Raw genomic sequence first — 57671 nt, 5'->3', positions numbered from 1 at the left:
GAACTATTCACAGCAATTTCGTCAGGGACATTTGGTCCTGCCAGCAGCAATATTATTCCACTATCAAGAGCTTTTTCCGTCGGCAGATGATTTTTTGATTTGGCAGTTTTTCTTTTATCAAAATTCTTCAGCTATCGAATCATTAGCACCTAGTGAGATTGCTCAAGCTACTGGTAAAACAGTTGCCCAGGTCAATCAAGCTATTGAAAATCTCCAAGATGCTGGACTCTTAGAATTTAAGACAATCAGTATTGCTGGTGAAATTGAAATGATATTCGATGCGCTTCCTGCTTTTGAAAAATTGGATGCTCTGTTAACTCCAAAACAGGCAGTTGAGATTGTGCAGCCAGAGAATGATTTGAAGACCTTGGTGGGTGATTTTGAGCGTGAATTGGGGCGCTTTTTATCGCCGTTTGAAATCGAAGATTTGCAGAAGACTATTGAGGATGACAAAACTTCGATTGATTTGGTTCGTGCAGCCTTGAAAGAAGCTGTTTTTAACAACAAAACAAATTGGAAATACATCCAAGCTATTCTACGAAACTGGCGCCGTGAGGGAATTACTACAGTTGCGCAAGTAGAAGCGAAAAATGCAGAAAGAGAAATTCAGACTCCTAAGAATGTGACTGTTTCAAGTGACTTTCTTGATGCAATGGATCTCTGGAAAGATTGATATGGAAACAAAATTATCTAAAAGGCTGGAAACAGTCGCAAGTTTTGTCCCACAAGGGGCACGTCTAGTTGATGTAGGGAGTGACCATGCTTATCTCCCTCTTTTTTTGGTAGAGCAGGGGCGTATTGATTTTGCCATTGCGGGGGAAGTCGTTCAAGGCCCCTATCAGTCAGCGCTCCAGAATGTAGAGCAGGCGGGACAAACAGAAAAAATTCTAGTCCGTTTAGCAAATGGCTTAGGTGCGTTTGAGATGTCTGACCAGATGACTGCCGTGACCATAGCAGGTATGGGAGGACGCTTGATTGCAGAAATCTTAGAAGCAGGAAAAGAAAAGCTTGCGACCATTGAGCGGTTGATACTCCAGCCAAATAATCGTGAAGATGATGTGCGTCGATGGTTGGAAAAAAATGGTTTTAGATTGGTTGCTGAAAAGATTCTGGAAGAAAATGGCAAGTTATATGAAGTCCTCGTTGCAGAATCAGGACAGATGAGATTATCAGAAGTTGAACATCGTTTTGGTCCCTATCTACTAGAGGAGGCTTCACCAGTTTTCGTCAAAAAGTGGAGAAGAGAACTTGAAAAATTAAGTTTTGCTTTGGAACAAGTTCCATCTGAACGCCAAGGTGACCGCTTTGCCATTTCCCAAAAAATCCAACAAATTCAGGAGGTACTCCATGTTAGCTAGGCAGGTTATTGAGCGCTATCAAGCCTTTTGTCCCCCTTCTTTAGCTATGGAAGGCGATGTCAAAGGGTTGCAAATTGGTACCCTTAATAAAGAGATTCAACGTGTCATGGTGGCTCTGGATATTCGTGAGACAACAGTGGCAGAGGCGATTGATAAAAAGGTGGATTTGATTATCGTCAAACACGCTCCGATTTTTCGTCCTATAAAGGATTTGGTGGGTGACAATCCGCAAACTAAAATGTATCTTGATTTGATTAAGCATGATATTGCAGTCTATGTCAGTCATACAGATATTGATGTAGTTGAGGGTGGTCTCAACGACTGGTTCTGTGAACTATTAGAAATTCAAGATACTACCTACTTGATTGAAACTGCCGAGGGGCAGGGGCTTGGTCGTGTGGGGACAATAGCAGAGCAGACTTTGGAGGATTTGGCTTTGAAAGTCAAGTCTGTCTTTGGTCTAGATGCTGTCCGTCTAGTGACATATGGGCATCAAGCCAAGCAGTATATCAGCCGTGTGGCGATCTGTGGAGGCAGTGGTGGGTCTTACTACCATGAGGCTCTTGCCAAGGGAGCAGATGTTTACATCACAGGCGATATTTACTACCATACGGGTCAGGATATGTTGACACAAGGCTTGCTGGCTATTGATCCAGGCCACCATATCGAAGCCTTGTTTATCAAGAAAATTGCTGAATTGTTGGAAACATGGAAGGCAAATGAAGGTTGGGATGTCGAAATTCTACCTTCAACTGTTTCAACCAATCCGTTTAGACATTTGTGATAAATTAATTAGTACCTGATTATGGAAAGACCAAGACGACATTTAATGTAGTTTTAGGTCTTTTATTTTTTAGATATTTTCTTATTTATTTAAGTGAAAAAGCTTGAATTTTATAATAAATTAGGGTATCTTAATTTATAGGATATGCAAGATTAAACAGGATAGGATGTTAGTTATGACTTGGTTTACTAATCAGTCTGTAGTTCTACAGGCTTTGCTAGGTGGTTTATTCACATGGTTTTGTACAATTATGGGATCTGCCGTTGTATTTTTCTTTAAGACAGTTAGTCGTCGTTTGCTAGACACCATGCTAGGCTTTGCAGCTGGTGTTATGATTGCGGCTTCTTTTTGGTCTTTATTAGCTCCATCGATTGAGTATGCTGAAAGTTCATACGGCAATTTGGCTTGGATACCAGCAGCAGTAGGCTTTGCAGCAGGTGGTATTTTTTTACGCTTGGTAGATGCCTGGGTTCCGCATTTGCATTTGGGAAATGATAAAGACAAGGCAGAAGGCGGTGGTGAGAAGGAGAGAAAAAATCTATCCAAAACAGCCCTGCTCTTCTTAGCCATTACAATTCACAATATTCCTGAAGGCTTGGCGGTCGGTGTGACATTTGGTGCACTTGCTTCTAACTATAGTCCAGCAGCTCTTATCGGCGCAATCGGTCTTGCTATTGGGATCGGTATACAAAATATTCCTGAAGGTGCAGCCTTGGCTATCCCAATTCGTACAGACGGTGCATCTAGGTGGAAAGCTTTTTACTGGGGCTCAATGTCAGCAATTGTCGAGCCGATTGCAGCAGTCATAGGGGCTTTTGCGGTCACCTTTATGACACCTATTTTACCTTATGCCCTCTCCTTTGCGGCAGGAGCCATGATTTTTGTCGTCGTAGAAGAGCTCATTCCAGAGTCGCAGACAAATGGCAATACGGATATTGCAACTCTGGGTTTAATGGCCGGTTTTATCATCATGATGATTTTGGATGTTGCCTTAGGATAATTTGTTAAAGTCTGTTGTTACAGGCTTTTTTCTTATGACAATATCTTTAAAAATATGGTATAATGAACTGATATTAATTTAGGGAAGGTACTCTTATATGAAAGGTATTATTCTAGCTGGTGGGTCAGGTACACGCTTGTATCCTTTAACGCGCGCAGCTTCAAAACAGTTGATGCCAATTTACGATAAACCAATGATCTATTATCCATTGTCAACATTGATGTTGGCTGGAATCAAAGATATTTTGATTATTTCAACTCCGCAAGATCTTCCACGTTTTAAGGATATGTTAGGAGATGGTTCTGAACTTGGAATTTCACTTTCATATGCAGAACAACCAAGTCCAGATGGTTTGGCGCAAGCCTTTATTATCGGTGAAGAATTTATCGGTGATGATAATGTAGCCTTGATCCTTGGCGATAACATCTACCACGGCAATGGATTGACCAAGATGTTGCAACGTGCAGCAAGCAAAGAAAAAGGTGCAACTGTCTTTGGTTACCAAGTTAAAGACCCAGAACGCTTTGGCGTTGTAGAATTTGACGCAGATATGAATGCTATTTCTATCGAAGAAAAACCTGAAGAGCCAAAATCAAATTTTGCTGTTACTGGTCTTTATTTCTATGACAATGATGTTGTGGAGATTGCGAAAAATATCAAGCCTTCACCTCGTGGTGAGTTGGAAATCACAGATGTCAACAAGGCTTACTTAGAGCGTGGCGACTTATCTGTTGAGCTTATGGGTCGTGGATTTGCCTGGTTGGATACAGGTACGCATGAGAGCCTCTTGGAAGCTGCACAGTACATCGAAACGGTTCAACGTTTGCAAAACGTTCAAGTGGCTAACTTGGAAGAAATTGCCTACCGCATGGGCTATATTACAAAAGAACAAGTACATGAATTGGCACAGCCACTTAAGAAAAATGAATACGGACAATACTTGCTCCGTTTGATTGGAGAAGCCTAATGACAGAAAACTTTTTCGGTAAAACACTAGCAGCTCGCCCAGTTGAAGCTATTCCAGGAATGTTAGAATTCGACATTCCTGTTCATGGTGACAACCGTGGCTGGTTCAAGGAGAACTTCCAAAAGGAAAAAATGGTGCCGCTCGGCTTCCCTGAAAGCTTCTTTGCAGAAGGAAAATTGCAAAATAATGTTTCCTTCTCTCGCAAAAACGTTCTTCGTGGTCTTCACGCAGAGCCTTGGGATAAATATATTTCAGTAGCAGACGGCGGTAAGGTTTTGGGAACTTGGGTCGATCTACGTGAAGGCGAAACCTTCGGTAATACCTACCAAACCGTTATCGATGCTTCAAAAGGTATCTTCGTTCCGCGCGGAGTGGCCAATGGTTTCCAAGTTTTGTCAGATTTCGTGGCTTACAGCTACTTGGTTAACGACTACTGGGCTTTGGAACTCAAGCCTAAGTATGCCTTCGTCAACTACGCTGACCCTAGCCTTGACATCCAGTGGGAAAACCTAGAAGAAGCGGAAGTTTCAGAAGCAGATGAGAATCACCCACTTCTCAAAGATGTGAAGCCTTTGAGAAAAGAGGACCTCTAATGTTTCAAGCCTTTTTGGAAATAGCAGAGCAGTTAAACAAGTTAGGAATCACTCCCTTGTTAATGGGCTCAGTTGGTTTGGAAAGGCGCACAGAGAGGGACTGGCAGGCAGGTGATTTAGATATTCATGTTCCAAGTGATCCACGTGGCTGGGAAGCCCCAGACGACGAACGGATTTATCGTGCGGATGAGCTGATAGCCATGATGAATCAACTAGGTTATGTCCTGGTTGACCGTCACGAACATGAATTTCATAAAGACGGCTTATCTGTTGAATTCGGAGGCCTGCATTCACTGCCTGAATTTGCTGGTGTAGAGCTAGAAGATTTGGAAGAACTAGAAACAGCAGGTGTTCGCTATTACCTACCGACACTTGAACAATACCTAAAAATCTATCAAGCCTCTTCAAAAGATTCCTACCGTGCAGAAAACAATAATCAAAAAGACTTTGCCAAGATTGCTTACTTGGAAGAAGTATTGAAGTAGTCTGGTAATTTAAAGAAGGCGAGCACAGTGAGCCAATAGCGATAGTTTCCGCCGTGGTGAAAATAGGAACCTGCATTCATAGTTCAGTACGTTCATCTAAGGCTATTTTTTCAGCTACTCATCGTTAGTTTTTTTCAGAATACAGTCAGTATTCTCTCAAAAAACTGCCTTGATTAGCGAAAAACTATCTCTTATATAAAAGTACTTCACTTGTGAATACAGGTTCCGAGATTACGTTTTACGTAATCTTGCAGGGAAATTTTGAAACCTTAGGTTCAAAATTTAGCCATGAAACCGAAGGTTTGCTGGCGTCCCCACTACCTAAGGAAACTATCAAAATAAGAAAAATTCGGAGAAAAAAATGTCTCAATTTAAAAATATTATCGTAACTGGTGGAGCTGGTTTCATCGGTTCAAACTTTGTACACTATGTTTATAACAATCATCCAGACGTTCACGTAACTGTTTTGGATAAACTTACTTATGCTGGTAACAAGGCTAACATCGAAGCCATCCTTGGTGACCGTGTTGAGCTAGTTGTTGGCGACATTGCAGATGCTGAATTGGTTGACAAATTGGCTGCTAAGGCAGATGCAATCGTTCACTATGCGGCAGAAAGCCACAACGACAACTCTCTCAACGATCCAAGCCCATTCATCCATACCAACTTTATCGGTACCTATACTCTTCTTGAAGCGGCTCGTAAATACGATATCCGTTTCCACCATGTATCGACTGACGAAGTATACGGTGACCTTCCTTTGCGTGAAGATTTGCCAGGTCATGGCGAGGGTCCAGGTGAGAAATTCACTGCAGAAACCAACTACAACCCATCATCACCATACTCATCAACCAAGGCTGCTTCAGACTTGATTGTCAAAGCATGGGTGCGTTCATTTGGTGTTAAAGCGACTATTTCCAACTGTTCAAATAACTACGGTCCATACCAACACATTGAGAAATTCATCCCACGCCAAATTACCAACATCTTGGCAGGTATCAAGCCAAAACTTTACGGTGAAGGTAAAAACGTCCGTGACTGGATTCATACCAACGACCACTCGACTGGTGTTTGGGCAATCTTGACAAAAGGCCGTATGGGTGAAACTTACCTAATCGGTGCTGACGGTGAGAAGAACAACAAAGAAGTGCTTGAATTGATTCTTGAAAAAATGGGTCAACCAAAAGATGCTTATGACCATGTGACTGACCGTGCAGGACACGATTTGCGCTATGCTATTGACGCAAGCAAACTTCGTGACGAGCTTGGTTGGACACCACAGTTTACCAACTTCTCTGAAGGTTTGGAAGAAACAATCCAGTGGTATACAGATAACCAAGACTGGTGGAAGGCTGAGAAGGAAGCTGTTGAAGCCAACTATGCTAAGACACAGGAAGTTATTAAATAAGACTATTAAAGGCTAGGGCTCTTGCCCAAGCCTTTCTTGAAATAAGGAGCAAACATGATTTTAATTACAGGTGCAAATGGTCAGTTGGGTACAGAGTTGCGTTATCTCTTGGATGAGCGTGGTGTTGAGTACGTTGCCGCTGACGTAGCAGAAATGGACATCACGGATGCAGACAAGGTGGATGCCTTCTTTGCAGAAGTTAAGCCAAGCATTGTTTACCACTGTGCAGCCTATACAGCTGTTGATATGGCAGAAGATGAAGGTAAAGAACTCAACTACAAGATTAACGTAACAGGCTCTGAAAATGTTGCTAAGGCAGCTGCTAAATACGGTGCAACCCTCGTTTATATCTCTACAGACTATGTCTTCAATGGTGAGTTGCCAGTTGGTCAAGAGTGGCAAGTAGATGACCAGCCAGATCCGCAATCTGAATATGGTCGTACCAAGCGCTTGGGTGAGGAAGCAGTTGAGAAGTTTGCAGACAAGTTCTACACTGTTCGTACGGCTTGGGTCTTTGGTAACTACGGTAAAAACTTTGTTTTCACCATGCAAAACCTTGCGGAAACTCGAGATACCTTGACAGTTGTTAACGACCAACACGGTCGTCCAACCTGGACACGCACACTTGCGGAATTCATGGTACACTTGGTAGACACCAAGCAGGCATTTGGTTACTACCATTTGTCAAACGATGCAGCAGAAGATACGACTTGGTTTGACTTTGCGACGGAAATCCTTAAGGATACTAATACCAAGGTATTGCCAGTGGATTCTAGCCAATTCCCAGCTAAGGCAAAACGTCCATTCAACTCAACCATGAGCTTGGATAAGGCAAAAGCCACAGGCTTTGTCATCCCAACTTGGCAAGAAGCTTTGGAAGCATTCTACAAACAAGAAAAGAAATAGTCTACAGGAGATGTGTATGAAAAAGAAAGCGATTGTTAAGCCGTTATTGACATCAGCAATCCTTCTTGCTTTACTAGGAGGTGCTATATTACCGTCCGGAGCTGTTCCAGTTGTAGCAGCAGAGACAAGTCAAAGTACGACCTATCATTTAACTGATGATGAAAAAGTTGCCGTACGTGAATATATTCAAGCTAAAATGACTATCGATATGCAAGAATATGGATTGGCGTTTCTTGAGGGAATGATGGAAGAAATGGCTTCGGGTAGTGCTGAAGCTGCATGGGATGAAGAAATTGCAGACTTGAAGGCAAACTTAACAGCAGAGCAAGTTGTTGTTTTAGATGAACTCAGAGCAAATTTAATTGGTAGCATAGCTCAACATTACCATTACTTATTTGAGACACTTACAGTCGCTGGAAAAAGCGGAAGAGAAGAAGCAGCGGCTATAGTTTCTAAGTACGAGTCTGAAGATGATGCAAGTACTCCTGAAGCAGAATTGGCTGCATTGAAATACGCTAGAGAAGTTATCGTTGAACTACTGAATAAAGAGTCGGCAGCGATTGATAATTATATTGCTTATGCAGAAGCAACTGGACAAGAATTAGCTGGATTGTTGGAAAGTGGAAACTCTAATTTAGAATCTATTACATCTGCAACTATAGGATATGGTCAAGCTCTTGCAACTGCTTCGCAACCAAAATTTCCGTATGATTTTTCAGAAATAGACCGACAGATTGCAGAACTAACTGCTAGTCTACAATCAAAAGTCGAGGATAAAAGTACAGCTAATATTGAAAATACTGGGGCACAAACAAGTCAAAGCGTTTCAAATGACTCAAATGATTTGCAAGATGTTTCAGGTCAAGGGGATGGTCAGATTTCTGATGTAGCTACAGGAAAAGGTAGTATTTCCGAAGCAGGTCAGAAAAAGGTTATACCAAATGATAAAGCTAAGGTATTACCAAAAACCTCAGGGAAATCTGGTCTTCCATTAACTGTATTAGGACTCATAATAATTTTTGCTGGTTGGCTATTGACAAAGAAGCAAGAAGAAAAATAAAGGATTAGTGTAATTACATCTATTTTGAGAAATATAGTTGTTTTTACATGTGAAATACATAAAGGAGATATTTGTGAAAAAAAGAACGTTGTTATTTCTTTCTTTGTGTGCATCCGCGTTGAATGCTCAGCTTGTTCAAGCGGATATGGTAAATGCCCCATCTAGTCAAGTTTCTTCATCTCAGGTTGCTGAAACTGGCGGGCAGCTATCTGTCGTTGATGAGGCTGGTCAGATTAAAGCTATTCTGTCGAACATTCAAGGGGAAATTATTGGTGTTACAGCCCAGTTTAGCTCTGAAACAAATAGCGGCATTACTGTCACATTCTCAATGGATGAGCAGGGGAGATACGTAGCGGTTTTGGAGCGGTCTACATTTGCGGAGGAAGACCAAGTCTTTTCGCTGAAGTTAACAGCACAATTAACAGATGGAAGTTTTCAGACCTTATCAGATTATAGTTTCGAGTGGAAGAAGGATGTCGTAAACGTGGCTGAGAAGCCTACTGCTTTGAATAATAGCAATGCAATCTCGTCTAAAATTGAGGAGGAAGCAACTTCGGCTACTACAAGCTCAACTGTTGATTCTAGTTTGACAGCAGGTTCAACAAGTAGTACTTCGAATTCGCTGACCAGAAGTTCTTCCAATACGATTGCAGGAAGTTCGAATGGCTCTACAAGTGTTCCAAGTGCTCGAGTCAGTACAGCTTCCAGTTCGGTCAATGTTACACAACCTACAGGCACCATCACAATTGAAAATCGTAACGATGCCCAAGGTACCTTCGATGTTCGTGTTACTAATGTTTCGTCACCGCGTGGTCTAGACAAAGTCTATGTTCCGACCTGGACAGAATCAGGAGGTCAGGATGATATTGTTTGGCATGAAGCATCACGCCAGTCAGATGGTAGCTACCTTGCAAGAATTAACAAAACCCAACATAAAGATGAATCCGGTAAATATATCTCCCATGTTTATTACCGAGGTCACGATGGAAGTATGACCGCAATTGGCGGAGCTAGTGTTGAATTGCCAGAATTAAAATCTACAGGCACCATCACAATTGAAAATCGTAACGATGCCCAAGGTACCTTCGATATTCGTGTTACTAACGTTTCATCACCGCGTGGTTTAGACAAAGTCTATGTTCCGACCTGGACAGAATCAGGAGGTCAGGATGATATTGTTTGGCATGAAGCATCACGCCAGTCAGATGGCAGCTACCTTGCAAGAATTAACAAAACCCAACATAAATATGAATCCGGTAAATATATCTCCCATGTTTATTACCGAGGTCACGATGGAAGTATGACCGCAATTGGCGGAGCTAGTGTTGAATTGCCAGAATTAAAACCTACAGGCACCATCACAATTGAAAATCGTAACGATGCCCAAGGTACCTTCGATGTTCGTGTTACTAATGTTTCGTCACCGCGTGGTTTAGACAAAGTTTATGTTCCGACCTGGACAGAATCAGGAGGTCAGGATGATATTGTTTGGCATGAAGCATCACGCCAGTCAGATGGCAGCTACCTTGCAAGAATTAACAAAAACCAACATAAATATGAATCCGGTAAATATATCTCCCATGTTTATTACCGAAGTCACGATGAAAGTATGACCGCAATTGGCGGAGCTAGTGTTGAATTGCCAGAATTAAAACCTACAGGCATCATCACAATTGAAAATCGTAACGATGCCCAAGGTACCTTCGATGTTCGTGTTACTAATGTTTCATCACCGCGTGGTTTAGACAAAGTTTATGTTCCGACCTGGACAGAATCAGGAGGTCAGGATGATATTGTTTGGCATGAAGCATCACGCCAGTCAGATGGTAGCTACCTTGCAAGAATTAACAAAAACCAACATAAATATGAATCCGGTAAATATATCTCCCATGTTTATTACCGAGGTCACGATGGAAGTATGACCGCTATTGGCGGAGCTAGTGTTGAATTGCCAGAATTAAAATCTACAGGCACCATCACAATTGAAAATCGTAACGATGCCCAAGGTACCTTCGATGTTCGTGTTACTAATGTTTCGTCACCGCGTGGTTTAGACAAAGTCTATGTTCCGACCTGGACAGAATCAGGAGGTCAGGATGATATTGTTTGGCATGAAGCATCACGCCAATCAGATGGCAGCTACCTTGCAAGAATTAACAAAACTCAACATAAATATGAATCCGGTAAATATATCTCCCATGTTTATTACCGAGGTCACGATGGAAGTATGACCGCAATTGGCGGAGCTAGTGTTGAATTACCAGAATTAAAACTTTCTGGCACCATTACAGTTTCAGATGTAAATGTTCAAGCAGGTAGTTTCAATGTTCGCATCACTAATATTTCATCACCGCGTGGTTTAGACAAAGTCTATGTTCCGACCTGGACAGAATCAGGAGGTCAGGATGATATTGTTTGGCATGAAGCATCACGCCAGTCAGATGGTAGCTACCTTGCAAGAATTAACAAAACCCAACATAAATATAGTTCAGGGAAGTACATTTCGCATGTTTACTACCGCGGAACAGATGGAAGTATGACAGCAGTTGGCGGTACTAGTGTTGAATTGCCATCAACACGCTCCTACACAGTCTATATTGACCCAGGACATGGAGGGCGAGACTCAGGAGCTTCTTATGGAGGCGTACATGAAAAAAATCTTGCATTGTCTGTTTCAAATAAGTTGCGTGAAAATCTCTTGAAATATGGAATCAATGTTTTGATGACCCGTACAGGTGATTATGATGTAGACTTCAAAACAGAGAGGTCACGAATGACGAATGCAAGCAACGCAGACTTATTTATTAGTATCCATTTTAATGCGACGGGTGCAGGAGTTTCGAATGCAACTGGTATCGAAACATACTGGTATCAATACGATCCGGAATACCAACCTAAAATTAATAAAGAAATGCATAATAACCCTACTCGTTTAGCTGAAAGTGAGATTTTAGCTAACAAGGTTCAGGAGAGTTTAATTAAGGAAACAGGTGCAGTTAACCGTGGCGTAAGAAGAGAAACTTTTGCAGTCCTTCGCGAGACGGCAATTCCTGCTATTCTAGTGGAGCTAGGATTTATGGATAATCCTTCGGAGTTACAAGTTATCAAACAAGATTCTTATCACACTCGCCTTGCGAAAGCATTGGCACAAGGTGTGATGAACTGGTATGGTGCTGTTGAGGGAAAGTAGGAATTGCAGGTACAGGTATTGAAACAGGAAGACTTTCTAATGATCAGAAAAGTTTCATAGCTAATCTAGTGCCTGCAATTGAGCAAAATTCAAAAGCGAACTCTATTCTTTCTAGCGTCATGTTATCTCAAGCCATCCTAGAAAGTGCATGGGGAACGTCATACTTGGCGACTCATGGGAATAATCTTTTTGGCATCAAAGCGAATGCTGCATGGACGGGGGATACAATTGAAATCATTACCAATGAATACCGTGATGGTGAGAAGAAGCAAGAAAAGCACTTGTTTAGAAAATATAATTCATGGAATGAAAGTGTAGCAGACTATGCTAAGTTCTTTACCTCTACTCCGTGGAGAATAAAAAATTACCAGAGTTTTAGGGAGGCAACTGATTATCAACAAGCTATTCTTGCGTTAAGACAATCAGGATATGCTACTGATCCGAAATATGGTGAAAAATTACGATCAATTATCGAGAATTACAAGCTTTATCTTTTAGATAATTAAGTTTTTTGGATGATTGATGATAAAATAGCCTTGCTCAAAAACGAGCAAGGCTATTTTTATCACTCATATAGATCTGTTAGAGGTCGTTTATCAACGGCACTATTGTATTCTAGTTGTAAGTAGGTTTGGTAAAGTGATAGGCTTGACATGTCTTCAATTTGTTGACCGCTATTATCGATGTTTCCCCAACTAGTAATGATAGGTGCTTCGATTTGCATATCGCTCAAAAATTGTTGGTAAGGCGATCGAGGAAGGGCATAGTCGGATTCGGATAAAATATCCATCAAATATGGAACGAGATAATTTGGGCTAATAGTTGTAGATTCACGTTCCTTAATATCAAAATTAGACCAAATCACAAAAGGGGTAGAATATTTAGCAGCAGGATTATTTTCATCCATAAACTGCGCGTAAAATTCTTGACTCAAACTAGGTTGGTGATCGCCGTACATGACGATGACCGTAGGCTCTTTGTAAGTGCTAAAGAAAGTAATTAAATCAGCAAATGCTTCGTCCGTCTTCTTCATGCTGGTCAAAAATTCTGTTTCAGCTAAGTATTCAGATGTTGAACCATTAATGCTGACTTCACGAGGGTAAGTTTCTTCTGTGCTTAGATATCCGCCGTGACCTTGCATGGTGACGACAAAACTGAATAGAGGACGGTTTCCTTTTTGTTTGTAGAGTTCCTTTATTCCATTAAATAGAAATTGATCAGATGGCCAACTTCGATCGGTTGTAAAATCAGCTAAAGTTTGAATTGTAGGAACAGAATCAGAGAAATAGCTTTGCTCAAATCCTAATAGAGGATAAACGATCTTTCTATTATAATTGATACCAGTTTGCGGATGTAACGCAACAGTCTCGTAATTTTTATCTTTTAGATAGGATGCAAAACTTGGTCGTTCTTGCATGATAATCTGTTGATAAGGGAATAGATTAGAAGATAATAGACTAATAGCATTGCTTGTTAGAACTTCATACTCTGTATTGGCTGTCCCACCTCCAAATACAGAAACATTTAATGTACCGTGAACAGCATTATCTGTTAAAGCATGTTGGTTTGAGAGTGGATCAGGCTCCATACTTAATCCCTGTAAGTTTGAAAAATCACTCTGTGATTCATTCTGTATAAAGATAATATTAGGTCGGATTGTCTGTTTTTCTGTTTCAGGAGAGTACTTCTCAAGAATTTCATTAAGTTTGGGAACTGAGTATCCATCAGGTTTAGTGATTTTACTATCTTCATAGAAAGAGGCAAGCGAGAGTGGGAGCCCTGACTCGCCATAGGTTGCATACATACGCCAGCGGTTTAAGGGAATATCAGCATTTTCTACGATTTTTTGACTGATAAAGGGAAATAGTAAAACCAAAGAGAGCCCAGCTACTATTCGAATAAACTTTTTGAAGAATGCTGTATCATATCTATCGTTGCACCTTACAGTCGCAGATAATTTTGGAAACCTGGTATAAGGAACGAAAGTATAAACAATAATAGAAAGCATTGTGATGGTTATGCTTTGTAACATTTTATTGTTTAATTGTAATGCAACATTGGACGCTACATTTAAGCCATCTTCAATTTGAAATAAATTATAGTATAGAAGTGGTGTTCCCCTGCTATCAATCATGACTTTATTCACTAATCCAATAAGTAATGACAGAAGTAATAAGGCGAGAGTAGCTCGACGAATATTGAAAAATAAAGAAAGTATTATATAAACAAGCCAAATAATTAATAGATTATTCAGTATAACCTGATTAGACAGAGGTGAAAACTGTGAATATGTATTTTCTATTATAAATAAGGAAAGATATGGGACAGCACAAAAAACTATAATAGAAATAAATTTATTGATTTTTTTCCACAGTTTATTTAATAATCTATTGAAACTTGCAATGCAAACAACAGTCAGAAGAGAGAACAAGTGGACTAGTTTTACAAGGTTAATTTCGTTGAAACTTGAATTAAATAAAATCAGTTGGTCACTATAGAATAGAGAAAAAGATAGAGAGATTATGGTGTGCTCTACGAGTAGCAGTATAAGTAGGATAGCAATTTTCTTTCGATTAAGCTTCCAAGTCATTCCTTTTATAATAAGAATTAAAATGCCTATTCCAAAAAAGATTAGATGTAGGTACCAAATAAAATTATCTTTGGTCATCTTTATTCCTTGAGATAGGGGAATAAATGCTATGTTTCTATGCCCATTTCCTTTAGAAGTATCAATAGTTTCAAATAAGCGGTTGTTAACAAAAATCTCAATTTTATTCCTGTCTGATGTGACATTGTATTCGAATGCTAGTGATTGTATGCTTTTTTGAGGAGAGATGGTAATTGTATCTCCCAACGAACGGGATATATAAAATTCGGTTAAAACATCGACATCTGCTACATACCAGTCATTTTCCCCAAAATTATCACTTGAAACATATTTACCATTGATTTGTATTCCTTCTAAATACAGTTGTGGACCACCAGCAACTATCTTTACTTGATTAATTTTTGAAGATGCGCTCAACTCGTTCTTGATTAAATGGGTATAGTGGATGAAAGAAACACACATCAAGAAAGATAATAGCCAATGGACAATTAGTTTTAAAAATTTCATATTTTACTCAAATTTCTAATTAATTTAGTATGTTTGTATAAAAGCCAGTACATATTATATCAAATTTTTCTTATTAACTCAAAATTTGTTTTTATCTATACTGTGAAGTTAGAAGTGTAGAAAAAGAAAAGGCTTTATAGCCAAACTAGGATAGAATTAGGAAAAAAAACTAAAAAATGGTATAATGAAAAGAACTGCAATTTGATGGAGAGGATTCATGAAACACGTTTTTATTATCGGTAGTCGTGGACTGCCAGCAAAATATGGTGGCTTTGAGACCTTTGTCCAACAATTGGTCAGTCACCAGCAATCTGAGAAGATTCATTACCATGTGGCGTGCTTGTCTGATACAAGTCATCACCAACATTCGACCTACTTGGGTGCAGATTGCTTCACCATTAATCCACCAAAACTTGGACCGGCTCGTGTGATTGCTTATGATATGATGGCGATTGCTTATGCCCTTAAAATCATTAAGGAACAGCAGATAGAGCGACCAATTTTCTATATCTTGGGAAATACCATAGGTGGCTTCATAGCACCTTTTGCGAAAAAGATTCACTCTATTGGAGGTACCTTGTTTGTCAATCCAGATGGTTTGGAATGGAAACGGGCCAAGTGGGCTAAGCCAGTCCAGAGGTATCTAAAATTTTCTGAAAAAATGATGGTCAAATATGCTGATTTGATTATTGCTGATAATGAGGGAATTGAGGATTATATTCAATCTGAATACTTAGCTACCAATACACGCTTTATTGCCTATGGTACAGATTTAAATCCGACTAAGTTAACAAAAGAATCTGAACAAGTTCGCCAATATTTTACAAATTGGGACATTAAAGAGAAAGAATTTTATCTGATTATCGGTCGTTTTGTACCTGAGAATAACTATGTGACAGCAATTAGGGAGTTTATGGCAAGCAACACGAGACGTGATTTAGTCATCGTTGCAAACCATGAAGGCTCTGCCTATTTTCAAAAATTGAAAGACGAGACAGGCTTTATATCCGATAAGAGGATTAAGTTCGTAGGAACAGTATATGACCAAGAACTACTTAAATATCTGCGCCAAGAATGTCGAGCTTATATTCATGGACATGAAGTTGGAGGAACCAATCCTAGTCTCCTAGAAGCGCTGGCGCAAACCAATGAAAATTTGATTTTAGGTGTTGATTTTAACCGCAAAGTTGCCCTAGAAGGTGCTCGGTATTGGAGTAAGGAGTCAGGTAGCCTGAGTCAATTAATTAACCAAATTGATGAGAATGCTGAAGCGGTGGAATTAGGAGAAATTGCGAAAAAACACATGAAGGATGAATACACCTGGGAAAAAATCGTCCAAGAGTACGAGGAATTATTTTTACAATGAAAGTAAACATACTCATGTCGACCTACAATGGTCAACAGTTCTTAGCTGAGCAAATTCGCTCTATCCAAGAACAGACTTACACAGACTGGACACTATTTATTCGTGATGATGGTTCCAGTGATCGAACTAGAGAGCTTATTAAAGATTTTGTTGAACAAGATCAGCGAATTCATTTCATAGATGTTGAGACAGATGAAAATCTCGGTGTCATCAAAAGTTTTCATAGGCTAGTTCATTATGATACTGCTGATTTCTATTTTTTCAGTGACCAAGATGATGTTTGGCTACCAAATAAACTGGAAGTTAGCCTGAAAAAAGCACAAGCCTATCCAACAAATTTGCCATTGATGGTTTATATGGACCTCAAAGTTGTCAATCAAAATCTAGAGGTTATGGCAGAAAGCATGGTAAAATCTCAATCTCATCATGCCAATACGGAATTGGTGCAAGAGTTGACTGAGAACACTGTGACTGGCGGTGTCGCCATGATTAATCATCATCTTGCTGAAATGTGGCAAGTAACTGAGGATATTTTGATGCATGATTGGTATCTGGCCCTGCTTGCGTCAGCCTTTGGAAATTTGGTATTTATTGATCAACCAGGGGAACTGTACCGCCAGCATTCTGATAATGTTTTAGGAGCTCGAACTCTCTCAAAACGCTTTAAAAAATGGATTCGCCCTCATATTTTATTTGCTGTCTATTGGGATTTGATAAAAAATAGTCAAAAACAAGCCCGACACTTACTACAAATGCCTCTATCTCAGTCAAATAGAGAATTAATTGAAGCATTTGTAACCATTATGGATAAACCAATGCTTGAACGATTCAGGATTTTAAGAAAATATGGATTGAGGAAAAATAAGGCTTTCCATACATTGGTATTTACAACACTCATTATTACAAAATTTGCTTATAAGGAATAGTTATGAACTTATTGAATAGAGAAAACCAGATTCTTTTGAAAGAAATGGTAAAAACTGATTTTAAACTGCGTTATCAAGGTTCTTTGATTGGACACCTGTGGTCAATATTAAAACCATTGTTACTTTTTACAATTATGTATTTAGTCTTTGTACGTTTTTTGCGTTTTGATGATGGAACTCCACATTATGCAGTAAGCTTACTGCTTGGTATGGTTACTTGGAACTTTTTTACTGAAGCAACCAACATGGGAATGATGTCCATTGTTTCTCGTGGAGATTTGTTGCGTAAATTGAATTTTTCGAAAGAAATTATTGTCTTTTCTTCAGTTGCAGGAGCTGCAATTAATTACGCCATTAACTTAATGGTTGTATTTGTATTTGCTGCTATTAACGGGGTTCCCTTTACTTGGTCCGTTTTAGTTATAATCCCATTGTTTTTTGAATTGGCATTACTAGCAACAGGTATAGCTTTCATTCTATCTTCTTTATTTGTAAGATTTAGAGATATTGGTCCAATTTGGGAAGTGTTCTTACAGGCTGGATTGTATGCGACACCAATTATTTATTCATTGACATTTATTTTACAGCGTGGGCAAGTAACATTTGCTAAATTGATGATGTTGAACCCTGTTGCACAAATTATTCAAGACCTGAGACATTTTATTATTTATTCGGGTAGTATGACAATAAGAGATTTGATTCAAAATCCGCTAATTGTTGCGATTCCATACGTACTACCTATTATTATTTTTATTCTTGGGTATATCATTTTTAAAAAGAACTCGAAGAGATTTGCGGAGATTTTATAATGACAAATAAAAAAATAGCAGTAAAGGTAGAACATGTAAGTAAATTTTTTAGATTACCTACGGAGAGTACGCAAAGTTTACGAACGACTTTGGTAAATCGCTTCAAAGGTATTAAGGGTTACAAGGAACAACATGTTTTACAGGATATTAATTTTGAAGTAGAAGAAGGGGATTTTTTTGGAATTGTTGGGCGTAATGGTTCTGGAAAATCAACACTTTTGAAAATAATTTCACAAATCTATGTTCCGGAAAATGGGAAAGTAATTGTAAATGGTAAGCTTGTATCTTTTATTGAATTGGGTGTGGGATTCAACCCAGAGTTAACAGGTCGTGAGAATGTATACTTGAACGGTGCAATGCTTGGTTTTACGACGGAAGAAATTGATGCAATGTATGATGATATTGTTGAATTTGCGGAATTGAGTGAATTCATGAATCAAAAGCTGAAAAATTATTCTAGTGGTATGCAGGTACGTTTAGCCTTTTCAGTTGCCATTAAAGCTCAAGGAGATATTCTGATACTTGATGAGGTTCTAGCAGTCGGTGATGAGGCCTTTCAGCGTAAATGTAATGATTACTTCCTAGAGCGTAAAAAAAGTGGAAAAACAACCATTCTTGTCACCCATGATATGGGAGCTGTGAAAAAGTATTGTAATAAGGCTGTTTTGATTGAACATGGTGTAGTTAAAGCGATTGGCAATCCATTCGATGTAGCCAATCAATACAGTGTGGATAATATACAAATACAGCAAGTTATAGCAGATTCTAGCGAGCCTATTTCGGATAGTCAAACAAAAGTAATTGATAATTTTACGGCACATTTAGTGGGAGAAGATAGATATAGTAATGAGGATGAAATAACGATAGAATTTACTTATGAAGTATTGAGAGATGATTTATCAACGTATATCGCCTTCTCATTTGTAGATTTGTCAACAGGTTTAGGGTTGTACAATGACAACTCTTGGGATTATTTACAAAAGGGAGTTGGCAAAAAGCGATTAAGGTATACCTTTAAGTTACCATATTTTAATCATGTGAAATTGAGATTAATGGCGACATTAAGAGATGAAAAAAATAATGATTTAGGTATATTGAATATTCCTAATCCTCCCATTTTTTCTATAGATAAAAAAATTAATTTAGATGATTTTTCAGAAACGGACTCAGCAACCGGTTTACTTATAAGACAGGGAAGTTGGATAGAACAGTAGGATTAAGAAATTATGAGAATATTATTTATTTCTCCAGTAGGTGCTCTATTTAGTGGTGCAGAAGTGTCCATCTTGAATTTAATGGAGTATTTATCAAAAAATGGTCACCATATATATAACGTAATTCCTGATAATGAAACCAATGCCGATTCTACTTACCTAAGTCGGATGCAAGTTGCAAATATTAAGTATTATTCTATGCGTTCTTTATGTTGGTGGTGGCTAGAATCTAAAAATATTCCTGAAGCAGATAGAACGGCGGCACTATTATATCAGCATAAAAATATAGCAGACATTAGACAGATTATTAGAGAAGAAGCAATTGACTTGGTTATCTCTAATACAGTCCATGTTTTTCAGGGTGCAATCGCTGCAGCGCTAGAAAACTGTAGACACTATTATTTAATTCATGAATTTCCAAAAGGAGAATTCGAATATTATAAAGAAAAAATACCTGTAATTAATTTATTATCCGATAAAATTTTTGCAGTACATGGGGGACTTTATGAAGAATTATCAAATTATTTCTCATCAGATAAATTAAGCTCATTTATTCCTTATTCCCAAGTAGATGAGCAGAAGCTAAAAACAGGCAGAAGAACTCGGATAGTTTCAATTGGAGGTATATCGGAGTGGAAAAATCAACTGGAGTTGATAAAGGCTTTTGCTAAGCTACAATCGACTGACTTGGAGTTGGTATTTATTGGAGGATGGGATAATGAGTACAAAGCTATCTGTGATTGCTATATCAGTGAGAACTCAATCAGAAATGTTCAGTTTTTAGGTTATCAAGAAAATCCTTGGAGTTTTGTTACAGATAGGGACATTGTAGTATTCCCTTCAAAATTTGAAGCATTTCCGTTGGTATTGGTAGAAGCAATTTTGAATGGTGTCCCATATATCGCTTCAGACAATCTTGGGTATCATACAGTAGGTAAATTCTTTGAAACTGAAAATTTCTATAGCCTAGGAGAAGTTGAAGACTTAGTAGAAAAATTAAAAAATACTTTAGAAAACTACGAACATTGTAAAGATGAAGCGTTACTGCTAAGTGCTGTAGCTCAACGGAAGTATACTATTTTCGAGGCCTCTAAGAATATCATAGACAGTATTAATGGTGATTTTTTTCCATTAAAAACTAAAAAGTTACAAGGAATTTCTAGTCTGCTTGGTGTATCAATTGCTGAGGATATGCTTAGGTATATTGAACAGCAGAAAATTACTGTGTATTACTCCAATGAGAAAAATGAGTTTTCTGTTGCAGATTCATTTGTTCTACCACTTTTAAATGAAGGTGAATTTACAATTAATACTGGCATAGCAAAGAAGATTCGAGTAGATTTATCAGAGTCTTTTGGCAGTTTTGAATACACAAGTTTCAAAACAGTTGATGATGCTATTGAATTAACTCCTATATTTGTTAGTGGAATAGAGCTGAACGGCGGAAATGTATTTGCAGAAGAGGATCCGCAGCTTATTTATGATGTTAGCGAACTTAGTGACCGAAAATTAGTATTTAGATACAAGAGAAAAGATGTGAGTGCTACACCTAAGCAACTCTGTGAACTATTAAATGAGGAAATTATAATCAACAAAAGTAAGGAAATGGAGTTGGAGCAACTCCAAGAGAATTTTAAACAGTTGGAGCTGGCATATGAGCAACTATCTAATGATTATCACATGGTAATTGGTTCACGACGTTGGACAATCCCAACTAAGATTATTAACTTTTTTAGGAGAAAAAAATGAGTCGTTTGCTTATTTATGTACATTACAATAAATATGATGCTATTAGTGATCATGTAATGTATCAGTTAAAAGAAATGAATCCGCTTTTTTCAAAAGTAATTTTTATTTCGAATAGTCAATTATCAGAAAAATATGTAAGTGTTCTTTTTTCAAAGGATTTGATACAAGAATTTATTCAACGTGAGAACATCGGTTATGATTTTGCGGCGTGGAAAGCTGGATTAGAATTAGAAGGGCAAGATAACCTGGAAAAATATGATTCGGTAACCGTTATGAATGATACTTGTTTTGGGCCTCTATGGGACATTGTAGGGTATTATGAGAAATATGAAAATGATCCTGAAATTGATTTTTGGGGTATGACAAATCATGCAGAAGTCAAAGGACATAATTTATATATACCTGAGCATTTGCAATCTTATTTCATTTCCTTCAAAAAAAGATTAGCAACCTCAAATGTTTTTCGGAAATTTTGGGAATCTGTTGTTGCCCATACTGATGTACAGAAAGTAATTGACGAGTATGAAACTCAGTATACAAAGATATTCATGAAAGCAGGTTTTACTTATACAGCAGTCCTAGATACTGTTCCGATTCATCAAGATTATTTCCATAGGAATTTCACGATTCACTACCCACAAGTATTATTGGATTATAAGGTTCCCTTTATAAAAATAAAAACATTCGACTTGTCACAACATCTATCACCGTATACTCTTAAAACAATCGAAGAAAAATCAAGCTATCCTATAGATTTGATTGATTCTCATATGACCAGTGTTTCAATTCCTACTCCTGCCTATTTATTGGATAGAAAAGTCATCGAACCCTCAAATAAAATAGCTTCTATTGACAAAAAAGTAGCAGTTCATTTACACACGTTCTATGTAGACTTACTACCAGAATTTTTAAATACTTTTAAAGAATCGTTTACATTTAAATATGACTTGTTTTTGACAACCGACTCCGAAGAGAAGCGGGAAGAAATACAGGAAGTTGTTGATGCATTTGGAATGCAAGCAGAGATTGTTGTGACCGGTAAAAAAGGTCGCGATGTTGTGCCAATGTTCAAATTAAAAAATTATTTAAGTCAGTATGATTTGGTTGGACACTTTCATACAAAAAAATCCCCTGAATATCCATATTGGGTAGGTGATTCGTGGAGAAATGAATTATTTGACATGCTGATTAAACCTGCTAATGGTATTTTATCTGATCTGTCCAACAACGAGGGGATTGGATTAGTTATTGCTGATATCCCAAGTTTTTTCCGATATACTAAGATTGTAGATCCATGGAATGAAAATCGTTTTTCAGATGATATGAATCGTCTTTGGGAAAGAATGAACCTTGGACGAGAGATTGATTTTACGAAGATGAATACCTTTATTATGAGTTATGGTACTTTTATCTGGTTTAAATATGATGCTTTAAAACCATTGTTTGATTTGAATATATCAGACGAAGAAATTCCGGATGAGCCACTTCCTCAACATACGATTCTTCACTCCATTGAACGTATTTTGATGTATATTGCATGGGCTAAGGGTTATGACTATCGGATATCAAGGGCACAGTTTTATATTACTCCATTTGTTGATAACAAAGTATTAAATATTCGCCCAGACACATTACCTAATACATATATTAATTTTGATAATATTGGTGGAATCACTGGTGCATTAAAATATATTTATCGAGGCCCGGGAAGTGCAATTAAGTACATAATAAGACGAATACTGAATCCCAAAAAATGATTGGTAGTAGGGCTATCAGATAGCGGGGAGATTGATAAAAATTCTATATGAATCATCTTTTATAGATACAGTACATATTTGGAGGAGAATAGGGTTGAAAAAATCTGATTTGCTTATAATAATACCTGCCTATAATGAAGAAGAATCTATTGGCGCTGTTGTTGATAATATCATAAATAATTACAGCCAGTATGATTATGTAGTCATTAATGACGGTTCCAGAGATAGAACATCCATGATTTGCCATAATAAAGGATATAATATAGTTGATTTACCAGTAAATCTTGGATTAGCAGGTGCATTTCAAACAGGACTTCTATATGCCTATGAAAAGGGATATAAAAAAGCTGTTCAGTTTGATGCAGACGGTCAACATCTGCCAGAATATATTTCTGTTTTGGATGCTAAAATTGACGAAGGATATGAAATGGTGATTGGATCTCGCTTTGTTTCAGAAAAGCGTCCAGTATCTTTGAGGATGCTAGGAAATATATTGATTAGTGCCGCGATACGACTAACAACAGGTAAAACAATTAATGATCCAACTTCAGGGATGCGAATGTTTTCAGAAAAGCTGATTAAAGAATTTGCATTGAATATTAATTATGGACCAGAACCAGATACGGTTTCTTATTTAATAAGACAAGGTGTTAAAGTTGTTGAGGCACAGGTGTATATGCAGGATAGACAGGCAGGAGAGAGTTATCTTACGCTCTCTAGGTCTATTCAGTATATGATGCATATGTTTGCTTCTATACTCATAATTCAAAACTTTAGAAAGAGAGGGTAGTATGAGTTTATTATTTCAAGTGGTACTAATTTTTGTCTCTCTTTTCACTTGTGCATTTATTTTGCGAGCAATTCGTAAATCACAAGTTCAGATTGATGATTCCTTATTTTGGATTTTCTTTTCATTAATCTTATTAGTATTCAGCATTTTTCCAATTTTTGCTGAAGCAATTTCAAAAATTCTGGGAATTGCCTCTGCGGTTAATTTTATATTTTTATTTATTATTTTCTTATTGTTAATAAATCAATTTTATTTAACTATTCGTATTTCTAAGTTGGATACGAAATTAAAAAGCTTAATACAGAAAATAGCAATTAAGGAAAATGATAGTGAGTAGCATCAATAAAAACGTTAGTAGAAATAAAATTTATTTTTGGAATTTACTTGGAAATGTATTTGCCTCAGGTGTATCAGTATTATATTTGATGGTTGTTTCCAGATTGCTGTCAGCAGATAGCGCTGACCAGTTTAGCTTAGCTTCTTCCATAGGAAGTCTATGGATTGTTATTGGATTGTTTCAAGTAAGGAACTTTCAAGGAACGGATGTCAATGGGAAGTATACCTTAAGAGATTATTTTCAAACTAGGGTAGTTACAATTGGATTGATGCTTGTAACAATCGTACCGTATTTATATATTATAGGCAATGGGGAATACTCTACGGAGTTAGTTACACTAACGATACTTTTTTTACTATATAGAACAGGTGATGCACTTTCGGATGTATTTCAAGGTTTCTTACAACAAATAGGTAGGCTAGACATTGCTGGTATGTTGATGACTTATCGCTATCTGATTAGTATTATTATTTTTTATGTGGCATTATCACTAACAAAGTCTATTAACTTTACAATAATTTGTCTAATTATCTTTACATTTTTTTATATAATATTGATAGAGGGATATTTTGTTAAACAGAATACTTATTTTGCTTGGCGGATGATTTTAGAAAAATGGAATTGGGTAGGAATAATTAATATTTTAAAAGCTTGTTTTCCCCTGTTTATAAATGGATATCTATTATTGAGTGTCCTAAACCAACCCAAAATTGTCATAGAAAAAGGAATGCAACTTGGTTTGCTAGAGACAGGTATTCAAAGGGATTTTAATATATTGTTCATGCCTGTTTTCTTTATGAGTATGTGCATCCTTGTAATTCGTCCACAAATTACAAATATGGCATACTTATGGGGAAAAAGAGATTATGCTCAATTTTCTTTATCGCTGAAAAAAATGTTTTTAGCACTAGGTGTCGTAGGAGGAGTCTCTGTTATAGCTTCTAATGTCATAGGGATACCAATTTTAAGCCTTGTTTTCGGTGTGGATTTATCGAAATATGTGTTTGAATTAACTATTCTAGTATTATCCGGTACATTATATTCCATAGCTATTGCAATCGAAAATGTATTGACAATTTTTAGAAAACATTCAACGTTAGTTATGACATATCTTTTTATATTTTTCCTTTCTTCAGTTATATATCAACCTTTAATTTTTAAATTTGGTATTATGGGAGCTTCAGTAGCGTTTACGATTGTTATGGGAGCATATACTTTAGGGGCTATTACAACATATTGGATAGTTATCAATCGAGAAAGAGGTAAAAATGTCTAAACGTATTATTTTTGTTACACACCATTTAGGTGGAATAGGTGGAGTGCAAAGGGTGGTTGATCAATTAGCGAAACGTTTTACATGTGATGGAAATGATGTTACTGTGATTGGATGCGGAGTACAAAAAGGTGTAAAACATAATCCCAAAAATCTCGAATATGAAGAGATACTGCTCTATAGTGAAGATATTTTTTTTGATAAGCCGTGGATGTTCTTTGTTGAAAAATTATTTTCTAAGAAATTGAATAATATCTTGGAAGATAAATTAAGTAAAAATAATGATGCTATTGTTATTTTAGCGAATCCCATTGTGTATTTACTGATGGATAATATTATAAGAAAATGGAGAGATAGCGCTACTTTTATAGGTCAGATGCATAGTTCAGCTGAATTTGTTCTAGATAGTCAAGGTCTATATTCAGTTTATCCATTTATTATCAAGCACTTTTATCCAAAGTTAGATAAAATACTATTTTTAACGCCAGAAGATTCTAGGATTATTCAAGATGCTTATACGATTGATTCAGCTAAAATGGGCGCAATTGGTAATCCATTATCCAATTATATTCATAAAAACGAGCAATTGGTTAATGTAAATAACAAGGTTATTTCATTTGTTGGGCGATTAGATCCTGTAAAACAAGTTGACCATGTGATTAGAGCATTTGCAAGAATAGCAGGGGAGTTTCCTGATATTCAGCTAAAAATATATGGTGATGGAAATGAAAGAGCTTCATTGGAATCCTTGATACAAATGTCGGGTGTTGAGAATCAGGTACACTTGATGGGTAGAACTGATAAAGTTGAAAAAGTTTATAAAGATTCCCTCTTCACATTGATGACTTCTAAAACGGAAGGATGGCCATTATCCCTAGTAGAATCTCTGTTAATGGGAGTTCCTGTTTTATCATATGCCTGCAGCCCAGGTGTCTCAATACTTCAATCTGCAACACCAGAAATGCTGGTATATGATGGAGAAGAAGAACTTGCTGAAAAGATGAGATATTATTTAACGAATTCATCCGAATTGGTAGATATCGCACGTAGGGGGCAAACATATTTAACAACCAATTTTTCAGAGGATAAAATTGTGGAAGATTGGTATATATTATTTGATAGCATAAAAAAATAAAGGAGATATGATGGATAGGTTTGTGGAGTATTTAAGATTTTATCACATTGCAGAAATACTAAAAAAAAGATATAAATATGTATTGTTTATTTGGCTATCAATAATTGTCCTCTATTTTATTTTAGATGGTGGGGTAGTGAATGCTCCGAAAAAATTATTAATTATTTCGGGGGTAGTATTTTCAGCTATTATGCTTTTTCCTGGTAAGTACCATAATCGGGTATTTATTTCGATTCTCCTATCGGGAAGTTTATTCGTTTACAATACGCCAATTATGGATACACCAGATGAGAATGTTCATTATGCAAGAGCTCTCTATCTTAGTGATGGACATCTCTACGTTCCTGAAAAGTTAGAACAGAGCAAAATTGCAGATGATATTATAGATGTTGAAGCTGTATTTAAACAACCACTTGTATTGACCGATTTAGAAGATGAAGAGGTTGCAGAAGAGAAAGTCACATATTCTGGGATTGTAAAAACAAATGGATATGCTTTTATTTCTTACTTGCCACAAGCAACAGGGATTTTGATTGCACGATTATTTAGATTAAGTATTTCGGCTTCAATCATCTTGGGACGTTTCCTCAATCTATTAGTTTACGCTTTATTGGTAAGGTTAGCTATAAAAAAAGCTGCCACGAATAAATACGTTTTGGGTACAGTAGCACTACTTCCTATGAGCGTTTATATTGCAGCATCATTTAACCAGGATGCTATGTCAAATGGACTGATATTCTTGATAATTGGCTTATTCTGTGAATTTGTAGAGAAAGAACAGATTACTGATATTGATTTATTTCTGTTTGCATTACTTAGCTTAGCACTTGCAACAATGAAATTCCCATATGTTTTAATAGTTGGGTTGCTACTATTTCTACCTATAAATAAATTAAATTTGAGAAAATATTTGGTGATTTTTATATCTATAGGTGTGACCCTTATTTTAGGGATAGTTTGGTTAAAAATAGCAAGTAGTATTAACTTACAATTAGTTGCCGAAAATCCAGAAATTAATCCGGCAAAAAAAATTGTCTATACCCTTCAAAATATTGGAGGATTTCTTCAGTTGGTTCTGAAAGAACTTTTCTATTTGGTACCAAATAAGCTACAAGGAGCTTTTACATTTGGATGGTTTACTTATGGGTTGGACCTGACATGGTTATATATAGCTTATCTGTCTTGTATCTTTATAATGTTACCTAGAAAAAAAATATTTAGTAATTGGAATAAAGTCGGAATAATTTTAGTAAGTCTAGCAATTACAATGGGTATCCTTTTAACTGCTTATTTGATGTGGAATCCAGTTACAGACATGTCTTTTGCAGGTGTACAAGGAAGGTACTTCATAGGTATTTTTGTATTATTAGGTCTGGTAAGTAATATTTTTTATGAGAGTAATAATAGAATTACGGTAGAAACCGAGAAAATTGAAAGTACCTTGCTATTGTGTGCTAATTTCTTTGTCTTAGCATTGATTATTAGAACTTTTATTGAATATTATCAATTTTGAAAATAGTAATGAAAATAAGAATTGGATTAGTGGCATCTCAATATTACATGTGTTCCCACCAATTCCTACTCAAAATATTTCAAAAGCGTTTCAGAAGTTTTACAAACCAACTAATATTGTCATGTAAATGTAATAAAAAATTTCAAAAGATAGAGGTTTTCATAGGAAAATCTCTTTTTTTGTGCTAGAATAATAGATGGAGGTCCGATATGATCAAAATTTTTGGTAAAATTCGTTACCATTGGCAACCGGATTTATCATGGGCCATTATTTACTGGTCACTTACCTTCACGCCTATTTTCATTGGTATGACACTTTTATTGGAAAAGTTGAGAGTGTCAAGATTATTTATCTTACTTCTCTCTCTCTTTGCTGTATTAGTAGTGCTTGGCTTACATCGCTATTTCGAGATAAAAGAAAAGCATTTACGGATTGCTTCGGCTAATCCTTTTGCAGTACAGAAAATTGAAATTGCTACCATAGAAAAAATTGAAGTTTCTTATCTAGCCATTCGCATATTTTCACAAGAATTTCCCAATGGACAGGTGTATCACATGCGCAAATGGCCGAAAAAATACTTTATTAACCATTTAGCTATTCATAATTGCTTCAAGGGTGAGATTGAATTGATAGACCATTTAATAAAACAGGATTATTTTGAAGAGTACTATACAAAAAAAGCCAAATCAATCCGCTGAAATGGCTTTTGTAGGACATGATTTGATGGCTTTGAGAATATCTGGATTGGGTTCAATCGTTTTCTCAAATTGTGAGTCGTCTGAAAAAACAACGATACCGTCGTCATCATAATCGAATATAGATGAATAGGTTTGACAGAGCCCGCAGGCAATGCACCGTTCAGGAATAAGTTTTATTTTCATATTAGTATTGTAATCATATTTTAATAAAAATACAAGGAGTTTTCTCGATAATGTCACAAGAGCCATGGAATGAAGAAGTTTATCAAACAGAAACAGTTAGTCGAAAAGAACGTTTAAACAAGGGAGTAGCAAGTACAACAGTATTTACAGTCTTGGCAATTATTTTCTTTGTTATCGTACTGATTATTGGTATCACTGCCATCTATTTGTCGGTTGGAGGAAGTAAAACAGATTCAACTAAAGAATTCTATAATCCAAGCTCCGCAGCAGTTGTAGCAGAAAGTTCAACTTCAGTTGCAGAAACACAGGAGTCTACTTCTACTGATGCGACAGAAACAGAAACAACGGAAACAAGTTCCAGTCTAGCAGAGGCTACGGATGGCTCTACCCTTACTGTTCAAGCAGGTGAAGGTGTTGGACAATTAGCCGCACGTGGCGGGATTTCAATTGCTGAGCTAGAGCGATTAAATCCAGAGAAAATGACAACAGGGTCTTGGCTTGCACACCCAGGTGATGTAGTTCGTATTAGGTAAAGAGGAGTTATGAAATCAATTCAAATTGCAATTGACGGTCCAGCTTCAAGTGGGAAGTCAACGGTTGCTAAAATTATTGCTAAAAATTTTGGATATACTTACTTAGATACAGGCGCTATGTATCGCTCGGCTACCTATCTAGCCTTGACAAACGGCATAGAGGTTACAGATCAAAATAGAATCGTGGCCTTGCTTGCTCAGTATCCTATTCGATTTGGGCGTGATGAAAATGGCCAACAATTAGTTTTTGTGGGTGATGAAGATGTTACTTTGCCAATTCGTGATAACCAAGTAACAAATAATGTGTCGGCAGTAGCAGCACTTCCTCTAGTACGGGAAGAATTGGTACGCCTGCAACAGGAAATTGCCCAGGCTGGTGGTATTGTCATGGATGGTCGCGATATTGGAACAGTTGTTTTACCACAGGCAGAACTCAAAATATTCCTTATTGCCTCTGTTGAAGAGCGGGCCCTTCGTCGATTTAAGGAAAATACGGAACGTGGCATTGAGACCGACTTGGAATCTCTAAAGCAGGAAATTGCGGCTCGTGACTATAAAGATTCTCATCGAGAAGTTTCTCCTTTAAAGGCGGCAGATGATGCCATTACCTTTGATACAACAGGAGTATCCATCGAAGGTGTAGTGAAATTTATTTCCGAAAAAGCGAAAGAAATTCTTGACAAGTAGTTTTAGACATGTTAGAATAGTCGTATTGAGAAAAGCAGAAGTGAGAGCTTCTCGCCTTGCGACTAACGTTGTCTGGCTCTACGGATTAAGATTTCTTCGGAAAGAATAATGGTGTAGTGCGGACTTGTTTAGCAAGTCCGTTTCGTTTTTCTCGAAAAATATAAAATGAGGTGAAAAGCCATAGCAAAGCAAGATTTGTTCATCAATGATGAAATTCGAGTGCGTGAAGTTCGTCTTATCGGTCTTGAGGGTGAACAGTTGGGAATCAAACCGCTCAATGAGGCTCAGGCCATTGCTGATAGCGCCAACGTGGATTTAGTATTGATTCAACCACAAGCTAAACCACCAGTAGCGAAAATTATGGACTACGGTAAGTTCAAATTTGAATATCAGAAGAAACAGAAAGAACAACGCAAAAAACAAAGTGTTGTCACTGTAAAAGAAGTGCGTCTAAGTCCAGTTATTGATAAAGGGGACTTCGAGACAAAACTTCGTCATGCCCGTAAATTCCTTGAAAAAGGAAATAAGGTTAAGGTTTCGATCCGTTTCAAGGGTCGTATGATTACCCACAAAGAAGTTGGAGCGAAAGTATTAGCTGAGTTCGCTGAAGCAACCCAAGATATTGCCATTATCGAACAACGCGCTAAGATGGATGGACGTCAAATGTTTATGCAATTGGCCCCAGCTTCAGATAAAAAATAAGCTTTTTAAGCAAAAGGAGAATTAACATGCCAAAACAAAAAACTCACCGCGCATCAGCTAAACGTTTCAAACGTACAGGTTCTGGTGGATTGAAACGCTTCCGCGCTTATACTTCACACCGTTTCCACGGTAAAACTAAAAAACAACGTCGTCACCTTCGTAAAGCAGGTATGGTACATGCTGGTGACTTCAAGCGTATCAAATCAATGCTTACAGGTTTGAAATAAGCCGACTACTAGAATTTAGATTATTTGGAGGAAAATTAAATGGCACGTGTTAAAGGTGGCGTTGTTTCTCGTAAACGCCGTAAACGTATTTTAAAATTAGCTAAAGGTTATTACGGAGCTAAACATCTCTTGTTCCGCACTGCGAAAGAACAAGTAATGAACTCTTACTACTATGCATACCGTGACCGCCGTCAGAAAAAACGTGATTTCCGTAAATTGTGGATCACTCGTATTAACGCGGCTGCTCGCATGAACGGTTTGTCATACTCACAATTGATGCACGGTTTGAAATTGGCTGAAATCGAAGTAAACCGCAAAATGCTTGCTGACTTGGCAGTAAACGATGCAGCAGCTTTCACAGCTCTTGCAGATGTTGCTAAAGCAAAACTTGCTAAATAAGTATATAAAATAAAGAGTTTGGTCTGTGTACCAAGCTCTTTATTTTGTTTTAATTTGCTCATGGCTTGCTAAATTTCAATATGAATGATATACTTAACTGGTAAATTAAAAAGGCGACAAATTTTATTTTATGAAGTTAATGGATATGGCGATGGCACTCTACAATGGTAGAATCCATTTATCATGTCAATAATATAAATATAATAGTAAGTAAGGAGAGAAACAGTGATATGAAACAAGGTAAGACTTTGCTTTATGTAGCAGGAGTATCGCTTATTTGTGCTGTAGCATTGGTAACCTATCAAGTGTCTAATTATAAAGAGCAATCGAGTCATCAAAAAATAACAAGCATAGAAATATCGCAATCAAAGCAATCAAAAGAGATTCCTTCAGATTCGAAAAAGGAAGTTCCAGGGATTGATAAGGCGACGGATGATGGTTTTTTACTCACTGATGAGTCACAAATTGAGGAAAAAACTGATTTAGGAATTATTGTCAATCATGGCGATCATAAGCACTTTTTCTTTTATTCAGATTTAAAGAATACAAAATGGGCTTATTTAATTCCTGAAAACTATCAAGAAAAAAATCATTCTTCTCAACCTAAGAGAAGTCAATTATCGTCAGGATCGAAACAGACCGAAGATGAATACGTTTTTGATCCTAAAGATATTGTCGCAGAGGATGCCAATGGCTATACTGTTCGGCATGGGGATCATTATCACTATATTTTAAAATCAAGCTTAGGTGGCACGACACACAGGCAATTGACCTCTGATAGTCGTCAATCGCCAACTCTTCCTATCGTTCAACAACAGGAAGGGATTCCGGGGATTGATTTTCAAACGAGTGATGGTTTCTTGTTTGATGGGCAAAATATCAGCGGTGTAACGGAAACCGGAATTCTAGTAAGGCATGGGAAACATTTGCATCTTATTCATTTTGAAACATTGAAAAGGAGTAAATGGTCTTATCTTGTGAATCAGTATAAACCAAATGTTGAATCGGATAAGAAGCCATTGTCCGAGGTAGAAAATACTGGGTATCAAACCAAATTGGACTACTTAGCAAAAGAACTGAATTTAGAGCCATCACGTCTTAAGAAAGTCATTGTTGACGGTCAAATTGGATTAGAATATCCGCATGGCGATCACACACATATTGTTTTATTAAAGGAAATTGATACAAGGAAGCCGTTTGAAAGTCCAGAGGATCGTATTCTTAAGCAAAAGGATGGAGAAACTCTTGAACAGAGAAAAGAACGTCTCATTAAGCAGTACATGGAGCGTTTTAAAGTAAAACGTGAGGACATTACAATTGATGGGAACTATATGAGTGTACGCCATGGGGACCATGCGCACGTTTATAAAATTGATCCTAGTTTGCCAGATGATCCTGAGCGTGATGTTAAGACCGAAACGGTAAATCTTGCTATTGAGAAACAATCGGTATATGGGCCTTTTTATACAGAAGGTTCAACAGAAAATTTAACACGTAATGGTGTCCATCAAAAGTATCATCCAGAAGGGCTTCAGGATATTAAAAATTTCATTCTAGTAACATTCAGTACAAATAGTGATTTTGGTGATTTTGTCGTTAATGGTAAAAAAACGAAGAGAGTTTATTATTTGGTTCGTAAAGATTTAAATTGGGAGGATTTGAACATTGCCTATCCGCAGACCCTTCAACAAAAGGGACGAGTCTTTAATGGTTGGAATGCTACTTTGCCAAAGTCTGGTAAGATGGCAAGAGAACATCGGAGTTTTTATGCTGATTTTGATACTGTTTATCGTAAGCCAACCAAAAATATTTACACTCCAAGTGACGATGTTTCAAATATTGATTTATCAGACTATGTACCTGTTAAATATAGTGCGATAGCCAATGGGCGTTTAAAATTAAATGGAGAGATTCGAGCAGGGTTCATATACTTTGTGAAATCTGACTTAACTTGGAAACAAGCTAAGGAGCAGGGGCTTGTTGTACCAGAACCAATTCCAAGCAAAGATTATGAGTTCATTGAGTTTAGGACAGTTATTACTGGTGGTGAAAAAGATACAGATTATGTTAGTGCAACAACGAGCTTGGCAGCATTTGGGACAACAGCTCCTCGTATAGGGCCATATATTGCCGAAAATACGGATAATCCAACGGACATCAATGATCCAAGTAGACATCCAAATTACCATTGGCATGATCCAAAGAATTATGTAGCTCTTGCATTTCGAGCAGGTGAAGGCGGTCAACTTCAGACCCATTTGGGAACTAGTAAAACAGTGGTTTACCTTGTCAGAAAAGGGTTAACATTGAACCAAGCTGGAATTTTTCCGCCATCTTTGAAGAGTGATACAGGTTATAAACGAGATTATACAAAACCGATTATTCCAAATGCAGCATGGGACACACCTATTTTGGAAGACACTGTCTACGATATTCATTTCGATAAAGTTGAAAGTGATAGCAAAGACGGGACAGTTGAGAACGGGAATACTTGGTTGCCTGGAAATCCATTGCCGAATACTCCAGATGTCCCTAATGGAGAAGAGGATGCAGACGGCTGGTTAGATGATTTGTTGACACCTAGCCCAGAAGTAGAAACTGTAACAGAAGATACAAAAGCAACTGAAAGTAGTACTGTTGCACCCATAGATGTCCCTAAGAATCCATCAGCAGGGGAAGAGCCTAGTGAGGATTCTATATTTCCTTGATGGAATAGAGATGAGTGATTTGAAATAGTGGTCTAATACTCTTCGAAAATCAAAATCAGACGTTGTTGACTTGATTTGATGAACTTCAGTTCTATCTGCATCTGCGTCGCCTAGCCTGCTTTTGATTTTCATTGAGTATAAAAAGGCTTAGAATCAATGTAGTAACTGACATGATTCTAAGCCTTTTAGTGTATTACTGCGAATTTGAACTGGTACTTGTTGAGCTAGTGCTTGTACCAGTATTTGGTGTGCTAGTAGCAGTTGTACTACCGTGAAGTTCTAGGTAGCTTGGTGCTTTAAATAGTTCAATTGTTGATTTATTGCCGTTTTTACTATACAAACTTGTTGATTGTGTACCAAGTTTATTCTCCAGTGAAATCTCGGCAGCCAATGAGTCAATGTAGTTATATTGGCTTGAATCCAAGGCTGGCAATCCATTGTCGAAGAATCGGATAAGATCACCAGTTTGAATGGCATCGCTAGTCGCTAGTTGTGCTGCAGTAGCTTCTTTAATTGCATCAATTTCTTTCTGAGTTGTCTCATCTGGATTTGTAATTTCAAGACCAGTTTCTGTATAGTAGATTTTACCTTCGTAGCTAGTGTATTTTGGTGTGATGAAACTGCCAGCGGTTCGAAGAGCCACAATTTGGCTGTGTTGGCTGGAAAGTAGGTCTTGACCAACTTGGAGATAGTTATCGGATTTGATTCCTAAAAGATGTTCGAGAGTAGGAAGTGCATCAATCTCACCACCATAGGTATCAAAAATCCCACCGTTGGTCATTCCAGGTACAACAATCATATATGGAACACGTTGCATCATGGCATTGTCAAAATCTGACCAAGTCTGTGAATCTTTTCCAATCAACGGTGCCAAGTCAGGATTGCGTGAATTAGAAATCCCATAGTGATCACCATAGAGAACGATGACGGAGTTTTCGTACAAGCCAGTCGCTTTTAAGTAATCGAAAAATGCCTTTATGGACGCATCGAGATAGTTTGCAGTAGCAAAATAACCATTAATGGTTTCATCATCTGTATTGGCTAATGGAAAGCCAATCTCATCCCCAATCAAGCTGGTTGTATAGGGGTAGTGGTTGGAAACCGTGATAAATTTGGTATAGAAGGGTTGCTGTAAATGTTCAAGATATTGGATAGAGTCGGCGAACATGATTTTATCATTCAGACCGTATTGGAATGAATTTTCAGCAGTGGCTTCAGAGAAGTAGGATTGATCAAAGAAGTAATTGTAACCCCACTGTTTATAGGTGTTGTTCCTATTCCAGAAACTGGCTGCGTTACCGTGGAATACAGCAGATGTATAGCCGCCATTTTGAGAGAGAATATATGGTGCAGCTTGCTGGGTATTGCTTCCACCATATTGGACCATGAAAGAGCCTTGATTGAGTCCAAAAAGTGAGGTTTCAATCATGGTTTCGGCATCAGAGGTTTTACCTGCCTTCACTTGGTTAAAGAAATTAGAAAAGGCGAGAGTAGAGCTAGAATGATACAGAGAATTGAGGAAAGGTGTGACTTCGTATTCGACACCATTGACGTTCAACTTATAGTCAATAACAAATTGTTGTAAGCTTTCTAGGTGGAGATAGATAACATTTCGCCCTTTGGCAATACCGAAGTAGTTGTCATTCGGTTGAGCATAATGTTCTGTAATATATTGTTTTACAGGCTCCAGGTCTGAGGCAGTGGCCCCAGAGCGATCCCTATGGGCATTGTAGGTTTGATTAGCATTGTAGCCAAGGAAAGCTGGTAACCCAAGGGCTCTGACGATATAAGTATTAGAAAATCCTCTCGTAAGTAGCTCAGGTCTATCAATTTCTGCTAAAAAGAGATTGATAGAGAACAATAATACTGAGAAGGCTGTGATGGCAAAGCTAGATTTTTTATGAAATGGAGTTTTGTCCCAGTGAAATGCCTTACGGTAGACTAAGAAACCAAAAGCTATAAAATCAAGAAAATAGACAATATCCCATAGCCTAAATAACTTAAGAGCTGCTTCTCCTAGTCCAGCAGATACGCTAGAGGTAGCCATCATGGTAGAAATGGAGATATAATCGGAAAATTCTCTATAATAGACTGCATTTGAAAAGAGCCAGGCGAAAAGAACAATATAAATGGTCATCGCTACACTATAGAATGCTTTCGTATTCTTTATATAAAGCGAGAGACCAAGCAATAAAATCCCTACTGGTAGAGGATTTATAATAGCGATAAAATTTTGGAAAAATCCTTGGGTATCTAAATTAAAATCAACATAGTAGGCCCAGAGTGTTTTGAGCCAGTAAATGATTAGCAAAATCAAGACGAAGCCAAGTCGAGTTTGTCCGCTCTTCTTGACGTAGTCAATTAGTTTTTTCACAATAAAACCTCATGGTCCTTTCTAAAAGCTTAGTTCATTATACCATAATTTTAAAATAAGCCTCAAAGTTTAGAGTTTTTTTGGCATATATGAAGAAACATGTTATAATAATTCTATGAAAATAAAGGTAAACCGTATTGCAGAACAGAAAATAAACAGAGGGATTCAACTCTTGGATAGCGCTGATTTTTCAGGTTTTTCGTTTGATGATGACAGGCTGGCTGTTTTGTATTCAGAATCTGGAAGCTATTTAGGTCAGGCTTATTTGTCTAAGCAGAATAAGGGAATAGGCTGGCTGTTTAGTAGAAGCAACCAAGACTTGACCGTGGATTTTTTTGTTAAATTATTCGTGGATGCTAAACAGAAACGCCAACATTTTTATCAATCTGAGATGACGAATGCTTTTCGTTTATTTAATCAAGATGGAGATAATTTTGGTGGAATGACGGTTGACTTGTATGATGAATACGCAGTTTTTTCATGGTATAATACCTTTATTTATTCTGTCAAAGAGATGATTGTTGCTGCCTTTCAACAGGTATTTCCCGAAGTAAGAGGAGCTTATGAGAAGATTCGTTTTAAAGGTTTGGCCTTTGAGTCTGCTCATCTTTATGGAGAAGAAGCCCCTGAGTATTTCACTGTGTTGGAAAATGGAGTTCACTATCAGGTCTTTATGAATGATGGACTGATGACGGGAATCTTTTTGGATCAGCATGAGGTACGTGGTTCCTTGGTGGATGGCCTGGCGGCAGGCAAGTCACTTTTGAACATGTTTTCGTACACGGCAGCATTTTCTATTGCTGCTGCCATGGGCGGAGCAGGGGAAACGACTTCTGTCGACTTAGCCAAACGCTCGCGAGAACTTTCTAAAGCTCACTTTAAGGTTAATAGTTTAGACTTAGATAATCATCACTTTGTAGTAATGGATGTATTTGAATATTTCAAATATGCCAAACGTAAAGGCTTGACTTATGATGTGATTGTCTTGGATCCGCCAAGCTTTGCACGAAATAAGAAACAAACCTTTTCAGTAGCCAAAGATTACCACAAGTTGATTTCTCAATCTTTGGAAATACTAAATACAGGTGGAACTATTATCGCTTCGACCAACGCCGCAAATGTTTCTGTTGAAAAATTTAAGCGGCAGATTGAAAAAGGTTTTGGTGTTAGAAAACACCGTTATGAGGCAAGTTATCGCTTGCCAGCCGATTTTGTAATCAATAAAAATGATGAAAGTAGTAATTACCTAAAGGTCTTTACGATACAGGTAGATAAATGAAAATAGTAGTTCCTATTATGCCTAGAAATCTGGAAGAGGTAGAGGCCATTGATGTAGAACGTCTAGCAGAGGCAGATATTGTTGAATGGCGAGCAGACTATCTTCCGAAAGATGATATTTTAAGAGTAGCACCTGCTATATTTGAAAAATGTAATGGTAAGGAAGTGGTTTTCACCATTCGGACAACACGTGAAGGTGGTCACTTGGATTTGGACGATCAAGAATATGTCAATTTAATCAAAGAAGTTGCAGCGCTTTATCAGCCAGATTATATTGATTTTGAATATTATTCTTATAAGTCGGTTTTTGAGCAGATGTTGGAGTTTCCTAATCTTGTGTTGAGTTATCATAATTTTGAGGAAACACCGTCTAATTATATGGAAATCATGTCTGAACTGACTAGCCTGTCACCAGCTGTTGTTAAAATGGCTGTAATGGCTAAGACAGAGCAGGATGTCCTGGATGTTATGAATTATACTCGTGGTTTTAAATCGCTGAACACCGAGCAGACATTTGCGACAATCGCTATGGGTGAACTAGGGAAGTTAACGCGTATTGCAGGTGTGATTACAGGATCCTGCTGGACTTTTGCCAGCTTAGATGAAACATCTGCACCTGGACAGATGTCTTTAGGCAATACTCGTAAGTTTTTGGAAATTTTGGAGAATTAAGTATGCGTTATTTAACAGCTGGTGAGTCTCATGGACCACGTCTAACAGCCATTATTGAGGGAGTTCCAGCTGGTCTCCCTTTAACAGCTGAGGATATTAATGAAGATTTAAAACGTCGCCAGGGGGGATACGGTCGTGGTAGTCGGATGCAGATTGAAACAGATCGCGTAGAGATTACGGCTGGTGTTCGTCACGGTAAGACAACCGGTGCCCCGATTACATTGAATGTGGCCAATAAAGACCATCAAAAATGGTTGGACATTATGGCAGTTGAGGACATCGAAGAGAAGCTCAAAAGTAAGCGTCGTATCAAACATCCACGACCAGGACATGCTGACCTAGTTGGTGGTATGAAATATCGCTTTGATGATTTGCGTAATTCTTTGGAGCGTTCTAGTGCGCGTGAGACAACTATGCGTGTAGCTGTTGGTGCGGTTGCCAAACGGATTTTGGCTGAGTTGGATATTGAAATTGCTAACCATGTAGTCGTTTTCGGAGGGAAGGAAATTGATGTCCCAGATGGTTTAAGCGTAGCAGAAATCAAAGAGCGTGCCGCTCAGTCAGAAGTATCCATTGTCAACCAAGAGCGTGAAGAAGAAATCAAAGCCTATATTGATCAAATCAAGCGAGATGGAGATACTATTGGCGGAGTGATTGAGACTGTTGTTGGAGGAGTTCCAGCTGGCTTGGGGTCATATGTGCAATGGGATAAAAAGTTAGATGCAAAATTAGCGCAGGCTGTTGTTTCAATCAATGCTTTTAAGGGAGTAGAATTTGGAGTAGGCTTCCAAGCTGGCTATCTCAAAGGGAGCCAAGTCATGGACGAAATTCTCTGGTCCCAAGAAAAAGGATATACACGCCGAACCAATAATCTAGGTGGTTTCGAAGGTGGTATGACCAATGGCGAGACCCTAATCATTCGTGGTGTTATGAAACCAATTCCGACCCTCTATAAGCCATTGATGTCGGTTGACATTGACACCCATGAGCCTTATAAAGCTACTGTGGAGCGTTCAGATCCAACGGCTCTCCCAGCAGCTGGTGTGGTTATGGAATCAGTCGTAGCCACAACTCTAGCGACAGAAATCCTAGAGAAGTTCTCTTCCGATAATATGGAGGAATTGAAAGCTGCAGTAGCCAGTCATCGCGACTATGTCAAAAATTTCTAGGTAATTAATGAAAAAAACGATTTTAATTGTAGGTCTAGGGTTGATTGGAAGTTCACTTGCGCTCTGTATTCGCAAAGACCATCCTGACTATCACCTCATTGGCTCTGATCCTAACGAACAATCATGCCAAATTGCCTTGGGCAAGGGGATGGTTGATGAGGTGTCAACGGAATTGGAGGGTGTAGCAAAGCAGGCTGATGTGATTCTTCTTTGTGTTCCAATTCAAGTTTCTTTGCGCTTGATTGAAGAATTTAGCGCCCTTGAATTGAAGGATACGGTCTTGATTACAGATGCAGGTTCAACGAAGTCTGCAATTGTGGCTGCTGCAGAGGAACATTTGGCGCCAAGACAAATTAATTTTATCGGTGGCCACCCTATGGCAGGTAGTCATAAATCTGGTGCCAGTGCAGCAGATCTCTATCTATTTGAGAATGCTTACTACATTATGACACCGTGTCAGGCTACCAAGCGGGATGCGGTTCCCCGATTGACAGATTTGTTATCTGGAACGGGGGCACGTTTTGTTCAGATTGATGCAGCAGAACATGACCGTGTGACCAGTCAAATTTCACATTTTCCACACGTATTGGCTTCTAGTTTGATGCATCAAGCTGGAGAGTTTGCGCAAGATCATCCCTTTACGAATAATTTTGCAGCTGGAGGATTTAGAGACATGACACGGATTGCGGAAAGTGAGCCGAGCATGTGGACTAGCATTTTGCTGACCAATGCAGATTCTATTCTAAATCGAATCGAGGAATTTCAAGAACGTCTTTCAGAAATTTCAGATGTGCTCAGATCTGGCGATCAAAAAGCAATTTGGGACTTTTTTGATAAGGGACGTCAAACTCGTAAAGCCATGGAAATTCACAAGCGTGCAGGTGTTGATTCTTTCTACGATTTATTCCTTAGTGTTCCTGATGAGGAAGATACGATTTTGAAGGTTTTGGAAGTCTTACGGGGTATTTCCATTGTCAATATTCGTATCAATGAAGAGAACCGTGAAGATATACACGGTATTTTACAAATTACGTTTAAAAATAAGGGAAATTTGGAAGACGCTGCGAAACGTTTAAGAGAGCAGACGACTTACAAAATTCATTTAGATTAGGAGAAAATTATGTCAACAAATATCTATGATATAGCAAATGAATTGGAACGTGCAATCCGTAACCTGCCTGAATATAAGGCGGTGGAAGCCGTTAAGGTCTCAGTTGAGGGGGATTCAGAAGCCAAAGAAATATTGGAAAGTTATATTTCTTTCCAAAAAGAAATCCAATCTAAATTGCAGGCTGGTGAAATTCCTACTGAAGCTGACCAAAAGAAAATGTTGGATTTCAACAAGAAAGTTCAGGGAAATCCACTTTTGACGGAATATTTCAGCAAGCAACAACAATTGGGAACGTATGTAGCTGATTTGGAACGTATCATCTTCAAGCCTCTCAACGAATTGTTGTAATATATTTATATTTGATAGGAGGCAGGGTATTAGGTTATGGATTGACGCCTAGTATACACTGCTTACGTAGAGTTCTTATCTCCAAGTACAGATTCAGAAACGGTACTTTGGGGAGTAAGAACTTTTTTTCTACCTTCTCACAGCATCCATTTCTTATAAAGTTATGGTAATTACTTGACATTTTCTAATAGAAGTTCTACAATATATTTAGTATATGGTTATAACCAGTTTGGCAAGTGTATATATCAATAAAGGAGATAGTATGACAGTATTTATAAAAGCAAAATCTATTATTTTACCAGAGAGTGAGGTCGAATCAGCCTATTTGGAAATTACTGACAATGGTCAGTTTGGACGGATTGTGACCGAAAAGCCTGAAGGGGAAATTGTTGATTATTCTGACTTTCATTTAGCACCAGGGCTAGTTGATACACATATACACGGCTACGCTTCTCACGATGTTATGGACAATGATTTTGAAGGGATCAAGGTAATTTCAGAAGGTCTCTTGTCTTGTGGGGTGACCTCTTGGCTTCCAACGACCTTAACAGATACGACTGAAAATTTAGATGCAGTTTGTGAAACGATTGGGACTTATGCAGGGCAGGAAACAGGCGCCAAGATTCAAGGTATTTTCTTAGAAGGTCCCTTCTTTACAGAAAAATACAAGGGAGCACAAAATCCTAAGTACATGAGCGATCCGTCCATTGAAAAGTTGGACAACTGGCACAGCTTATCGAAAGGTTTAGTCAATAAAATTGCTATTGCTCCAGAACGTGAAGGTGTCAAAGAATTCATCGAGTTTGCTAACAGCAAGGCAATTCATACTGCCTTGGCTCACAGTGATGCGACCTATGCACAAGCGGAAGCAGCAGTAGAAGCTGGTGCCAATATCTTCGTCCATGTTTACAATGGGATGAGTGGGCTTCATCACCGTGAACCAGGTATGGTCGGAGCTGCTTTGAATTTAAAAAATGTCTATGCGGAAATGATTTGTGATGGACACCATGTTCATCCAGCTGCGGCAGAAATCGTGGTCAAAGCACGTGGCGCAGAGGAAACTGTTTTGATTACGGACTGTATGCGAGCTGGCGGTATGGGTGAAGGAGAGTCCCGCCTCGGTGAATTTGAAGTTGTTGTAAAAGATGGAACTGCTCGTTTAAAAGAAAGTGGTAGTTTGGCAGGTTCCATCTTAGAATTGATCGAAGCAGTGCAGAATGTTGTGAAATGGGGCTTGGTGTCCCTACCTGATGCCCTTCGTATGGCCTCTCTGGCACCAGCTCGCTCTGTCAATATTGACCATATTTGTGGTAGGATTGCAGAAGGCCGAGCAGCAGACTTTATCGTCGTAGATGATGCAGGACGCTTACAAGCGACCTATCTAGATGGCGTGAAACGATTTGGTTAATAAAATTCCTTAGGAGGAAACTAATGACAAAATTACAACTTTCTCAGGCTAAATTCAATCACATGACCCGCTTGTCAAATAGCAATCAGGTGATTGCGGCCTTGGCGATTGACCAACGGGGGGCTTTGAAACGCTTACTTGCTGCTGCAGCAGGTGGTGGCGAATTTGGAGATGACATTTTGATTGACTTCAAGAAAGTCATCTCAAGCGACCTGACCCCTTATGCAAGCTCCATTCTTTTGGATGCGGAATACGGTGTTCCAGCTTCAGAATTGCGCCATGCAGATTGCGGTTTCATTGCGGCCTATGAAAAAACAGGTTACGATGCGTCCACACCAGGTCGTTTGCCAGACCTTTTGCCAAACTGGTCTGCAAAACGCATCAAAGAATTGGGAGCGGATGCCGTAAAAATCTTGCTTTACTATGATGTAGATGACAAGCCAGAAATCAACGACATTAAGCATGCCTGGGTAGAACGTATTGGTAGCGAGTGTATCGCAGAAGATATTCCTTACTTCGTCGAAATCTTGACTTACGATGCCAGCGATATGGATGTGACTTCTCGTGAATACGCAGCCCTCAAACCACACAAGGTCAATGGAGCCATGCGTGAATTTAGCAAGTCACGTTATAATGCAGACGTGCTCAAGGTTGAAGTGCCTGTCAATATGAACTTTGTAGAAGGCTACACAGATGAAGAGCCAGTCTATACAGTTGAAGAAGCTAAGGCCTTCTTCAAGGAACAAACAGACAGTACCCACTTGCCATTCATTTATTTGAGTGCAGGTGTGTCTGCTAAACTCTTCCAAGAAACACTTGTCTTTGCCAAAGAAGCAGGTTCAAGCTTTAATGGTGTCCTTTGTGGTCGGGCGACTTGGAAGGATGCAGTAGCCATCTTTGCAAGCGAGGGTGAAGAAGCAGCCAAAGCTTGGTTGGCAGATCAAGGCCGCCGCAACGTAGAAGAACTCAACGAGGTTCTAGCAACTACAGCATGTCCTTGGACTGAAAAAGTTGAAGTAAAATAATTGTTTTAGTAGGGTCTGGGCTTAAGTTCAGACTTTTTTGTGACATCAAATATAGTCATTTATACCCTTCGAAAATCAAAATCAGTCGTTGTTGACCCGATTTTGCACTCCGCTCTTATATCTCCCACCTTGAACAGTCCATTTACTGTACAAGCAATCCCAGAAACAAGAAAGCATTGAGTTATAGCTGCGGCTATTGACAGATCGTTTTATAGCTAATAATATAGGGGGGTATTTTTAGAAAAATTCGAAAAAACTTGAAAAATCTGAAAATTTACGCAATTTCCTATTGACAAATAATTTGAAAACAGTTATGATAGTTACAAATAAATGAGGAAGGGAAACAGAGATGTTACAAATGTGTCAAAATCATTCAGCTAATCATACTTATTTCTACGGCTATTTTAGATAGTGTTTGTAGACATGGTAAACATGGATGCAAACACGGGAACGTAAAGTTTGTATCTATGTGGCTGTAGCTATTTTGACATGTGCCCATAGATGATACATCTAAATGGCACGGATAATTCATTCTGTTTTCCTATACAGATGAAATACAAGGACCGTTTAGAGTGTAGTCTAAGCGGTCCTTTCTTGTTTGCAATTATATTTATAAAAGGAGAATAATCATGGGATTTAAAAAAATTATACTTAGTTCAGTAGCACTTTTGTCAGCAGTAACGCTTGTTGCGTGCAGTTCCAATTCGTCAGATTCAAGTTCAGTCAATGTTGGTATTATTCAATATGCTGAACATGAAGCGTTGACCTCAGCTCGTGAAGGTTTTGTAGAGGCACTCGAAGAAGCAGGCTACAAGGAAGGTGAAAATCTGACGATTGATTTGCAAAATGCCCAAGGTGATCAAGCAAACTTACAGACAATGGTTGAGAAATTGGCAGGGAAAAATGATCTTAACTTTGCCATCGCAACACCGGCAGCCCAAGCCATGCTTAATGCAGATAGTGAAACATCAAGTGTATTTACAGCTGTCACAGATCCAGTTGAAGCAGGTTTGGTTGAATCATTGGAAAAACCAGGTGGGACCATGACAGGATCTACTGATGCAACTGATGTGGAAGGTCAAATCGAGATGTTGCTCAAAGTTGTACCAACTGCGAAGACTGTCGGTATTTTCTACAATTCTAGCGAGGTAAACTCAGAAGTTCAAGCTGAGCAGGCTAAAAAAGCACTCGAAGCAAAAGGTGTAAAGGTAGAAGTGACAACAGTTACGACTACAAACGATGTTCAGCAAGCTATTACTTCACTTGCAGGAAAAGTCGATGCTATCTATCTTCCAACTGATAATACAGTTGCCTCTACAGCTTCAACAATCGGTGATATTTTAAAAGAAGCAAAAGTTCCAGCTATGGGAAGTGACGCGGCAGTTATTGACGCAGCTCTATTTACCTACGGTGTCGACTACCATGCTATCGGTGTTCAAGCTGGTGAATTGGCCGTGAAGATTTTGAAGGGTGAAAAGCCAGCTGACTTAGCAGTTGAAAAACCAAATACAGCGGCTATTACCGTCAATGAAGAAATGGCTAAAGCTGTTGGTATTGATGCAGCGACTATAAAAGCATTAGAAGAGTAAAATATTTAGGAGAAGAAACGTTTATGTATTATAAGCTAGTAAAAAAATTGGCAACTATTTCAGTAGCAAGTATGGGTTTGCTAACACTTGCAGCTTGTTCCACATCATCAGAACAAGCTTCCTCAGCTGTGGTCAAAGTTGGAGTTCTCCAATATATGGAGCATGAATCATTGACAGCTGCCCGTGAGGGTTTTGTGGCGGAATTAGAAGCAAATGGCTACAAAGAGGATGAAAAATTGGTTTTGGACTATCAAAATGCCCAAGGTGATCAAGCTAACCTTCAAACCATTTCAGAACAATTAATCGATGGAAATGATATTGTCTTGGCAATCGCTACGCCGTCTGCTCAGAGTTTAGCGACTGTGTCTACTGAAACGCCGATTGTCTTTGCTGCGGTTACAGATCCCTTGTCAGCTGATTTGGTAGAATCCATTGAAAAACCAGGTGGACTATTGACAGGTACTTCTGATCAAGCTCCAATTGACAAACAGGTTGAATTGCTAGGACAAGCTGTTCCTGATGCTAAGACAGTTGGTATTTTGTACACTACTAGCGAACGTAATTCAGAAGTCCAGGTAGAGCAAGCTAGGGAATTGCTAGAAAAAGCAGGTTATAAGGTAGTAGTAAAAGGAATCACTTCGACTAATGAAGTACAAGATGCGACAACAAGTTTGATGAAGGATGTAGATGCTCTCTTTATTCCAACAGACAATACTGTCGCTTCAACCATGACCATGATCGGTGAATTATCTGTGGAGCATAAGGTTCCAGTAATCGGTGGTTCAACGGACATGGTGGATGAAGGAGGTCTTTTGACTTACGGTACCAACTATGAAGCTTTAGGTCGTCAAACTGCAAAAATGGCTATTAAGATTATCGAAGGAGCCAATGTGTCAGAAACAGCGGTAGAATACCCAGAGACCGTCAGTCTTCACGTTAATGAAGAAATGGCTCAGAAATTAGGTATCGATACTTCTAAGCTTGCTGTATCTGAATAAGATCGGTAAGTATAGAACCTAGTATTGACTACGAATTTAGAAAAAGGAGAAAATCGTGGATATTATTTTATCAAGTATCTCGCAAGGCTTGCTTTGGTCAGTTATGGCGATTGGTGTTTACTTGACGTTTCGTATTTTAGATATTGCTGATATGACAGCTGAGGGGGCTTATCCGCTTGGAGCTGCTGTTTGTGCGACAGGGATTGTGAACGGAGTGAATCCCTTGCTGGCAACCTTTATGGCTATGGTAGCTGGTATGGGTGCAGGATTGATTTCTGGTTTACTTCATACAAAACTAAAAATTCCAGCCCTTTTGACCGGTATTGTAACCTTGACAGGTCTCTACTCTATCAACTTGAAAATATTAGGCAAAGCCAATGTAGCCCTGCTCAAACAAGAAACACTGGTGACCCAATTGCAGGATTTCGGTTTGCCAAAAACCAATGCTGTTTTGGTCATTGGTCTGGTCTTTGTACTAGCAGTTGTGGGCCTATTGACGCTCTTGCTCAATACACAAATTGGTCTAGCTATTCGTTCAACAGGGGATAACATTCCAATGAGTGAGGCCAATGGTATCAATGTAGACAATATGAAAATCTACGGCTATATGTTGTCGAATGGTCTAATTGCCCTTTGTGGAGCTCTTCTTACTCAGAATAATGGCTATGCAGATCTCAATTCAGGTACTGGTACCATTGTTATCGGTCTAGCATCTGTCATTATTGCAGAAGTTATCTTGCGTAACTTACGCCTGGGTTGGAGACTCCTATCGGTTGTTCTCGGTGCAGTTGTTTACCGTTTGATTATCTTAGCGATTTTGGAAATTCCAGGTATGGATGCAGACCTTGTTAAACTCTTCTCAGCTATCCTTCTGGCAACCGTTCTCTATGTGCCAGAATTGCAGAAGAAATTGAATATTCGTCGTCCAAAATTGAATGGAAATGCTTAGGAGGAAGTCATGTCTACAATTTTATCAATTCAAAATATTCATAAAACCTTCGAAGCTGGAACAGTTAATGAGAACCATGTCCTTCGTGGGTTGAACTTAGATGTAAAAGAGGGTGATTTTATCTCCATTATCGGTGGTAATGGTGCTGGTAAATCAACTTTCATGAACTCACTTGCAGGTGCCTTGACGGTTGATTCGGGCGATATTTTGCTTGAAGGTAAATCCATTAAGCATGTCTCAGCTGCCAAACGTTCTAAGGACATCAGCCGTGTCTTCCAAGATCCTAAGATGGGAACAGCTTCCCGCTTGACCATTGAAGAAAACATGGCTATTGCCTATCGTCGTGGATTGTCACGTGGTCTTGGCTGGGGTGTGAAGGATAGTGAACGTGCTATTTTTAAGGAAGCCTTGAAAGAACTTGGTCTGGGTTTGGAAAACCGTATGAAGGTTGACACGCAATTTCTTTCAGGTGGTCAACGTCAGGCCTTGACATTGATGATGGCTTCGCTGGTCAAACCAAAAGTTCTGCTCTTGGACGAACACACTGCGGCCCTTGATCCCAAAACTAGCGATATGGTCATGGAATTGACTAAAAAGATTGTCGAGAGTCACCAGTTGACAGCTCTGATGATTACGCATAATATGGAAAACGCCATTGAATATGGTAATCGTTTGGTCATGTTGCACCGTGGTCAGATTGTTGTCGATGTAGAAGGAGAAGAGAAGAAGAACTTAACCGTTCAAAACTTGATGGACCTTTTCTACAAAAACAGTGGTGAAAAGCTAACTGACGATGAAATGATTTTATAAAAAAATAAGACTACTGATGATTTTTGAATCAGTAGTCATTTTTCTTATATCGTCATTTAGTTGACTTTTATTACTTCGACGTAAGAGGAAACTCCGTTTCCTTATTTCCAACTTCAAACACTCCACTGGATTGTTTGAACTCGCCTTGCCTGCTTTTGCAAAAGCGACTTGCTCCGCTCTTTTATCTCCCACCTTGCACAGTCCATTAACTGTGCAAGCAATCTGGGGGATACGAATAGTCCAGTGGACTATTCGTACCTGAGCCTGAGAACAAAAAAGCGAAGTACATCAGCTGGTCGCCTAGAAACAAGAAAGCATTGAGTTATACCTGCGGCTTTTGATGTGAACTAAAAGACTATACTTGTAGAAATTCTAGCATTTCTTCCATTGGAATTTGATGGATGGCTGCCTGTCCCAATTGAGGGACGATGACGAGTTTGATGGTCTTGCCACGTGCTTTTTTATCGTGAGTTAGGGCGGCGTATAATTCATCTACATTCCAAGGCTGGTGTGTAATCGGTAAGCCGAATTTTTCACACATGGCGATAATCTTTTCTGTCATACCAGCTGGCATCAGTCCTTTTTTCTCAGCTGCGCGTGAGATTTGTACCATACCGATAGCAACAGCTTCACCGTGCATGACCTGGCCGTAACCAGCGGTCGCTTCAATAGCATGTCCAATAGTGTGACCGAAGTTGAGGTAGAGTCTGACACCGTTGTCTAATTCATCTTCGACAACAACCTTGCGTTTGACTTCACAGGAGTGGTAGATGATATAGTCAGCATGCTCCAGAATGCTCTCGACAGAGCCGTCTAATTGGTCTAGGGTTTCCCAGAGCTCCACATCATCTATTAAGCCATATTTGACAACCTCGCCCATTCCTTCAATCAATTCTCGTTTGCCGAGGGTTTTGAGGGTATCAGGGTCGATGAGAACGCCGTCTGGTTGGTAGAAGGTCCCCACCATATTTTTGGCAAATGGGGTGTTTACGCCAGTTTTTCCCCCGATAGAAGAATCGACTTGGGCAGTTAGGCTGGTTGGGATTTGTAGGAAATGGATACCACGCATATAGGTAGAAGCGACAAAACCTGCCAAATCGCCAACGACTCCCCCGCCGAGAGCAATGATTCCATCACTTCGTGTCATACCATTTTTTACGAGAAATTCGTAGGCCTGGTTGACGGTATCAAGATTTTTTGAGGCTTCACCTTCTGGAAATTCAAAAGCAATGGTTTCAAAACCAGCTTGTTCTAAGCTTGACTGGACTGTTTCACGGTAGAGTGAGCCAACGTTGTCATCTGTAATAATGGCGATTTTCTGAGGTTTCCAAAGTTCTTTGACCCATGCACCTGTCTGTGCTAAACTTCCTCTTTGGATAAGGATGTCGTAGGGAGTGTTGGGAAGATTGACGGTCAGTTTCATCAGATTTCCTCTCTATTTGATGTCGTATTTCTGGACTAATTGGTCCCAAATCAAGTCAGTCGGCATTTCCTTACCAGTCCAGGTTTGGAATGCTTCAGCCGCTTGGAAAAGGAGCATGCCCAAACCATTGATAGTTGGATTGCCCTGAGATTGGGCTAGTTTTAATAAAGGTGTTTCGAATGGTTGATAGATCACATCTGCAACCAAAAGATTTTCAGGAAAGCGAATGGTAGAAGGAACAGGTTGAGAATGCCCATCCATGCCTAGACTGGTTCCGTTGACAAGTAAGTCTGACTTGGCAATTTCTTCTTGCATCAACTGGCTATCATCATTGGCTAGAACCTTCATAGGAACTCCAGTTGCTTGAGCAATAGGTGTAAGACTCGCCTGTGTTCTTTCCAAGCTTTGTTGACGGCAGAAAATGGTAATTTCCTTTGCACCATCCAATGTAGCCTGAGCTATGATAGCAGTAGAAGCACCACCACCACCTAGAATGGTCAGTCGCTTGTTGCGTACTTGGAATCCTCTTAGTTTTTCTAAACTTTTGAAGAATCCAATGCCATCGGTATTATGACCGATTAGTAAGCCGTTCTGATGAATGACAGTATTGACAGCGCCAATCAGGCGTGCAGAGGCTGTTAAATCATCTAGATAAGGAATGACAGCTTGTTTATAGGGCATGGAAAGATTGATGCCAAACATATCGTAGCGTTTGATATTTTCAAGAGTAGCAGCCAAATCCTCTTCTGGAATTTCCAAAGCGACATAGACACCGTTTACCCCTGTTTCCTTAAAAGCCAGATTATGAATGAAGGGGGAAATGGTGTGTTTGATTGGCTTTGCAACAACGGCAGCAAGACGAGTGTAACCATCAATGTTCATAGCTTACCTCCAAATTATTTATATTAAGGAAAGAATTAGACAGTTTGATGAATTTCACGAATCAGAGCTTCCGTTTTTTCCCAACCTAAGCAAGGATCGGTAATGGATTTGCCGAATACCTCAGGGCTATCTTGACGGCCGTCTTCTAAGTAGGATTCAATCATGAAACCACGGACATATTTGCGAATGGCTTCATTCCAATCACGGTTGATGAGGGTCTGACGGACGATTCGGATTTGTTCCAGGTAGTTTTTACCAGAATTGTCGTGGTTGGTATCAATTACGATAAATGGATTTTTAAGACCAAATTGTTCATACTGTTTGATGGTTTTCAAGAGAATATCATAGTAGTAGTTTGGCTCATAACCGCCCTTTTCAGTATTGGCACCACGAAGGATAGCATGAGCTAGAGGGTTGCCATCTGTATCAACTTCTGCATCGCGGTAAATAAAGTTCTGTTTGTTTTGTGCGGCGTAGATACCATTGAACATAACGGTCAAATTACCAGAAGTTGGGTTTTTCATACCAGTTGGCATATCGACACCTGATGCAACAAATCTGTGTTCTTGGTCTTCAACCGAACGTGCTCCGATAGCATGGTAGGACACCAAGTCTTCCACAAGAGGGTAGTTGGCAGAGTAGAGCATTTCATCAGCAGTTGTGAGTCCGGTCTCAGTAATGACACGGTAATGCAAATTACGAACGGCTGCAATTCCGTTAATGAGGTCTGGTAATTTAGAAGTATCTGGCTGATGAACCAGTCCTTTATAGCCTTCCCCATTGGTACGTGGCTTAGCTGTGTAAACCCGCATGACCATGAAGATTTTATCTTTGACTTCCTCTTGAAGCTTAGAGAGACGACGTGCATATTCTAGAACGGCCTCTTCATTATCTGATGAGCAAGGGCCGATAACCAAGAGTAGACGGTCATCTTCGCCTCGGATAATTCTTTTCAGTTCTTCATCGCGCTGATTTTTTGCAACCAGAAAATCTCCTTCGAGCTTTGAAAGCTCTTTTACTTTATCAATGTCTAAACTGGTGCTACGTTTGTGAATTCCCATAATATCTTCCTATCTGTTGTAAATTTCTCGGATGAGTTCTTGTGTTTTTTCCCAGCCTAAGCAAGGGTCTGTGATGGATTTTCCATAGACATCTGGATTGTCTTGGCGACCGTCTTCAATGTAGGATTCAATCATGAATCCGCGAACGTAGTTACGAATGGATTCGTTCCAGTCGCGGTTGATTAAGGTCTGACGAACGATACGGATTTGTTCCAAATAATTTTTCCCAGAATTGTCATGGTTGGTATCGATAATAATAAATGGATTTTTCAAGCCAAATTGGTCATAGAGCTCAATGGTTTCTAGAAGATTGTCATAGTAATAGTTTGGTAGGTATTTACCATTTTCATTGACTGCGCCGCGAAGGATAACGTGAGCAAGTGGATTGCCAGATGTTTCAACTTCAGTATTGTTGAAGAGGAAGGATTGCTTCTTCTGAGCAGCAAAAAGACCGTTGAACATGACTTTGAGGTTACCAGATGTTGGATTTTTCAAGCCTGTTGGAACATCGATGCCTGACGCTACAAAGCGGTGCTGCTGATTTTCAACCGAACGAGCTCCGATAGCGATGTAGGAAACCAAGTCATCAACCAAAGGCAGGTTTTCAGGATAGAGCATCTCGTCAGCAGTAGTTAAACCTGTTTCCGTAATGACACGATAGTGGAGGTTACGAACTGCTTTGATTCCGTTGATGAGGCTTGGTGCAGCATCTGTATCTGGTTGGTGCATGAGTCCTTTATAACCATCACCATTGGTACGTGGCTTGGCAGTATAGACGCGCATGACCATGAAAATTTTATCCTTGACCTCTTCTTGGAGCTTGGCCAAGCGATGAGCATAATCTAAGACAGCCTCTTCATTGTCAGAAGAACATGGTCCAATTACTAGGAGAAGACGATCATCTTCACCTTTTAAGATAGCTTCAAGTTCACGGTCACGGGCTTGTTTTTTAGCAAGTGTTTCTGGAGAAAGTTTTGAATGTTCTCGTACTTGATTGATGTCAATTTTTTCGCTGATTGGTGTAAACAATAGGTCTTCCTCTTTCATTTATAGATTTCTCAATTATACCATTATTTTTAAGAATTTAAAACCAATATTCATGATTTTGTGTGAAATTTACAGTAAATTCTGAATATTTTATATAAAGAAAATTTAAGAAATTTTACTTACAATAGGTTAACGATTTTTGATTCATACACTTTGGATAAAAATGTAATGGAAATTGATTTTTTTACAAGTCATTGTCATAAAAATCAGAAAATATTTTATAAATATGATAGAATGGAAGTAATACTAGTTTGAGGTAAGGGTATGAAATTAAGAAAAAACGTAGAAAAACTACAGGGTGTGATTCGTGTCCCAGGTGATAAATCAATCAGTCATCGTTCTATTATTTTTGGTTCCCTTGCAAAAGGTGTTACTCGTGTCCACGATATTTTGCGTGGGGAAGATGTCTTGTCAACCATGCAGGTCTTTCGTGATTTGGGTGTGAAAATTGAAGACAATGGTGATATTGTTGAAGTACACGGTGTTGGCTTTGATGGTCTTCAAGCACCCAAAAATGATTTGGATATGGGAAATTCTGGAACCTCGATTCGTTTGATTTCAGGCGTTTTAGCAGGTCAAGATTTTGAGGCGACTATGTTTGGTGATGATTCCTTATCCAAACGTCCTATGGACCGAGTAACTATTCCACTCAGTCAAATGGGAGTAGAGATTTCTGGACAAACTGAACGTGACCTACCTCCGTTGACCATCAAAGGGAATAAGAATTTAAAACCAATTCACTACCAACTCCCTGTAGCCTCTGCCCAAGTAAAATCAGCTCTGATTTTTGCTGCCTTGCAGGCTGAGGGAGAGTCGGTCATCGTAGAAAAAGAGTTGACTCGAAACCATACAGAAGATATGATTGTCCAGTTTGGTGGACAGTTGGAAGTCAGTGGCAAGGAAATCCGCATCCAAGGTGGTCAGGAGTTTATTGCTCAAGAGATTACAGTTCCAGGAGATATTTCAAGTGCTGCCTTTTGGTTGGTTGCTGGCTTAATCGTACCAGGTTCAAAAATTATCCTTGAAAATGTGGGAATCAATGAAACTCGGACTGGTATTTTAGATGTCATTAAAGCTATGGGCGGTAAAATGACTCTTTCTAACATAGATGAACTTGCAAAATCTGCTACCATTACAGTTGAAACGTCGGAATTGAAGGCTACGGAGATTGCAGGTGAATTGATTCCTCGTTTGATTGATGAGTTGCCAATTATTACCTTACTAGCGACTCAAGCACATGGAACAACGATTATACGTGATGCTGAGGAGTTGAAAGTTAAAGAAACGGATCGTATTCAGGTTGTTGCAGATGCTCTAAATAGTATGGGAGCAACTATTGAACCAACAGAAGATGGTATGATTATTCACGGACCAACTGCTTTACATGGTGCTGAAATCAATACATTTGGTGACCACCGTATCGGTATGATGGCTGCCATTGCTGCCTTGTTGGCCAAAGATGGAGAAGTTGTATTGGAAAGAGCAGAAGCTATCAATACGAGCTATCCTGCCTTCTTTGAACACTTAAATAGTTTGATGGATTAGGAGAACGTATGCCAATCGTTTTACTTGGATTTATGGGAGTTGGAAAAACAACAACAGCACATTTGTTAAATCTCCCCGTTTACGATATGGACCATATCATTGAAGAACGGATTGGTATGCCTATTGCTGACTATTTCAGTCTTGAAGGAGAGGCTTCGTTTAGACAACTGGAGACAGAGGTGTTGAAAGAATTGCTGGACTTACCTAGTAATTGTATCGTGTCAACTGGTGGTGGTGTGATTAAATCTGAAGTAAACAGGGAATTGCTGTTGGCAAATAGGGAGGACAATGTACTTCTTACTGCCTCCTTTGAAGTTTCCTATCAGAGAATTCGTAAGGATAGACAATCGCAAAGACCTCTCTTTTTACAGTGTAGTAAGGAAGAGTTTGAAGCCCTCTATCGTGAACGAATGGCACTTTATCAAGGTTTAGCCGATACTGTAATCGATACAGATAAACTGAATCCAGAACAAGTAGCAAGGAAAATTTTATGCAAGTAGCCTATCTAGGACCTCGTGGTTCTTTTACACATCAAGTGGCCCAGCAGGCCTTTCCGACTGCGGATTTGCAGGCTTTTGAAACGATTACAGAGGTTATCAAGGCCTACGAAACGGGGGAAGTTACCTATTCCGTTATTCCAGTAGAGAACTCGATTGAAGGTAGTGTTCATGAAACGATTGACTATCTCTTTCATCAGGCGGAGATTCATGCGGTTGCAGAGATTGTTCAACCGATTGCCCAACAACTGTTAGCCACGAGTGCCGATAAGGCTGTAGAGGTTATCTATTCTCATCCGCAGGCAATTGCTCAGGGGAAGAAATATATTCAGGAACATTTTCCTCAGGCTCGTATTGAAATAACAGCTAGTACAGCCTATGCTGCTCGCTTTGTGGCAGAACATCCTGAACAACCATTTGCGGCAATTGCTCCGCAAGCGGCAGCTGTTGAATATGGACTGGAGGTAATTGCGCAAGACATCCAGGAAATTAGCGAGAATTTTACACGCTTTTGGATTTTGGGGGATAAGGCTCCGTCTATTGCCCTGGAACAAGTAGCTAAAAAAGTCAGTCTTGCACTGACATTGCCAGATAACCTGCCAGGAGCCTTGTATAAGGCCATGTCTGTTTTCTCATGGAGAGGAATCAGCTTAACAAAAATAGAAAGCCGACCCCTGAAAACGGCTTTGGGTGAGTATTTTTTCATACTGGATCTTGACAATCAGTCTGAGGAATTATTAGCCTATTCTCAAATAGAATTGACTAGTTTAGACATAACCTATAAAGTACTAGGGAATTACCTGGTCTATATGACCAGCTAGGATGAAGACAGATGAATAAAAACAATAATATCCTAACCCATCATGAACAATTGAGGTTAGATTATTTGCAAAAAAATATCCACTACTTAAATGACAAAGAAAGTCGTGAGTTGGATTATCTATTATATAAAAAAGAGCTGAGAGAACGGCATGGAAGTCCAAGGCAATCTCTACGTAGCTTCACACCAACGGCTTACGAAGATGACTTCGAGGAAGATTATTTTGAAGAGGATGATGAGCAAGAGGAACTGTTGCCTCGCTATCCTGAACGTAGATCCAGAAAAACAAGACAAGCCAAACCTCAACGGTTTCAGTCTCCCCGTATCGAGCCCAAAGCGAAAGTACCTAAACCTAAAAAATCTCGTAAAAAGGGTGGTTTCAAGCGCTTTATTGGTTTCGTATTGCTTGCTATAGCGCTAGTGATTGTAGCGATGGGCTATAGTTTTTTCAAAGGTATGAATAGCGTGAGTGAGAAGCCGGTAGCTGAGGTCTTCAACGGCGTAGATACATCGAATGGGACAAATATTTTAATTTTGGGAACAGACGGTCGTGTTGGCGAAAGCTCAGGTGAAACTCGAACAGATACCATCATGGTTCTAAACGTGAATAACACGGATAACAAAATCAAACTTGTTAGCTTTATGCGGGATACCTTGGTGGATATTGAGGGATATGAATATAAACTCAATACTGCCTATACTTTGGGAGAACAGGATAATCAGCAAGGGGCTGAAGAAGTTCGGAAGGCGTTGAAGAATAATTTTGACATCGATGTCAAGTACTATGCGATGGTGGATTTTGCAACCTTTGCGACAACGATTGATACACTTTTCCCTGAGGGCGTAACGATTGATGCACAGTTTTCAACTATTAATGGTGAAGTCGTTAGCTCAGTAGAAGTGCCGAATGATTTACAGCTGGAAGAAAATGCTCCTGCTTATCAAACGATTCAGGTCGGTGTACAGCAGATGGATGGTAAGACCTTGCTTAACTACGCGCGCTATCGTTCGGATGATGAAGGTGATTTTGGTCGTACGAGACGTCAACAGGAAGTGTTATCTGCTGTTATGACACAGGCTAAAAATCCAATGAAACTATTCTCTGGCTCCGAAGCTATAGGTAAGGTTGTGGCGATGACTCCGACAACAGTGCCACAAAGCTTTATGTGGCTACAGGGACCAGGCCTTCTATTGGATGCGGCAAATGGTATCGAACGTGTTACAATCCCAGAAAATGGAGACTGGGTTGACGACTATGATATGTATGGTGGTATGGCTCTTCGTGTTGATTTTGAAAAATACCAGCAGCGCTTGGCTGAGTTAGGCTTGCGTTAAGAAATATGGTATACTAGAAGTGACTTCGGTCACTTTTTTAGTGGTCCAAAAATAGAAAGTAGAATTATGTTAAAGAAAAACGATATTGTCGAAGTAGAAGTAGTAGATTTGACACATGAGGGTCAGGGTGTGGCAAAAATTGATGGTTTTGTCTTCTTTGTAGACAATGCTCTTCCAGGTGAGAAAATTTCCATGCGCATCTTAAAACTTAAGAAAAATATTGGTTTTGGTAAGGTGGAGCAATCGCAGAGCTTCTCACCAGACCGTAATCAGGACTTGGATTTGACCTATCTAAGAACAGGTATTGCTGACTTGGGGCATCTTACTTATCCAGCTCAACTAGCTTTTAAGAAAAAACAAGTTGAGAATAATCTACGCAAGATTGCAGGTCTGCCAGAAATAGCAGTAGCAGATACTTTGGGAATGGACAATCCTCTTGCTTATCGCAATAAGGCAGCTGTTCCTGTTCGTCGTGTGAATGGGCAGTTAGAAACAGGATTCTTCCGAAAAAATTCACATGATTTAGTTCCGATTGAGGATTTTTACATTCAACATAAGGAAATTGATGCCTTGGTTCTAGCGACACGTGACCTGTTGAGAAAATTAGACTTGAAGCCTTACGATGAGAAAGAACAGACAGGACTTGTGAGAAATATTGTTGTTCGTCGTGGTCATTATTCTGGCCAGTTGATGCTAGTTTTAGTTACGACTCGTCCGAAGATTTTCCGTGTTGAAACCCTTATTGAGCGTTTGACAAGCCAATTTCCAAATCTTGTTTCTATCGTTCAGAATATTAATGACCAGAATACCAATGCTATATTCGGTCAAGAATTCCGTCTTTTGCATGGCAGTGAAACTATTACAGATACCATGTTGGGCAATGAATTTGAAATTTCTGCACCATCTTTCTATCAAGTCAACACAGAAATGGCTGAAAAACTCTATCAGACCGCCATTGACTTTGCAGAATTGTCGGCAGATGATGTCGTGATTGATGCCTATTCAGGTATTGGGACAATTGGTCTCTCCTTTGCAAAACAAGTTAAGCATGTTTACGGTGTAGAAGTCGTTGAAAAGGCTGTCCTTGATAGTCAGAAGAATGCTGCTCGAAATGGGATTGATAATGTTACCTATGTCTGTGATAGTGCAGAATCCGCTATGCAAAAATGGGTGGCAGATGGAGTCAAGCCAACTGTGATTTTTGTCGACCCACCACGAAAAGGTTTGACAGAAAGTTTTATCAAAGCAAGTACTTCTGTAAAACCAGAGAAAATCGTTTATATCTCTTGTAATGTGGCAACCATGGCGCGTGATATTAAACTTTATGAGGAATTGGGGTACAAATTGACGAAGGTACAGCCGACTGATTTATTTCCAAATACGCATCACGTCGAGTGTGTCGCACTGCTCGTAAAAGCCTAGAAACCTTGGAACGAAAGGGATAATGAAAAGCCTTTG

General features: G+C 38.9%; 53 protein-coding genes and 1 other annotated feature (1 of these 54 only partly in view). Of the genes, 46 read left to right on the top strand and 7 right to left on the bottom strand.

All coding sequences use genetic code 11. The features are described from left to right. The 12 genes from K5Q34_RS02310 to K5Q34_RS02255 all read left to right on the top strand — a co-directional run. Positions 1–673, top strand: the 3' portion of a protein-coding gene (locus K5Q34_RS02310; RefSeq protein WP_024399480.1) for a DnaD domain-containing protein. The gene continues 2 nt to the left of window position 1, outside the view; only the last 673 of its 675 coding nucleotides appear in the window; only part of the start codon is in view: it crosses the left edge, with 1 base visible at position 1; the stop codon is at positions 671–673. A gap of 1 nt (position 674) precedes the next feature. Next, positions 675–1358 carry a tRNA (adenine(22)-N(1))-methyltransferase TrmK gene (locus K5Q34_RS02305; protein WP_105183908.1) on the top strand — a complete coding sequence of 228 codons (684 nt, stop codon included), beginning with the start codon at positions 675–677 and terminating at the stop codon, positions 1356–1358. Next, complete coding sequence (locus K5Q34_RS02300) at positions 1348–2142, top strand: Nif3-like dinuclear metal center hexameric protein (RefSeq protein WP_172114639.1); 795 nt, start codon at positions 1348–1350, stop codon at positions 2140–2142. The genes K5Q34_RS02305 and K5Q34_RS02300 overlap by 11 nt, the downstream gene beginning before the upstream one ends. A gap of 175 nt (positions 2143–2317) precedes the next feature. Then, positions 2318–3142, top strand: a complete 825-nt coding sequence (locus K5Q34_RS02295) for a ZIP family metal transporter (RefSeq protein ID WP_105121790.1) — start codon at positions 2318–2320, stop codon at positions 3140–3142. Positions 3143–3239: 97 nt separating this feature from the next. Continuing rightward, positions 3240–4109, top strand: a complete 870-nt coding sequence (gene rfbA / locus K5Q34_RS02290; RefSeq protein WP_015646663.1) for a glucose-1-phosphate thymidylyltransferase RfbA — start codon at positions 3240–3242, stop codon at positions 4107–4109. After that, positions 4109–4702, top strand: a complete 594-nt coding sequence (locus tag K5Q34_RS02285; protein WP_105183907.1) for a dTDP-4-dehydrorhamnose 3,5-epimerase family protein — start codon at positions 4109–4111, stop codon at positions 4700–4702. Before rfbA ends, K5Q34_RS02285 begins: the two co-directional genes overlap by 1 nt. Further along, positions 4702–5187: a phosphoribosylanthranilate isomerase gene (locus tag K5Q34_RS02280; RefSeq protein WP_221864435.1), complete on the top strand. Its 486-nt coding sequence runs from the start codon at positions 4702–4704 to the stop codon at positions 5185–5187. Before K5Q34_RS02285 ends, K5Q34_RS02280 begins: the two co-directional genes overlap by 1 nt. 361 nt (positions 5188–5548) lie before the next feature. Further along, complete coding sequence (gene rfbB / locus K5Q34_RS02275; RefSeq protein WP_024411830.1) at positions 5549–6595, top strand: dTDP-glucose 4,6-dehydratase; 1047 nt, start codon at positions 5549–5551, stop codon at positions 6593–6595. Positions 6596–6649: 54 nt separating this feature from the next. Beyond that, positions 6650–7501, top strand: a complete 852-nt coding sequence (gene rfbD / locus K5Q34_RS02270; RefSeq protein ID WP_221864434.1) for a dTDP-4-dehydrorhamnose reductase — start codon at positions 6650–6652, stop codon at positions 7499–7501. 16 nt (positions 7502–7517) lie between these two features. Continuing rightward, positions 7518–8561, top strand: coding sequence for an LPXTG cell wall anchor domain-containing protein (locus tag K5Q34_RS02265; RefSeq protein WP_221864433.1), 1044 nt, complete (start codon positions 7518–7520; stop codon positions 8559–8561). 73 nt (positions 8562–8634) lie between these two features. Then, complete coding sequence (locus K5Q34_RS02260) at positions 8635–11751, top strand: GBS Bsp-like repeat-containing protein (RefSeq protein ID WP_253214077.1); 3117 nt, start codon at positions 8635–8637, stop codon at positions 11749–11751. Between the two features lie 68 nt (positions 11752–11819). Further along, positions 11820–12257, top strand: coding sequence for a glycoside hydrolase family 73 protein (locus K5Q34_RS02255; protein WP_228381815.1), 438 nt, complete (start codon positions 11820–11822; stop codon positions 12255–12257). A 59-nt stretch (positions 12258–12316) separates the two neighbouring features. Here K5Q34_RS02255 and K5Q34_RS02250 read toward each other — a convergent pair whose 3' ends face one another. Then, positions 12317–14866, bottom strand: a complete 2550-nt coding sequence (locus K5Q34_RS02250; protein WP_221864431.1) for an LTA synthase family protein — start codon at positions 14864–14866, stop codon at positions 12317–12319. Between the two features lie 217 nt (positions 14867–15083). On the opposite strand from K5Q34_RS02250, the gene cps2T reads away from it, so the two are divergent. The 12 genes from cps2T (at position 15084) to K5Q34_RS02190 (ending at position 28433) form a co-directional block, all read left to right on the top strand. Then, positions 15084–16232, top strand: a complete 1149-nt coding sequence (gene cps2T / locus K5Q34_RS02245) for a beta 1-4 rhamnosyltransferase Cps2T (protein WP_221864430.1) — start codon at positions 15084–15086, stop codon at positions 16230–16232. Further along, complete coding sequence (locus tag K5Q34_RS02240) at positions 16229–17158, top strand: glycosyltransferase family 2 protein (RefSeq protein WP_024401403.1); 930 nt, start codon at positions 16229–16231, stop codon at positions 17156–17158. Before cps2T ends, K5Q34_RS02240 begins: the two co-directional genes overlap by 4 nt. Positions 17159–17160: 2 nt before the next feature. Further along, positions 17161–17967 (top strand): ABC transporter permease, encoded by an 807-nt coding sequence (locus tag K5Q34_RS02235; RefSeq protein WP_024407385.1) that lies wholly within the window; start codon positions 17161–17163, stop codon positions 17965–17967. Then, positions 17967–19181 carry an ABC transporter ATP-binding protein gene (locus tag K5Q34_RS02230; protein WP_029743422.1) on the top strand — a complete coding sequence of 405 codons (1215 nt, stop codon included), beginning with the start codon at positions 17967–17969 and terminating at the stop codon, positions 19179–19181. Before K5Q34_RS02235 ends, K5Q34_RS02230 begins: the two co-directional genes overlap by 1 nt. Positions 19182–19193: 12 nt before the next feature. Continuing rightward, entirely contained in the window at positions 19194–20930 is a 1737-nt protein-coding gene (locus K5Q34_RS02225) for a glycosyltransferase family 4 protein (RefSeq protein WP_029743421.1), read from the top strand. Next, a complete protein-coding gene (locus K5Q34_RS02220) occupies positions 20927–22687 on the top strand; it encodes a rhamnan synthesis F family protein (protein WP_172114651.1) in 1761 nt (586 codons plus the stop codon). Before K5Q34_RS02225 ends, K5Q34_RS02220 begins: the two co-directional genes overlap by 4 nt. Before the next feature lie 94 nt (positions 22688–22781). Continuing rightward, positions 22782–23477, top strand: a complete 696-nt coding sequence (locus K5Q34_RS02215) for a glycosyltransferase family 2 protein (protein ID WP_015646676.1) — start codon at positions 22782–22784, stop codon at positions 23475–23477. Between the two features lies 1 nt (position 23478). Then, positions 23479–23814, top strand: coding sequence for a DUF2304 domain-containing protein (locus K5Q34_RS02210; protein WP_015646677.1), 336 nt, complete (start codon positions 23479–23481; stop codon positions 23812–23814). Beyond that, complete coding sequence (locus K5Q34_RS02205; RefSeq protein ID WP_238138400.1) at positions 23807–25090, top strand: lipopolysaccharide biosynthesis protein; 1284 nt, start codon at positions 23807–23809, stop codon at positions 25088–25090. The genes K5Q34_RS02210 and K5Q34_RS02205 overlap by 8 nt, the downstream gene beginning before the upstream one ends. Continuing rightward, positions 25083–26222: a glycosyltransferase gene (locus K5Q34_RS02200; protein WP_105133848.1), complete on the top strand. Its 1140-nt coding sequence runs from the start codon at positions 25083–25085 to the stop codon at positions 26220–26222. The genes K5Q34_RS02205 and K5Q34_RS02200 overlap by 8 nt, the downstream gene beginning before the upstream one ends. 10 nt (positions 26223–26232) lie before the next feature. Then, the gene (locus K5Q34_RS02195; protein ID WP_024407379.1) at positions 26233–27735 is read left to right on the top strand and encodes a DUF2142 domain-containing protein; all 1503 of its coding nucleotides are present in this window, start codon (positions 26233–26235) and stop codon (positions 27733–27735) included. 209 nt (positions 27736–27944) lie between these two features. Continuing rightward, positions 27945–28433 carry an EbsA family protein gene (locus tag K5Q34_RS02190; RefSeq protein ID WP_014637746.1) on the top strand — a complete coding sequence of 163 codons (489 nt, stop codon included), beginning with the start codon at positions 27945–27947 and terminating at the stop codon, positions 28431–28433. On the opposite strand, the gene K5Q34_RS02185 is transcribed toward K5Q34_RS02190, so the two are convergent. After that, entirely contained in the window at positions 28422–28616 is a 195-nt protein-coding gene (locus K5Q34_RS02185; RefSeq protein ID WP_014637747.1) for a ferredoxin, read from the bottom strand. The two genes, K5Q34_RS02190 and K5Q34_RS02185, sit on opposite strands and share 12 nt — an antisense overlap. A gap of 50 nt (positions 28617–28666) precedes the next feature. On the opposite strand from K5Q34_RS02185, the gene K5Q34_RS02180 reads away from it, so the two are divergent. The 6 genes from K5Q34_RS02180 (at position 28667) to K5Q34_RS02155 (ending at position 33872) form a co-directional block, all read left to right on the top strand. Continuing rightward, a complete protein-coding gene (locus K5Q34_RS02180) occupies positions 28667–29149 on the top strand; it encodes an SAG1386/EF1546 family surface-associated protein (protein ID WP_015646683.1) in 483 nt (160 codons plus the stop codon). A gap of 9 nt (positions 29150–29158) precedes the next feature. After that, complete coding sequence (gene cmk, locus K5Q34_RS02175; protein ID WP_014637749.1) at positions 29159–29836, top strand: (d)CMP kinase; 678 nt, start codon at positions 29159–29161, stop codon at positions 29834–29836. Between the two features lie 26 nt (positions 29837–29862). Then, positions 29863–29991, top strand: a sequence feature (ribosomal protein L20 leader region). A 40-nt stretch (positions 29992–30031) separates the two neighbouring features. Next, entirely contained in the window at positions 30032–30538 is a 507-nt protein-coding gene (infC, locus tag K5Q34_RS02170) for a translation initiation factor IF-3 (RefSeq protein WP_002940606.1), read from the top strand. 26 nt (positions 30539–30564) lie between these two features. After that, on the top strand, positions 30565–30765 hold the full coding sequence (gene rpmI / locus K5Q34_RS02165) for a 50S ribosomal protein L35 (protein ID WP_012027223.1): 201 nt from the start codon (positions 30565–30567) through the stop codon (positions 30763–30765). Positions 30766–30804: 39 nt separating this feature from the next. Further along, entirely contained in the window at positions 30805–31164 is a 360-nt protein-coding gene (gene rplT / locus K5Q34_RS02160; protein WP_105145801.1) for a 50S ribosomal protein L20, read from the top strand. A gap of 230 nt (positions 31165–31394) precedes the next feature. After that, entirely contained in the window at positions 31395–33872 is a 2478-nt protein-coding gene (locus K5Q34_RS02155) for a pneumococcal-type histidine triad protein (RefSeq protein ID WP_221864511.1), read from the top strand. Between the two features lie 193 nt (positions 33873–34065). Here K5Q34_RS02155 and K5Q34_RS02150 read toward each other — a convergent pair whose 3' ends face one another. Beyond that, positions 34066–36246, bottom strand: coding sequence for an LTA synthase family protein (locus tag K5Q34_RS02150; protein ID WP_205028423.1), 2181 nt, complete (start codon positions 36244–36246; stop codon positions 34066–34068). Positions 36247–36361: 115 nt separating this feature from the next. Between K5Q34_RS02150 and K5Q34_RS02145 the strand changes: the two genes are divergently transcribed. The 11 genes from K5Q34_RS02145 to K5Q34_RS02095 all read left to right on the top strand — a co-directional run bounded on the left by K5Q34_RS02145 (position 36362) and on the right by K5Q34_RS02095 (position 47603). Next, positions 36362–37525 (top strand): class I SAM-dependent rRNA methyltransferase, encoded by a 1164-nt coding sequence (locus K5Q34_RS02145; protein WP_221864429.1) that lies wholly within the window; start codon positions 36362–36364, stop codon positions 37523–37525. Continuing rightward, positions 37522–38196: a type I 3-dehydroquinate dehydratase gene (aroD, locus tag K5Q34_RS02140; protein WP_002940621.1), complete on the top strand. Its 675-nt coding sequence runs from the start codon at positions 37522–37524 to the stop codon at positions 38194–38196. Before K5Q34_RS02145 ends, aroD begins: the two co-directional genes overlap by 4 nt. Positions 38197–38198: 2 nt before the next feature. Beyond that, positions 38199–39365: a chorismate synthase gene (gene aroC, locus K5Q34_RS02135; RefSeq protein WP_221864428.1), complete on the top strand. Its 1167-nt coding sequence runs from the start codon at positions 38199–38201 to the stop codon at positions 39363–39365. Positions 39366–39372: 7 nt separating this feature from the next. Next, complete coding sequence (locus tag K5Q34_RS02130) at positions 39373–40476, top strand: prephenate dehydrogenase (protein WP_221864427.1); 1104 nt, start codon at positions 39373–39375, stop codon at positions 40474–40476. A 9-nt stretch (positions 40477–40485) separates the two neighbouring features. Further along, positions 40486–40824 (top strand): YlbF/YmcA family competence regulator, encoded by a 339-nt coding sequence (locus K5Q34_RS02125; RefSeq protein WP_024401417.1) that lies wholly within the window; start codon positions 40486–40488, stop codon positions 40822–40824. A gap of 262 nt (positions 40825–41086) precedes the next feature. Next, on the top strand, positions 41087–42232 hold the full coding sequence (gene nagA / locus K5Q34_RS02120; protein WP_221864426.1) for an N-acetylglucosamine-6-phosphate deacetylase: 1146 nt from the start codon (positions 41087–41089) through the stop codon (positions 42230–42232). Between the two features lie 23 nt (positions 42233–42255). Next, a complete protein-coding gene (lacD, locus tag K5Q34_RS02115; protein WP_024416706.1) occupies positions 42256–43257 on the top strand; it encodes a tagatose-bisphosphate aldolase in 1002 nt (333 codons plus the stop codon). A gap of 629 nt (positions 43258–43886) precedes the next feature. Beyond that, positions 43887–44846 (top strand): ABC transporter substrate-binding protein, encoded by a 960-nt coding sequence (locus K5Q34_RS02110; RefSeq protein WP_024413044.1) that lies wholly within the window; start codon positions 43887–43889, stop codon positions 44844–44846. 23 nt (positions 44847–44869) lie between these two features. After that, entirely contained in the window at positions 44870–45844 is a 975-nt protein-coding gene (locus K5Q34_RS02105) for an ABC transporter substrate-binding protein (RefSeq protein WP_221864425.1), read from the top strand. A 55-nt stretch (positions 45845–45899) separates the two neighbouring features. Beyond that, a complete protein-coding gene (locus K5Q34_RS02100; RefSeq protein WP_105183818.1) occupies positions 45900–46793 on the top strand; it encodes an ABC transporter permease in 894 nt (297 codons plus the stop codon). A gap of 9 nt (positions 46794–46802) precedes the next feature. Then, positions 46803–47603, top strand: a complete 801-nt coding sequence (locus K5Q34_RS02095) for an ABC transporter ATP-binding protein (protein WP_002940641.1) — start codon at positions 46803–46805, stop codon at positions 47601–47603. A gap of 355 nt (positions 47604–47958) precedes the next feature. On the opposite strand, the gene aroB is transcribed toward K5Q34_RS02095, so the two are convergent. From aroB to K5Q34_RS02075, 4 genes are read right to left on the bottom strand one after another with little or no spacing between them, the layout of a single operon-like run. Beyond that, positions 47959–49026 (bottom strand): 3-dehydroquinate synthase, encoded by a 1068-nt coding sequence (aroB, locus tag K5Q34_RS02090; RefSeq protein WP_221864424.1) that lies wholly within the window; start codon positions 49024–49026, stop codon positions 47959–47961. 12 nt (positions 49027–49038) lie between these two features. Then, complete coding sequence (locus K5Q34_RS02085) at positions 49039–49908, bottom strand: shikimate dehydrogenase (protein ID WP_221864423.1); 870 nt, start codon at positions 49906–49908, stop codon at positions 49039–49041. A 35-nt stretch (positions 49909–49943) separates the two neighbouring features. Continuing rightward, complete coding sequence (locus tag K5Q34_RS02080; RefSeq protein WP_114866596.1) at positions 49944–50969, bottom strand: 3-deoxy-7-phosphoheptulonate synthase; 1026 nt, start codon at positions 50967–50969, stop codon at positions 49944–49946. 9 nt (positions 50970–50978) lie between these two features. Beyond that, entirely contained in the window at positions 50979–52016 is a 1038-nt protein-coding gene (locus tag K5Q34_RS02075; RefSeq protein WP_024395871.1) for a 3-deoxy-7-phosphoheptulonate synthase, read from the bottom strand. 264 nt (positions 52017–52280) lie between these two features. Between K5Q34_RS02075 and aroA the strand changes: the two genes are divergently transcribed. The 5 genes from aroA to rlmD all read left to right on the top strand — a co-directional run bounded on the left by aroA (position 52281) and on the right by rlmD (position 57635). Beyond that, entirely contained in the window at positions 52281–53561 is a 1281-nt protein-coding gene (gene aroA, locus K5Q34_RS02070) for a 3-phosphoshikimate 1-carboxyvinyltransferase (RefSeq protein WP_221864422.1), read from the top strand. Between the two features lie 8 nt (positions 53562–53569). Continuing rightward, positions 53570–54061 carry a shikimate kinase gene (locus K5Q34_RS02065; RefSeq protein ID WP_024393608.1) on the top strand — a complete coding sequence of 164 codons (492 nt, stop codon included), beginning with the start codon at positions 53570–53572 and terminating at the stop codon, positions 54059–54061. Next, on the top strand, positions 54052–54879 hold the full coding sequence (gene pheA / locus K5Q34_RS02060; RefSeq protein WP_221864421.1) for a prephenate dehydratase: 828 nt from the start codon (positions 54052–54054) through the stop codon (positions 54877–54879). The genes K5Q34_RS02065 and pheA overlap by 10 nt, the downstream gene beginning before the upstream one ends. 11 nt (positions 54880–54890) lie before the next feature. Continuing rightward, positions 54891–56213, top strand: coding sequence for an LCP family protein (locus K5Q34_RS02055; RefSeq protein WP_221864420.1), 1323 nt, complete (start codon positions 54891–54893; stop codon positions 56211–56213). Positions 56214–56279: 66 nt separating this feature from the next. Then, the gene (rlmD, locus tag K5Q34_RS02050; protein ID WP_221864419.1) at positions 56280–57635 is read left to right on the top strand and encodes a 23S rRNA (uracil(1939)-C(5))-methyltransferase RlmD; all 1356 of its coding nucleotides are present in this window, start codon (positions 56280–56282) and stop codon (positions 57633–57635) included. Positions 57636–57671: the final 36 nt, after the last annotated feature.

Origin of the sequence: Streptococcus sp. 2018110 (assembly GCF_019754115.1) — a bacterium.
Taxonomy (GTDB): Bacteria; Bacillota; Bacilli; order Lactobacillales; family Streptococcaceae; genus Streptococcus; species Streptococcus hashimotonensis.
Note: the sequence above shows the minus strand (reverse complement) of the source record. Positions and strands in the feature narration are given on the sequence as shown.

Bases quoted from the DNA above. Each gene is read 5' to 3' on its own strand.
- rfbA (WP_015646663.1), top strand. From the start codon at position 3,240: ATGAAAGGTATTATTCTAGCTGGTGGGTCAGGTACACGCTTGTATCCT.
- K5Q34_RS02250 (WP_221864431.1), bottom strand. From the start codon at position 14,866: ATGAAATTTTTAAAACTAATTGTCCATTGGCTATTATCTTTCTTGATG.
- K5Q34_RS02145 (WP_221864429.1), top strand. From the start codon at position 36,362: ATGAAAATAAAGGTAAACCGTATTGCAGAACAGAAAATAAACAGAGGG.
- K5Q34_RS02300 (WP_172114639.1), top strand. From the start codon at position 1,348: ATGTTAGCTAGGCAGGTTATTGAGCGCTATCAAGCCTTTTGTCCCCCT.
- K5Q34_RS02240 (WP_024401403.1), top strand. From the start codon at position 16,229: ATGAAAGTAAACATACTCATGTCGACCTACAATGGTCAACAGTTCTTA.
- aroC (WP_221864428.1), top strand. From the start codon at position 38,199: ATGCGTTATTTAACAGCTGGTGAGTCTCATGGACCACGTCTAACAGCC.
- K5Q34_RS02195 (WP_024407379.1), top strand. From the start codon at position 26,233: ATGGATAGGTTTGTGGAGTATTTAAGATTTTATCACATTGCAGAAATA.
- nagA (WP_221864426.1), top strand. From the start codon at position 41,087: ATGACAGTATTTATAAAAGCAAAATCTATTATTTTACCAGAGAGTGAG.
- K5Q34_RS02235 (WP_024407385.1), top strand. From the start codon at position 17,161: ATGAACTTATTGAATAGAGAAAACCAGATTCTTTTGAAAGAAATGGTA.
- K5Q34_RS02125 (WP_024401417.1), top strand. From the start codon at position 40,486: ATGTCAACAAATATCTATGATATAGCAAATGAATTGGAACGTGCAATC.
- cmk (WP_014637749.1), top strand. From the start codon at position 29,159: ATGAAATCAATTCAAATTGCAATTGACGGTCCAGCTTCAAGTGGGAAG.
- K5Q34_RS02105 (WP_221864425.1), top strand. From the start codon at position 44,870: ATGTATTATAAGCTAGTAAAAAAATTGGCAACTATTTCAGTAGCAAGT.
- K5Q34_RS02230 (WP_029743422.1), top strand. From the start codon at position 17,967: ATGACAAATAAAAAAATAGCAGTAAAGGTAGAACATGTAAGTAAATTT.
- K5Q34_RS02085 (WP_221864423.1), bottom strand. From the start codon at position 49,908: ATGAACATTGATGGTTACACTCGTCTTGCTGCCGTTGTTGCAAAGCCA.
- aroA (WP_221864422.1), top strand. From the start codon at position 52,281: ATGAAATTAAGAAAAAACGTAGAAAAACTACAGGGTGTGATTCGTGTC.
- K5Q34_RS02225 (WP_029743421.1), top strand. From the start codon at position 19,194: ATGAGAATATTATTTATTTCTCCAGTAGGTGCTCTATTTAGTGGTGCA.
- K5Q34_RS02130 (WP_221864427.1), top strand. From the start codon at position 39,373: ATGAAAAAAACGATTTTAATTGTAGGTCTAGGGTTGATTGGAAGTTCA.
- K5Q34_RS02180 (WP_015646683.1), top strand. From the start codon at position 28,667: ATGTCACAAGAGCCATGGAATGAAGAAGTTTATCAAACAGAAACAGTT.
- rpmI (WP_012027223.1), top strand. From the start codon at position 30,565: ATGCCAAAACAAAAAACTCACCGCGCATCAGCTAAACGTTTCAAACGT.
- K5Q34_RS02110 (WP_024413044.1), top strand. From the start codon at position 43,887: ATGGGATTTAAAAAAATTATACTTAGTTCAGTAGCACTTTTGTCAGCA.
- K5Q34_RS02075 (WP_024395871.1), bottom strand. From the start codon at position 52,016: ATGAAAGAGGAAGACCTATTGTTTACACCAATCAGCGAAAAAATTGAC.
- K5Q34_RS02065 (WP_024393608.1), top strand. From the start codon at position 53,570: ATGCCAATCGTTTTACTTGGATTTATGGGAGTTGGAAAAACAACAACA.
- rplT (WP_105145801.1), top strand. From the start codon at position 30,805: ATGGCACGTGTTAAAGGTGGCGTTGTTTCTCGTAAACGCCGTAAACGT.
- K5Q34_RS02285 (WP_105183907.1), top strand. From the start codon at position 4,109: ATGACAGAAAACTTTTTCGGTAAAACACTAGCAGCTCGCCCAGTTGAA.
- aroD (WP_002940621.1), top strand. From the start codon at position 37,522: ATGAAAATAGTAGTTCCTATTATGCCTAGAAATCTGGAAGAGGTAGAG.
- K5Q34_RS02295 (WP_105121790.1), top strand. From the start codon at position 2,318: ATGACTTGGTTTACTAATCAGTCTGTAGTTCTACAGGCTTTGCTAGGT.
- rfbB (WP_024411830.1), top strand. From the start codon at position 5,549: ATGTCTCAATTTAAAAATATTATCGTAACTGGTGGAGCTGGTTTCATC.
- K5Q34_RS02190 (WP_014637746.1), top strand. From the start codon at position 27,945: ATGATCAAAATTTTTGGTAAAATTCGTTACCATTGGCAACCGGATTTA.
- K5Q34_RS02265 (WP_221864433.1), top strand. From the start codon at position 7,518: ATGAAAAAGAAAGCGATTGTTAAGCCGTTATTGACATCAGCAATCCTT.
- K5Q34_RS02305 (WP_105183908.1), top strand. From the start codon at position 675: ATGGAAACAAAATTATCTAAAAGGCTGGAAACAGTCGCAAGTTTTGTC.
- pheA (WP_221864421.1), top strand. From the start codon at position 54,052: ATGCAAGTAGCCTATCTAGGACCTCGTGGTTCTTTTACACATCAAGTG.
- K5Q34_RS02220 (WP_172114651.1), top strand. From the start codon at position 20,927: ATGAGTCGTTTGCTTATTTATGTACATTACAATAAATATGATGCTATT.
- rfbD (WP_221864434.1), top strand. From the start codon at position 6,650: ATGATTTTAATTACAGGTGCAAATGGTCAGTTGGGTACAGAGTTGCGT.
- K5Q34_RS02185 (WP_014637747.1), bottom strand. From the start codon at position 28,616: ATGAAAATAAAACTTATTCCTGAACGGTGCATTGCCTGCGGGCTCTGT.
- K5Q34_RS02095 (WP_002940641.1), top strand. From the start codon at position 46,803: ATGTCTACAATTTTATCAATTCAAAATATTCATAAAACCTTCGAAGCT.
- K5Q34_RS02155 (WP_221864511.1), top strand. From the start codon at position 31,395: ATGAAACAAGGTAAGACTTTGCTTTATGTAGCAGGAGTATCGCTTATT.
- K5Q34_RS02200 (WP_105133848.1), top strand. From the start codon at position 25,083: ATGTCTAAACGTATTATTTTTGTTACACACCATTTAGGTGGAATAGGT.
- K5Q34_RS02280 (WP_221864435.1), top strand. From the start codon at position 4,702: ATGTTTCAAGCCTTTTTGGAAATAGCAGAGCAGTTAAACAAGTTAGGA.
- aroB (WP_221864424.1), bottom strand. From the start codon at position 49,026: ATGAAACTGACCGTCAATCTTCCCAACACTCCCTACGACATCCTTATC.
- rlmD (WP_221864419.1), top strand. From the start codon at position 56,280: ATGTTAAAGAAAAACGATATTGTCGAAGTAGAAGTAGTAGATTTGACA.
- K5Q34_RS02210 (WP_015646677.1), top strand. From the start codon at position 23,479: ATGAGTTTATTATTTCAAGTGGTACTAATTTTTGTCTCTCTTTTCACT.
- K5Q34_RS02055 (WP_221864420.1), top strand. From the start codon at position 54,891: ATGAATAAAAACAATAATATCCTAACCCATCATGAACAATTGAGGTTA.
- lacD (WP_024416706.1), top strand. From the start codon at position 42,256: ATGACAAAATTACAACTTTCTCAGGCTAAATTCAATCACATGACCCGC.
- cps2T (WP_221864430.1), top strand. From the start codon at position 15,084: ATGAAACACGTTTTTATTATCGGTAGTCGTGGACTGCCAGCAAAATAT.
- K5Q34_RS02080 (WP_114866596.1), bottom strand. From the start codon at position 50,969: ATGGGAATTCACAAACGTAGCACCAGTTTAGACATTGATAAAGTAAAA.